The organism is Janthinobacterium sp. BJB446, from assembly GCF_002735655.1.
Lineage (GTDB): Bacteria > Pseudomonadota > Gammaproteobacteria > Burkholderiales > Burkholderiaceae_D > Janthinobacterium > Janthinobacterium lividum.
This window is the reverse complement of the sequence record NZ_PDZK01000001.1, coordinates 1,654,733-1,711,035: the sequence shown is the minus strand read 5'-3', so window position 1 is coordinate 1,711,035 and position 56,303 is coordinate 1,654,733. Positions and strand designations below refer to the sequence as shown.

The 56,303-nt window shown below is 61.1% G+C and carries 53 protein-coding genes (2 of these 53 running past the window's edge); 21 read left to right on the top strand and 32 right to left on the bottom strand.

Annotated features, from left to right (window positions below; all coding sequences use genetic code 11):
* Positions 1–167 carry the 3' portion of a GNAT family N-acetyltransferase gene (locus tag CSQ92_RS07535; RefSeq protein ID WP_099393735.1) on the top strand. Its footprint begins 259 nt before the window's first position, so only the last 167 of its 426 coding nucleotides appear in the window; its start codon lies off the left edge, out of view; the stop codon is at positions 165–167.
* Between the two features lie 97 nt (positions 168–264).
* Here CSQ92_RS07535 and CSQ92_RS07530 read toward each other — a convergent pair whose 3' ends face one another.
* The 9 genes from CSQ92_RS07530 to ygfZ all read right to left on the bottom strand — a co-directional run bounded on the left by CSQ92_RS07530 (position 265) and on the right by ygfZ (position 9,914).
* Complete coding sequence (locus CSQ92_RS07530; RefSeq protein ID WP_070279901.1) at positions 265–1,275, bottom strand: ABC transporter permease subunit; 1,011 nt, start codon at positions 1,273–1,275, stop codon at positions 265–267.
* A gap of 160 nt (positions 1,276–1,435) precedes the next feature.
* The gene (locus tag CSQ92_RS07525) at positions 1,436–2,935 is read right to left on the bottom strand and encodes a sugar ABC transporter ATP-binding protein (protein ID WP_034784605.1); all 1,500 of its coding nucleotides are present in this window, start codon (positions 2,933–2,935) and stop codon (positions 1,436–1,438) included.
* Positions 2,936–3,012: 77 nt separating this feature from the next.
* Positions 3,013–3,948 carry an ABC transporter substrate-binding protein gene (locus CSQ92_RS07520; protein WP_077404737.1) on the bottom strand — a complete coding sequence of 312 codons (936 nt, stop codon included), beginning with the start codon at positions 3,946–3,948 and terminating at the stop codon, positions 3,013–3,015.
* Positions 3,949–4,012: 64 nt separating this feature from the next.
* A complete protein-coding gene (tal, locus tag CSQ92_RS07515) occupies positions 4,013–4,963 on the bottom strand; it encodes a transaldolase (protein ID WP_099393734.1) in 951 nt (316 codons plus the stop codon).
* A 2-nt stretch (positions 4,964–4,965) separates the two neighbouring features.
* Positions 4,966–6,450 carry a xylulokinase gene (xylB, locus tag CSQ92_RS07510; RefSeq protein ID WP_218964064.1) on the bottom strand — a complete coding sequence of 495 codons (1,485 nt, stop codon included), beginning with the start codon at positions 6,448–6,450 and terminating at the stop codon, positions 4,966–4,968.
* Positions 6,451–6,482: 32 nt separating this feature from the next.
* Positions 6,483–7,490 carry a LacI family DNA-binding transcriptional regulator gene (locus CSQ92_RS07505; RefSeq protein WP_070279662.1) on the bottom strand — a complete coding sequence of 336 codons (1,008 nt, stop codon included), beginning with the start codon at positions 7,488–7,490 and terminating at the stop codon, positions 6,483–6,485.
* A gap of 282 nt (positions 7,491–7,772) precedes the next feature.
* Positions 7,773–8,510, bottom strand: a complete 738-nt coding sequence (locus CSQ92_RS07500) for an NRDE family protein (RefSeq protein WP_034784601.1) — start codon at positions 8,508–8,510, stop codon at positions 7,773–7,775.
* Positions 8,501–8,791 carry a DUF4936 family protein gene (locus tag CSQ92_RS07495; protein WP_034784600.1) on the bottom strand — a complete coding sequence of 97 codons (291 nt, stop codon included), beginning with the start codon at positions 8,789–8,791 and terminating at the stop codon, positions 8,501–8,503. Before CSQ92_RS07495 ends, CSQ92_RS07500 begins: the two co-directional genes overlap by 10 nt.
* 7 nt (positions 8,792–8,798) lie before the next feature.
* Positions 8,799–9,914, bottom strand: a complete 1,116-nt coding sequence (ygfZ, locus tag CSQ92_RS07490; protein WP_099393732.1) for a CAF17-like 4Fe-4S cluster assembly/insertion protein YgfZ — start codon at positions 9,912–9,914, stop codon at positions 8,799–8,801.
* Positions 9,915–10,090: 176 nt separating this feature from the next.
* On the opposite strand from ygfZ, the gene mltG reads away from it, so the two are divergent.
* The 9 genes from mltG (at position 10,091) to CSQ92_RS07445 (ending at position 16,718) form a co-directional block, all read left to right on the top strand.
* Positions 10,091–11,077 (top strand): endolytic transglycosylase MltG, encoded by a 987-nt coding sequence (gene mltG, locus CSQ92_RS07485; protein ID WP_034784598.1) that lies wholly within the window; start codon positions 10,091–10,093, stop codon positions 11,075–11,077.
* 24 nt (positions 11,078–11,101) lie between these two features.
* A complete protein-coding gene (gene tmk / locus CSQ92_RS07480) occupies positions 11,102–11,743 on the top strand; it encodes a dTMP kinase (RefSeq protein ID WP_099393731.1) in 642 nt (213 codons plus the stop codon).
* A gap of 15 nt (positions 11,744–11,758) precedes the next feature.
* Positions 11,759–12,787: a DNA polymerase III subunit delta' gene (locus CSQ92_RS07475; protein WP_099393730.1), complete on the top strand. Its 1,029-nt coding sequence runs from the start codon at positions 11,759–11,761 to the stop codon at positions 12,785–12,787.
* A gap of 131 nt (positions 12,788–12,918) precedes the next feature.
* On the top strand, positions 12,919–13,305 hold the full coding sequence (locus tag CSQ92_RS07470) for a VOC family protein (RefSeq protein WP_099393729.1): 387 nt from the start codon (positions 12,919–12,921) through the stop codon (positions 13,303–13,305).
* 86 nt (positions 13,306–13,391) lie between these two features.
* A complete protein-coding gene (locus tag CSQ92_RS07465) occupies positions 13,392–14,171 on the top strand; it encodes a TatD family hydrolase (protein WP_035819052.1) in 780 nt (259 codons plus the stop codon).
* A gap of 16 nt (positions 14,172–14,187) precedes the next feature.
* Positions 14,188–14,838, top strand: a complete 651-nt coding sequence (locus CSQ92_RS07460) for an ankyrin repeat domain-containing protein (protein WP_099393728.1) — start codon at positions 14,188–14,190, stop codon at positions 14,836–14,838.
* A gap of 256 nt (positions 14,839–15,094) precedes the next feature.
* Positions 15,095–16,018, top strand: coding sequence for a methyltransferase domain-containing protein (locus CSQ92_RS07455; protein WP_099393727.1), 924 nt, complete (start codon positions 15,095–15,097; stop codon positions 16,016–16,018).
* 100 nt (positions 16,019–16,118) lie between these two features.
* Complete coding sequence (locus tag CSQ92_RS07450) at positions 16,119–16,367, top strand: hypothetical protein (protein ID WP_099393726.1); 249 nt, start codon at positions 16,119–16,121, stop codon at positions 16,365–16,367.
* 153 nt (positions 16,368–16,520) lie between these two features.
* Complete coding sequence (locus CSQ92_RS07445) at positions 16,521–16,718, top strand: hypothetical protein (RefSeq protein WP_034784591.1); 198 nt, start codon at positions 16,521–16,523, stop codon at positions 16,716–16,718.
* Between the two features lie 63 nt (positions 16,719–16,781).
* On the opposite strand, the gene CSQ92_RS07440 is transcribed toward CSQ92_RS07445, so the two are convergent.
* The gene (locus tag CSQ92_RS07440) at positions 16,782–17,900 is read right to left on the bottom strand and encodes a phospholipase A (RefSeq protein ID WP_306532416.1); all 1,119 of its coding nucleotides are present in this window, start codon (positions 17,898–17,900) and stop codon (positions 16,782–16,784) included.
* A 299-nt stretch (positions 17,901–18,199) separates the two neighbouring features.
* Between CSQ92_RS07440 and fusA the strand changes: the two genes are divergently transcribed.
* Positions 18,200–20,308, top strand: a complete 2,109-nt coding sequence (gene fusA, locus CSQ92_RS07435; protein WP_034784639.1) for an elongation factor G — start codon at positions 18,200–18,202, stop codon at positions 20,306–20,308.
* Positions 20,309–20,396: 88 nt separating this feature from the next.
* On the opposite strand, the gene CSQ92_RS07430 is transcribed toward fusA, so the two are convergent.
* Genes CSQ92_RS07430 through CSQ92_RS07415 form a run of 4 tightly spaced genes read right to left on the bottom strand, consistent with a single transcriptional unit; the run spans position 20,397 to position 25,053 of the window.
* On the bottom strand, positions 20,397–21,560 hold the full coding sequence (locus tag CSQ92_RS07430; protein ID WP_099393724.1) for an HlyD family secretion protein: 1,164 nt from the start codon (positions 21,558–21,560) through the stop codon (positions 20,397–20,399).
* Between the two features lie 21 nt (positions 21,561–21,581).
* A complete protein-coding gene (locus tag CSQ92_RS07425; protein ID WP_257219148.1) occupies positions 21,582–23,042 on the bottom strand; it encodes an efflux transporter outer membrane subunit in 1,461 nt (486 codons plus the stop codon).
* A gap of 5 nt (positions 23,043–23,047) precedes the next feature.
* Positions 23,048–24,622 carry a DHA2 family efflux MFS transporter permease subunit gene (locus CSQ92_RS07420; RefSeq protein ID WP_099393722.1) on the bottom strand — a complete coding sequence of 525 codons (1,575 nt, stop codon included), beginning with the start codon at positions 24,620–24,622 and terminating at the stop codon, positions 23,048–23,050.
* Positions 24,619–25,053, bottom strand: coding sequence for a MarR family winged helix-turn-helix transcriptional regulator (locus CSQ92_RS07415; RefSeq protein WP_099393721.1), 435 nt, complete (start codon positions 25,051–25,053; stop codon positions 24,619–24,621). The genes CSQ92_RS07420 and CSQ92_RS07415 overlap by 4 nt, the downstream gene beginning before the upstream one ends.
* A 130-nt stretch (positions 25,054–25,183) precedes the next feature.
* Here CSQ92_RS07415 and CSQ92_RS07410 point away from each other — a divergent pair, with 130 nt between their 5' ends.
* Positions 25,184–25,714 (top strand): SRPBCC family protein, encoded by a 531-nt coding sequence (locus tag CSQ92_RS07410; protein ID WP_099393720.1) that lies wholly within the window; start codon positions 25,184–25,186, stop codon positions 25,712–25,714.
* Between the two features lie 302 nt (positions 25,715–26,016).
* Here CSQ92_RS07410 and CSQ92_RS28625 read toward each other — a convergent pair whose 3' ends face one another.
* The 5 genes from CSQ92_RS28625 to CSQ92_RS07390 form a co-directional block, all read right to left on the bottom strand.
* Positions 26,017–26,601, bottom strand: a complete 585-nt coding sequence (locus CSQ92_RS28625) for a hypothetical protein (protein ID WP_143450309.1) — start codon at positions 26,599–26,601, stop codon at positions 26,017–26,019.
* Entirely contained in the window at positions 26,594–27,022 is a 429-nt protein-coding gene (locus CSQ92_RS07405) for a response regulator (RefSeq protein ID WP_180276961.1), read from the bottom strand. The genes CSQ92_RS28625 and CSQ92_RS07405 overlap by 8 nt, the downstream gene beginning before the upstream one ends.
* Position 27,023: 1 nt before the next feature.
* A complete protein-coding gene (locus tag CSQ92_RS07400; RefSeq protein ID WP_099393718.1) occupies positions 27,024–28,805 on the bottom strand; it encodes a sensor histidine kinase in 1,782 nt (593 codons plus the stop codon).
* A 443-nt stretch (positions 28,806–29,248) separates the two neighbouring features.
* Positions 29,249–29,617 (bottom strand): hypothetical protein, encoded by a 369-nt coding sequence (locus CSQ92_RS07395; RefSeq protein WP_143450308.1) that lies wholly within the window; start codon positions 29,615–29,617, stop codon positions 29,249–29,251.
* A complete protein-coding gene (locus CSQ92_RS07390; protein WP_099393716.1) occupies positions 29,614–30,519 on the bottom strand; it encodes an alpha/beta hydrolase in 906 nt (301 codons plus the stop codon). The genes CSQ92_RS07395 and CSQ92_RS07390 overlap by 4 nt, the downstream gene beginning before the upstream one ends.
* A 140-nt stretch (positions 30,520–30,659) precedes the next feature.
* Between CSQ92_RS07390 and CSQ92_RS07385 the strand changes: the two genes are divergently transcribed.
* Entirely contained in the window at positions 30,660–33,860 is a 3,201-nt protein-coding gene (locus CSQ92_RS07385) for a PAS domain-containing protein (RefSeq protein WP_257219147.1), read from the top strand.
* 4 nt (positions 33,861–33,864) lie between these two features.
* Here CSQ92_RS07385 and CSQ92_RS07380 read toward each other — a convergent pair whose 3' ends face one another.
* Genes CSQ92_RS07380 through CSQ92_RS07365 form a run of 4 tightly spaced genes read right to left on the bottom strand, consistent with a single transcriptional unit; the run spans position 33,865 to position 42,355 of the window.
* A complete protein-coding gene (locus CSQ92_RS07380; protein WP_180276960.1) occupies positions 33,865–36,750 on the bottom strand; it encodes a hybrid sensor histidine kinase/response regulator in 2,886 nt (961 codons plus the stop codon).
* A gap of 7 nt (positions 36,751–36,757) precedes the next feature.
* Positions 36,758–37,948: a hybrid sensor histidine kinase/response regulator gene (locus tag CSQ92_RS07375; protein WP_099393713.1), complete on the bottom strand. Its 1,191-nt coding sequence runs from the start codon at positions 37,946–37,948 to the stop codon at positions 36,758–36,760.
* Positions 37,945–38,823: a CheR family methyltransferase gene (locus CSQ92_RS07370; protein WP_099393712.1), complete on the bottom strand. Its 879-nt coding sequence runs from the start codon at positions 38,821–38,823 to the stop codon at positions 37,945–37,947. The genes CSQ92_RS07375 and CSQ92_RS07370 overlap by 4 nt, the downstream gene beginning before the upstream one ends.
* A 55-nt stretch (positions 38,824–38,878) precedes the next feature.
* Positions 38,879–42,355: a response regulator gene (locus CSQ92_RS07365; protein WP_099394616.1), complete on the bottom strand. Its 3,477-nt coding sequence runs from the start codon at positions 42,353–42,355 to the stop codon at positions 38,879–38,881.
* A gap of 283 nt (positions 42,356–42,638) precedes the next feature.
* Between CSQ92_RS07365 and CSQ92_RS07360 the strand changes: the two genes are divergently transcribed.
* Entirely contained in the window at positions 42,639–43,091 is a 453-nt protein-coding gene (locus tag CSQ92_RS07360; RefSeq protein WP_070279897.1) for an Hsp20/alpha crystallin family protein, read from the top strand.
* A gap of 100 nt (positions 43,092–43,191) precedes the next feature.
* On the opposite strand, the gene CSQ92_RS07355 is transcribed toward CSQ92_RS07360, so the two are convergent.
* Positions 43,192–44,538 carry an MFS transporter gene (locus CSQ92_RS07355; protein WP_099393711.1) on the bottom strand — a complete coding sequence of 449 codons (1,347 nt, stop codon included), beginning with the start codon at positions 44,536–44,538 and terminating at the stop codon, positions 43,192–43,194.
* Positions 44,539–44,755: 217 nt separating this feature from the next.
* On the opposite strand from CSQ92_RS07355, the gene cyoA reads away from it, so the two are divergent.
* The 7 genes from cyoA (at position 44,756) to CSQ92_RS07320 (ending at position 51,530) form a co-directional block, all read left to right on the top strand.
* Positions 44,756–45,739, top strand: a complete 984-nt coding sequence (gene cyoA / locus CSQ92_RS07350; RefSeq protein ID WP_071653323.1) for a ubiquinol oxidase subunit II — start codon at positions 44,756–44,758, stop codon at positions 45,737–45,739.
* A gap of 84 nt (positions 45,740–45,823) precedes the next feature.
* Positions 45,824–47,827 carry a cytochrome o ubiquinol oxidase subunit I gene (gene cyoB, locus CSQ92_RS07345; RefSeq protein WP_070253477.1) on the top strand — a complete coding sequence of 668 codons (2,004 nt, stop codon included), beginning with the start codon at positions 45,824–45,826 and terminating at the stop codon, positions 47,825–47,827.
* Positions 47,820–48,458, top strand: a complete 639-nt coding sequence (cyoC, locus tag CSQ92_RS07340) for a cytochrome o ubiquinol oxidase subunit III (protein WP_034788486.1) — start codon at positions 47,820–47,822, stop codon at positions 48,456–48,458. The genes cyoB and cyoC overlap by 8 nt, the downstream gene beginning before the upstream one ends.
* A complete protein-coding gene (gene cyoD, locus CSQ92_RS07335; RefSeq protein ID WP_034788483.1) occupies positions 48,455–48,841 on the top strand; it encodes a cytochrome o ubiquinol oxidase subunit IV in 387 nt (128 codons plus the stop codon). The genes cyoC and cyoD overlap by 4 nt, the downstream gene beginning before the upstream one ends.
* Positions 48,838–49,671 carry an SURF1 family protein gene (locus CSQ92_RS07330; RefSeq protein ID WP_099393710.1) on the top strand — a complete coding sequence of 278 codons (834 nt, stop codon included), beginning with the start codon at positions 48,838–48,840 and terminating at the stop codon, positions 49,669–49,671. The genes cyoD and CSQ92_RS07330 overlap by 4 nt, the downstream gene beginning before the upstream one ends.
* Positions 49,655–51,004, top strand: a complete 1,350-nt coding sequence (locus CSQ92_RS07325; RefSeq protein WP_034788477.1) for an ATP-binding protein — start codon at positions 49,655–49,657, stop codon at positions 51,002–51,004. The genes CSQ92_RS07330 and CSQ92_RS07325 overlap by 17 nt, the downstream gene beginning before the upstream one ends.
* Positions 50,994–51,530: a response regulator transcription factor gene (locus CSQ92_RS07320; RefSeq protein WP_034788474.1), complete on the top strand. Its 537-nt coding sequence runs from the start codon at positions 50,994–50,996 to the stop codon at positions 51,528–51,530. The genes CSQ92_RS07325 and CSQ92_RS07320 overlap by 11 nt, the downstream gene beginning before the upstream one ends.
* Before the next feature lie 13 nt (positions 51,531–51,543).
* On the opposite strand, the gene CSQ92_RS07315 is transcribed toward CSQ92_RS07320, so the two are convergent.
* The 8 genes from CSQ92_RS07315 to CSQ92_RS07280 all read right to left on the bottom strand — a co-directional run.
* On the bottom strand, positions 51,544–52,257 hold the full coding sequence (locus CSQ92_RS07315) for a hypothetical protein (protein WP_099393709.1): 714 nt from the start codon (positions 52,255–52,257) through the stop codon (positions 51,544–51,546).
* 154 nt (positions 52,258–52,411) lie between these two features.
* Entirely contained in the window at positions 52,412–52,984 is a 573-nt protein-coding gene (locus CSQ92_RS28620) for a hypothetical protein (protein WP_143450307.1), read from the bottom strand.
* Between the two features lie 28 nt (positions 52,985–53,012).
* Positions 53,013–53,507, bottom strand: a complete 495-nt coding sequence (locus tag CSQ92_RS07305) for a GNAT family N-acetyltransferase (protein WP_099393707.1) — start codon at positions 53,505–53,507, stop codon at positions 53,013–53,015.
* A gap of 121 nt (positions 53,508–53,628) precedes the next feature.
* Positions 53,629–54,051, bottom strand: coding sequence for a DUF4019 domain-containing protein (locus CSQ92_RS07300; RefSeq protein ID WP_099393706.1), 423 nt, complete (start codon positions 54,049–54,051; stop codon positions 53,629–53,631).
* Positions 54,052–54,146: 95 nt separating this feature from the next.
* Entirely contained in the window at positions 54,147–54,512 is a 366-nt protein-coding gene (locus tag CSQ92_RS07295) for a hypothetical protein (protein WP_143450306.1), read from the bottom strand.
* A gap of 25 nt (positions 54,513–54,537) precedes the next feature.
* Positions 54,538–55,341: a phosphonate ABC transporter, permease protein PhnE gene (gene phnE / locus CSQ92_RS07290; RefSeq protein WP_099393704.1), complete on the bottom strand. Its 804-nt coding sequence runs from the start codon at positions 55,339–55,341 to the stop codon at positions 54,538–54,540.
* Positions 55,338–56,168, bottom strand: a complete 831-nt coding sequence (locus CSQ92_RS07285) for a PhnE/PtxC family ABC transporter permease (RefSeq protein ID WP_099393703.1) — start codon at positions 56,166–56,168, stop codon at positions 55,338–55,340. Before CSQ92_RS07285 ends, phnE begins: the two co-directional genes overlap by 4 nt.
* A protein-coding gene (locus CSQ92_RS07280; RefSeq protein ID WP_099393702.1) for a phosphonate ABC transporter ATP-binding protein crosses the window boundary here: on the bottom strand, positions 56,162–56,303 show its end. The gene runs 671 nt beyond the window's last position; the window shows 142 of its 813 coding nt (coding positions 672–813); its start codon lies beyond the right edge, outside the window; its stop codon occupies positions 56,162–56,164. Before CSQ92_RS07280 ends, CSQ92_RS07285 begins: the two co-directional genes overlap by 7 nt.

Here is a 56,303-nt window from a genome sequence, read left to right as displayed (position 1 = left end):
TTCTGACCTTGCTGATGGACAAAGCCCGCGAACGTGGCGATGCGGCGGTGGTGCTCAATGCGCAGACCGTGGCCGCGCCATTCTATGCGCGCCACGGTTTCGTGCAGCAGGGGGAACAATTTGAAGAGGCGGGGATTGCGCATGTGGAGATGCGGCTGGTGTTCTAGGGTGTTGTCGGATTACGCGCGTAGCGCTAATCCGACCTACGACGTCAACGGTAGGTCGGGTTAGCGCGCAGCGCGTAACCCGACACCACCAGCACAATCAGTTCTGCGCGTGGCTCTGGCGCCATTTATCCAGAATCACGGCCAGCACGATCACGACACCTTTCGCCACATACTGCCAGAACGACGACAGGCCCAGAATCGTCAAGCCATTGTTCATCACGCCGATGATCAGGGCGCCGATGACGGTGCCCCAGACGGAGCCCACGCCGCCCATCAGGCTGGTGCCGCCCAGCACGACGGCCGCGATGGCGTCCAGCTCATATCCCGTGCCCCAGTTGCCGTTGGCCGCATACAGACGGCTGGCCGACATGGCGCCGCCCAGGCCCGCGAACAGGCCGCTGATCGTGTAGACAAACATCAGCACGAGGCCGACCTTGATGCCCGTCAAGCGTGCCGCCTGGATATTGCCGCCGACAGCGTAGATATGCAGGCCCAGGGTGGTCTTGCGCAGGATGAACCACGTCAGCACGACGACGGCCGCTGCCAGCCAGATCAGCCAGGGCACGGCCAGGAAGCTGCCGTTACCCATCCATTCGAAGCTGGGGATTTCCGTGTTCAGCACGCTGGTGCCGTCGGCGAACAGGTAGGCCGCGCCGCGCAGGGCTGTCATGGTGCCCAAAGTCACCACGAACGGGTTCAGGCCGACGAGGGCCACCAGCACGCCGTTCAGTGCGCCCAGCAGCAGGCCGACGATGAGGAAGGCGGGAATCGAGAAACCGGCGAACTGGGCCGACAGCGACATCAGCATGCCTGCAACGGCCGAGACGGCCAGCACGGAGCCGACGGACAAATCGATGCCGCTCGTCAGAATGACGAAGGTCATGCCCGACGCCAGCACGATATTGATCGACACCTGACGGAAGATGTTCATGGTGTTATTGCTGGTCATGAACGTTGACGTGCCATCGGCCGAGAAGTACACGGTCAGGCCATACATGGCCAGGTAGAGCACCACCAGCACGGGCAGCATGCCCAGGCGGCGCATCAGGTTCGAGGCATTGAAGGGTTCGCCGGCGCGCGCGGCGCCGCGGGTGGTGCTAGTTGTCATCATGAGTCTCCTGAATGATTATTTAAGACGTATTCTTAAAACGCCTGACAAAACCGTAGCGAGCGGATGTGGGTTGTGGTTGAGACGCGGAACTGTGCGGATGCACAGTGAGCATCGGAAACCGCAACCCGCGACGCGCAGTAGGTTTTGACAGGTGTTTTTATGCCGCTTCCAGCTGCGTGGCATAGGCAAGGATGTTTTCCTGCGTAATGTCGTCGCCCGTCACTTCGCCCGTCAGGCGTCCTTCGCACATCACCATCACGCGGTCGCAGATGCCGACCAGTTCGGCCAGTTCGCTGGAAATGCACAGCACGGCCGTGCCCGCATCGGCCAGCTGGTGGATGATCTTGTAGATTTCGCTCTTCGCGCCCACGTCCACGCCCCGCGTCGGTTCGTCGAGGATGAGGACCTTGGGCGCGATGGCCAGCCAGCGCGCCAGCAAGACTTTTTGCTGGTTGCCGCCGGAGAGTCCGCCGACGATGCCTTCCGGTCCCGACACTTTCACGTTGAGGTTGGCAATTGCCTCGCGCGTCAGCTGGGTCAGGGCGCCACGGTTGACGACGCCCGCCGTGGAGTGCTTGGAGAGGATGTTCATCGACATGTTTTCCATGGCCGACAATTGCATGAACAGGCCCAGGCTCTTGCGGTCTTCCGGCAGGTAGCCGATGCCGTGGCGGATGGCCGCCAGCGGCCGGTGGATGTGCACTTCCTGGCCGTCGAGCCATACTTGCCCCGATTGCTTCTTGTCGGCGCCAAAGATCAGGCGCGCCAGTTCCGTGCGGCCTGCGCCGACCAGGCCGGCAAGTCCCGTCACCTCGCCCGCATGCAGCGCGAACGAGGCGGGCTTGACCTTGCCGCCGCCCACGTTTTCCACGCGCAGGCGCTCGGCGCCCCGCGTGGTGCGCCGCTGGTGCGCATAAAAGTCGTCGGCGGGGCGGCCCACCATCATTTGCACGACTTTCTTTTGATCCAGCTCATCCTTGCCCAGTTCGCCCACATAGGCGCCGTCGCGCAGCACGGTGATGCGGCGCGCCAGGCGTTCCACCTCGGCCATGCGGTGGCTGATGTAGAGCACGGCCAGGCCCTTGTCGCGCTGTTCTTCGATGATGCGGAACAATTGTTCGGTTTCCCGGTCGGACAGGGCTGCCGTCGGCTCGTCCATGATCAGGATGCGGCTTTCGTGCACGAGGGCGCGGGCGATTTCCACCTGCTGCTGCTCGGCGATCGACAGGGTCGAGACCATGGTGTCGGCGTCGAAGCGGGAGCCGAGGTCGGCCAGGATGGCATTCGTGCGCGCGCGCATTTCGCCGCCCTTGACGGTCCAGAACGGTCCTTGCGGCTCGCTGCCCATGAAGACGTTCTGCGCCACCGTCATGTTCCTGGCTACGCTCAATTCCTGGTAGATCAGGTTGATGCCCAGCGCGCGCGCCTCGCCCGGGTTGCGGATACGAATCGGCTTGCCGTCGAGGATGATCTCGCCCGCGTCCGGCGTGTACACGCCGGATAAAATCTTCATCAGGGTGCTCTTGCCGGCGCCGTTCTCGCCCATCACGGCATGGATTTCGCCGCTGCGCACCGTCAGGTGCACGCCGCGCAGCGCGCGCGTGGCGCCAAAGCGCTTCTCGATGCCGCGCATTTCAAAAATAATATCGTCGCTCATGACTGTCCTTCCTTGCTGGTGAAACTGGCGCCGCCTGCCAACTGGCTGGCGGCGCCACGTGGTTCAGGTCAGGCAGATCAGTTCTTTACCCAGCCCGTGTAGGTGGCGACGTTTTCCTTGGTGATGGCCGGGGTCGGCAACAGCACCATGGTCTGTTTCGGCGTGCGGCCGTTCATGATGTCGTAGCCCATCTGCACGGCGTCGGTGGCCATGCGGTACGGGTTTTGCGCCGAGGTGGCGGCAAACAGGCCGGCCTTGTTTTTCAGGGCGTTCTGGCCATCGGGCGCGCCATCGACTGCCGTGATCAGTTTCACGTCCGTGCGCTTCGATTGCTTGATCGCCAGTTCGGCGCCGATGCCGGTCGGGTCGTTGATGGCGAATACGCCGTCGATCTTCGGATGGGCCGTCAGCAGGTTCGACATCACGGTCATGCCGCCGTCGCGGCTGCCGCCGGCGTTCTGGTTGTCGGACAGGATCTTGATATCCTTGAACGCGGCCAGGGTTTTCTTGCAACCGTTGACGCGGTCGATCACGGACGTCACGGGCGGGCCGTTCAGAATCACCACATTGCCCTTGCCGCCGATCTGCTTGGCCAGGTAGGCGCACGACACGTCGCCGGCCATGGTGTTATCGGACATCACGGTGGCCGAGGCGCCCACGGCGCCCACGTCGACAGCGATCACGACCACGCCCGCATTGCGCGCTTTCTTGATGGCTGGCGCGATGCCCTTGGAATCGACGGCGTTCAGGATGATGATGTCGGTCTTGTTGGCGATGAAGTTCTCGATCTGGTCCACCTGGGTGTTCAGGTCATACTTGCTGGACACCGTGGTGACTTTCACGCCAGGGCCGCCCAGCTTTTTCGCGCTTTCTTCCGCGCCGCGGCCAATGGCCACGAAGAACGGGTTGGCCAGGTCGCCCACGCTCACGCCGATCGATTTCAGCGGTTTGTCGGCGGCGAAAGCGCCGCAGGCGGCGGACAGCAGCAGGGAGGCGGTAATGACTTTTTTCATGAGGATCTCCAAGGGTTTTTATTGTAAAAACAAACGGTGCTACGGGTAAAAACGGGGGGCAAACTTATTGATTGCGTAACTTCTCGATCATGGCGTCCAGCTTGCCCGCATCGACGGCAAAGCCGCGGATGCCTTCGGCCAGCTTTTCGGTCGCCATCGCGTCGTCGTTCAAGGCGTAGCGGAAAGCGGCTTCGTCATACGTGACGGCCGCTTGTGCCGCGCCCAGGTCGCCGCCCAAGGCGCGCTCGAATGGCGCATCTGCCGCTTCCAGCTTGGCCAGCAGATCCGGGCTGATGGTCAGCAAGTCGCAGCCGGACAGGGCCGTGATCTGCCCCACGTTGCGGAAGCTGGCGCCCATCACTTGCGTGGCGATGCCATGTTGTTTGTAGTAATTGAAGATGCGCGTGACCGACTGTACTCCTGGATCATTGGACAGGCTGCGCGCCGCTTCGTCCCATGCCGCGCCCAGCGATTTTTTATGCCAGTCGTAGATGCGGCCCACAAACGGCGAAATCAGGCGCACTTTCGCGTCGGCGCAGGCGACGGCCTGGCAAAACGCGAACAGCAGGGTCAGGTTGCAAAAGATGCCGTCCTTTTCCAGTTCGCGCGCTGCCTGGATGCCTTCCCAGGTGGCGGCAACCTTGATCAGCACGCGCTCGCGGCTGATGCCGGCTTGCTCGTACAGGGCGATCAGGCGGCGCCCGCGGGCGACGGTGGCGTCGCGGTCAAAGCTCAAACGGGCATCGACTTCCGTCGACACGCGGCCCGGCACCACCTTCAAGATTTCCAGGCCGAAGCGCACCAGCACCTGGTCGACGATATCGTCCAGCGCAGCGGATTGATGCGCGGCGACCGTGCTTTCCAGCAAGGGGGCGTAATCGGGCTGCAGCACGGCCTTCAGGATCAGCGAGGGATTGGTGGTGGCGTCTTGCGGCGCGAAGCGCGCCAGTTGCAAAAAGTCGCCCGTGTCGGCGACGACGGTGCTGTATTGCTTCAATTGTTGCAGCTGATTCATTACTATTCCTTATCACTGAGTTGGTGCAAGGCTTGCACGGCGGGAAACAGGCTACGGTAGCGACCGTAACGGATGCTCAAGGCTGCGCTGTGCGCGGCATCGGGCAGGAAAATGTTTTTGATGGGCAAGCCCTGCGTCAGCAGGCTGGTGTCGCCGATGGCGGCAAAGCCCAGCTTGGCAGCGCCCAGGCTGGCCGACAATTCGCTGTTGTGCAGGGTGCGCATTTCGCGTCCCAGCACATTGGCCAGCAGTTGCGCCCAGTACTGGCTGCGCGCGCCGCCGCCCACCAGCATGCAGTGGGGAACGACGGCTCCCGTCGACGTGACGGCCGCCATGGCGTCGCGCAAGGCAAAGGCCACGCCTTCGAGCACGGCGTAGCCGAGCTGCGCCGGCGTACTGTCATGGCCCAGTTGCAAAAAGGCGCCGCGCACTTGCGGGTCGTTATGCGGCGTGCGCTCGCCCGACAGATACGGCAGGAACAGGGGCGCCGAGGGAGTAATGGCTGTAGTGAGCGGCAAGCCCGCTTCCACCAGCGCCAGCAGGGCTGCCTCGTCGGGCTGGCCCAGCACGCCCGTCGCCCAGCGCAGACAGCTGGCGCCCGACAGGATCGCGCCCATCGCATACCAGCGGCCGGGCAGGGCGTGGCAAAAGCTGTGCACGCCGCCGGCCGGGTTGCCCAGAGGCGCTTCGGTGACGGACACGATGGCGGCGCTGGTGCCCAGCGAGATAAAACTGTCGCCGCCATTGACGGCGCCGATGCCCACGGCCGAGACGGGATTGTCGCCGCCGCCGCCCGCCACCACCACATTCGCTGGCAAGCCCAGCTGGTCGGCGATGGACGCCAGCACGCTGCCCGTGGCGGCGTCGCCTTCGGCCAGCGCCGGCATCTGCTCCGGTGTCAGGCCGCAGGCGGCCAGCATGGGCGCGAACCAGGCGCGGTTGGCCTCGTCCAGCCACAGGGTGCCGGCCGCGTCCGACATGTCCGTCAGCTTGATGCCCGTCAAGCGCAGGCGCAAATAGTCTTTCGGCGACAGCAGGCAGGCGATGGCGGCAAAGGCGGCCGGCTCATGCTTTTGCAGCCACAGCAGTTTTGGTGCCGTCAGGCCCGCCATGGGCAGGCTGCCCGTCACGTCCGCATACGCGGGATAGTCGCGCGCCAGGCTAGCCGCTTCGGCTTCGGCGCGCGCATCGTTCCACAGGATGGCGGGACGGATCACGGTATCGTTGGCGTCGAGCAGTACGGCGCCGTGCATCTGGCCCGACAGGCCGATGCAGGCGATGCGGGCATATTCCTGCGGCCAGCCGGCGCGCAGCTGGCCCAGCGCGTTGACGCAGGCGGCCCACCAGTCCTGCGGCGCCTGTTCGGACCAGCCTGCTTGCGGGCGGCTGGTGTCGATGCGCACGGATGCCTGGCCGCGCACGCTGCCAGTGCTGTCCATCAGCACGGTTTTCAGTTCGGAGGTACCGAGGTCGATACCGAGGGAAATCGCTGGATGCATGTTTGGTTTACTGTAAAAGGTCAGGGGCAGCCGCAGGAATTGCGTACGCGCAAGGTTGGCGACAAGCGCTGCACGTGCTGGGCGATGCCCGGATTGGCGATACGGTCGATCAGGAGGTCGACGGCCATGGCGCCCAGCTCTTCGAGCGGCTGCGCCATCACGGTGAGGCGGGGGCTGAAGTAATCGGCCCAGTCGAAATCATCGAAGCCGGCCAGCGCGACGTCTTGCGGTACTGCAATGTGCGCATCGCGCAAGGCATGCATGGTGCCGATGGTCATCAGGTTATTGCCGGCAACGATGGCCGTGGGACGCTGTGCGGCGGGCAGGGCCAGCAATTCGCGCGTGGCTGCGCCGCTGCGTTCCAGGTTGGAGTCGCCCGAACGCAGCAGTGCCCCATCGAAGGCAATATTGGCGCGCTGCAAGGCCAGGCGGTAGCCTTCGATACGCTCGTCCGTCGTGGACAGGCCCGGTGCGCCGGCGATGAAACCGATGCGGCGGTGTCCGTGGGCCGCGATCAGATGGCTAACGAGCTGGGCCGTCGCTTCAATGTTTTCCACGCCCACCTGGTCGAACGGTTGCGGCGACATGCGGTCGACCAGCACGGAAGCGATCTTGTTGCTGGTCAAATAGTCGAGGGCGCGGTTGTGCGGATCGCCGGATGGCGCCAGCACGATGCCGTCGACGCGGCGCTGGTGCAAGTTCTGCACCACTTTCAACTCCTGCTCGGGGTCGTCATGCGTATCCGAAAACAGCATCATCAAGCCGTGCCGCGTGCAGGCAGCCTCGATAGCGCGCACGGTTTCGCTGAAATAATGATTGGTGAAGGCGGAAATGGCCACGCCGATGGTGCCCGACGAGGAGCCGGCCAGCGCGCGCGCCAGCATGTTCGGCACATAGCCGATCTGCTGCATGGCCGCGTTGACGGCGGCGACGGTTTTCGGGCTGACCTTGCGGGTGCCGTTGACTACGTGAGAGACGGTCGACAGCGATACGTCCGCCGCCCGCGCTACATCTTCCATGGTGGCCATGGTGTCTCCTGAGGTTTTTTTATTATTGTGTACTGCGATTGGGTGCGGCTGTGTCGCCGCGATTGAAGCTATCGTAAACAAAAGAAAGCGCTTGCGCAAGCGCTTTCTTTTTTCTGCGGATGGATGGCGGGTGGGTTGTCGATGAGGATAGGGGAAGCTTGCGCAGGTCGGATTAGCGCGCCGGAGGCGCGCGTAATCGGACATCGGGGACGGCGGTGATGCCGGTTGAGGGCGCTGGTGTTGTCGGGTTACGCGCTTGCGCGCTAACCCGACCTACCCGACCTACTGGATCACCAGCTCATGCAGTTCGCCGGGAGAATCCGGGAACAGTTTCACGACGGTGGACGTGCGCGTGCCGTAGCCCGGCGTTTCGATGCAGACGGCGGACAGTACGCGTTCGAGGTCGAGCGGCACGCCTGTGTCCGGCAAGCGGAAATCGGGCGCGCGCGTGGTGTCGGCCAGCATGTCGAAATACGCCTCGTCGGGCGCACCCTGGCACAGCAGGCTGGCGAACTGGGCCTTGGTCTTCAGGACCTTCGGCCACGGCGCGTCCAGCAGGGCGTTCGACAGGCCGTAGATGCCCGGCTCCAATGGCTGGCCATTGCGCGCATCGCCATCGCCCCGGTTGGAAAACCAGATCAGGGTGTCCGCGTCGCCCAGCACCAGGTTAAAGCCGTTGTAGGCTGTGCAGCCGGGGCGGATTTGCGCGATGTAATCCTGTGGCGACATATTGCCGGCCAGATAGTCGGCTACCAGGGCGCCGCGCGAGGGGGCGTCCGGGTTGCGGTCTTGCGGGCTGCGGATATTCGTGATGGCGGCAAAGCGCGAGCTGCCGCTGCCGGCCTGGGTGATGCCCATCCAGCTGCCGCCCGCCTGCAGGTCGCGGCCCGCATACACTTGCGGGTGCTCGGGCCAGGCGCCGGCGGGGGCGCTGGCGCGTTCATAGAATTCGTCGCGGTTGGCGGCGGCAATCAGCGGGATGTGCGGATTGACTTTCCAGGCAAAAACGATCAGGCACATGGAGGCAAATCCATGAACACTTCCGTATGGCGCGCGCCAGCCGTCAAGGACAGCAATCCCGCTTCGTCGGACGCGCTGGCCAGCAGCTCCGTAAAACCTTCGCCGACGACGGGGTAGATTTCCATCCACGTCTGCAAGCCATCCTTGGCGTCAGGGCGGCGCTTCAATTGCGGCGCCACGCCGGACGCGGCAGCCAGTTTTGCCTGCAAGGCACGGACCCGGGCTTCCAGCGCCTGGGCGTGCTCTTCCTTGACCTGGTAATAAATGTACAAATCTTTCATGGCATTCTCACAAGTCGAGTGCGTCTAGCACGTAAGGCATGGACAGGAACTGCACGTGAGCGCCCAGGGCCGAACCGTAGCGCACGGCGCCGGCGGCACTTGCACCTTCTTCGATCGCCCCCAGCTTCATTTCAACGAGGGCGTCGATGCCGCCATCACCGTTGGGCGCCGCGTTGACGACCATGCCGCAAGGTTGCTCGGGGTCGCTGACGGCAAACAGTTCGCCGCCGGCCACTACCGAGGGATCGGCAATGCTGACGAGGGTGGTGCGGCGCTTGAGCTTGCCCAGGTACTGGCTGCGCGCGACGATTTCCTGGCCCGGGTAGCAGCCTTTCTTGAAATTGACGCCGCCCAGCAGCTCGAAGTTGACCATTTGCGGTACGAACTGCTCTTGCGTGGCGGCCGTGATCTGCGGGATGCCCGCGTGGATCTCCGACAAGCGCCAGGCGTCATCGCCGCCCTTGGCCAGCTGCAGCGTCAATTGCGGCCACACGTCGCGCGCCGTGGCGGCCGACGTCAGCCATTCATAGCGGGGGCTGCCGAAGGCGTCGGCCACGCGCAGCAGGGTGCCGGACGCGTGTTCGACCTTGCTGAACGGCGTGGCGGGCAGGGCCGGGAACCAGGCGGACAGGGCCGCGCTGGCTTGCTTGCCGCCCAGGCCCAGGACGACCTGGTTCGCTTCGTCGCCAGATGCGTCGTGCAGCTTGGCCTTGGCGCGCAGCACGAACATCTGCAGCCGCTTCTGGATGGCCGGCTGTATGGCGCGCGGCAATTGCAGATAAATGGTGGTGGCGTTGCGCCACATCAGGAAACTGGCCAGCAGCCGGCCTTTCGGCGTGCAGTAGCCGGCCAGGCGCACTTGCTCCTGGTTCAAGTGTTCCACATCGTTGGTCAGCTGGCCGTGCAGGAAACTGGCCGCATCGTCGCCGTTCAAGCCGATCAAGCCCTGGTCCGTGATGGCCGCGACAAAACCTTCTTGCAGCTGGGGCACTGTCAGGGACTGGCCGAAATCATGGATAGGGACGGCGGTGATGGGGACGGTGCTGTCAGGCGCGCCATCGATGGCAACGGGGCGGGCGCCTTGGGCTGTTAAAAATTGATTCCAGTTATTCATAATTTCCATTAGATCAGCGATTAAGCATTATCATTACGGGTTCATTATAGTGATGTCGCGCAGATTGCGTCGGCAACGGCAAGATTGCCAGTGTTGGCGCCGCTTTGCGCGCACTTGCTTCACAAATGAACGATCATAACAAGCGGACGTTGGCCATCAGCGCCCGCATCACAAGAATCGGAACAATGGCTTTCTTTAAAAAACTTGTAGTCAGTTCAGTCATCGCCGCCATCGGCGTGGGCGGTACTTTTGTGTATTGGGCGCAGCAGCCCATCACCACGGATGGAGAAGCGATTCCGTTTACGATCAGCCCGGGCAGCGGCGCGCATGCGGCCGGCCAGCAGATCGCGGACGCGGGAGTGCCCATCGTGCCCATCCTGTTCAACATGCTGGCGCGCATCGAAGGCAAGACCTCGAAGATCAAGGCCGGTTCCTATGAACTGAAACCGGGCACCACGCCGCAGCGTTTGATTACGCAGCTGGCGCGCGGCGAATTCGCGCAAGAGTCGCTGACCATCATCGAAGGCTGGACCTTCAAACAGATGCGCCTGGCGATGGCCAACCATCCCGGTCTCAAGCACGATACCGCAGGCCTGTCCGACAAGGAACTGATGGCGAAAATCAGCCCGGAATATGTGCACCCGGAAGGTTTGTTCTTCCCGGATACGTATCTGTTTGCCAAGGGCGCCAGCGAAATGCAGATTTTCAGGCAGGCGCATACGGCCATGATCGGCCGCCTGTCCGAAGCGTGGGACAAGCGCGATCCCGCCTTGCCATATAAAAACCCGTACGAAGCGCTGATCATGGCTTCCATCGTGGAAAAGGAAACGGGGCAAAAGTCCGAGCGCGCCATGATTGCCGGCGTGTTCGTCAACCGCCTGAAAACTGGCATGCTGCTGCAGACGGACCCGACTGTGATCTATGGCATGGGCGACAACTACCAGGGCAAGATCCGCAAACGCGACCTGGAAGCGGACACCCCTTACAATACCTACACGCGCGGCGGCTTGCCGCCCACGCCGATCGCCCTGGCTGGCGCGCAGTCGCTGACGGCGGCGCTGGCGCCGGCCCGCACGCAAGCGCTGTATTTCGTCGCGCGGGGCGACGGCACCAGCCAGTTCTCGGCCAACTTGCCCGACCATAACCGCGCCGTGAACCAGTATCAGCGTTAATACCATTACAAGATTAAGAGTTTCATGACACAACACTATCAACCGCGCTTCATCACCTTCGAAGGCATCGATGGCGCGGGCAAGTCGACGCATATCGGCTTTGTCACCGACTACCTGCAGCAGCGTGGCGTCAGCCTCGTTTCATCGCGCGAACCGGGCGGCACCAGCCTGGGCGAAAAACTGCGCGAACTGCTGCTGCATGAAAAAATGCACCTGGAAACGGAAGCCTTGCTGATGTTCGCCAGCCGCCGCGAACATATCGCGCAAGTGATCGCGCCAGCCCTCGATCGGGGCGAGTGGGTCATTTCCGACCGCTTCAGCGACGCCAGCTTCGCCTACCAGGGCGGGGGCCGGGGCATGGACTTGCGCAAGATGGAAGCGCTGGAAGCGTGGGTGCACCCGCACTTGCAGCCGGACCTGACGTTCCTGTTCGACGTGCCGCTGGCCGTGGCCCGTGCCCGCCTGGACGCCACGCGTGCGCTCGACAAGTTCGAGCAGGAGCAGGCCGATTTCTTTGCCGCCACGCGCAACGAGTATCTGCGCCGCGCGGCCCAGTTCCCGGAACGCTTCCGCATCATCGATTCCACGCAAAGCATTGCCGATATTCAAGTACAGCTGGCAAAACTGCTTGATGTATTGCTTGAGCAAAGTATTGCAAGCCACTGATTGATAAGGAATAAAATGAATAGTCCTCTCTATCCGTGGCAACAGAACGCCTGGCAGCAATTGCAAGCCTTGCGCCCGCGCATGCCGCACGCCATTTTGTTCCATGGCGCGCAGGGCATCGGCAAGGCCGACTTCATCGAGCATTTCGCGCAGGCATTACTGTGCGAAGACGTGCGCGCCGACGGCCATGCCTGCGGCGCGTGCGCCTCATGCGGCTGGTTTAGCCAGGGCAACCATCCCGATTACCGCCGGGTCCGTCCGGAAGCGCTGGAAGACGACGTGGCCGACGACGGCGAAGAGGGCGAGGGCGCGAAGAAAAGCGCCAAGACCAAGACGCCGTCGAAAGACATCAAGATCGAGCAGATCCGCAACCTGGCCGACTTCATGAATATTTCCACGCACCGCCAGGGCTTGCGCGTGGTGGTGCTGTACCCGGCCGAGGCGCTCAACACGCCCGCGTCCAACGCCTTGCTGAAAACCCTGGAAGAGCCGCCTCCGGGCACTTTGTTCTTGCTGGCTTCGAACAGCCTGGACCGCTTGCTGCCGACCATCTTGTCGCGCTGCAGGAAATTCGCCTTGCCGATGCCCAGCCACGAGCAGGCCTTGACGTGGCTCAAGCAGCAAGGCTTGAACGATGCGGACAGCTGGCTGCGCGAGCAGGGCGGCGCGCCGCTGGCAGCGCTGGCCCAGTCCGAATCGGGCGGCCGCGAAGAAACGGAACAATTGCTGCAAGTCTTGGCTAACCCTGGCGTGGAAGCGGCCCTGAAAGCGGCGGACAAATTACAGAAGTCTCCGCTGGCACCCTTGGTGGCATCGCTCCAGCGCTGGCTGTACGACGTGTTTTCCGTCAAATTGTCCGGCACCATCCGCTACTACCCGCGCCACCGGCGCGAACTGGAAGCGCTGGCAGGACGCATCAACGTGAGCCGGTTGATGGCTGCGATCAAGGCGGCGAACGAACGCCGGGCGATTGCCGAACACCCCTTGTCGCCCAAGCTGTTTCTCGAAGATATGTTGCTCGACTACGCATCCAGTTGTCAATAAAATCAAGTGCTTGCGTGGTCAAGTTAAAGTAAATTATATATTTCTTGGCCCGGCGGAAGGCTCGCCGCATCGTTTGCCACGCCTGGCCCCCGGTGTTACAGTCAAGGCACTGGACAGCAACGGAGGCGTGCATGAAACGAGTCACTGGCATCGGCGGCATCTTTTTCCACGCGCAAGACCCGGCCGCGTTGCGCGCCTGGTACCAGCGCCACCTGGGCCTGGACGTGCAGCCGTGGGGTGGCGCCGCCTTTACCTGGACGGATGCCGATGGCAAGCCCACTGGCGGCACCACTATCTGGTCCGTCGCGGCCAAGGACAACGAACAATTCGCGCCCGGCAAGGCGTCCTTCATGATCAACTACCGCGTCGACGACCTCGACGCGTTGCTGCAAGCCCTGCGCGACGAGGGCTGCAACGTGCTGGAAAAGGCGCCCGATTCCGAGTATGGCCAGTTCGGCTGGGTCATCGATCCCGAGGGCAACAAGGTGGAGCTGTGGCAGCCGCCGCAGGGGCAGTAGGCGAACTGCGCGGGAGTCGTCAGCGGCAGGACGGATTTGCGCCTTCCCCCTGCCAGATTCCGCCCGCTCCGGTACAATCCCGCCTTATGTATATCGATTCCCATTGCCATATCAATTTCCCCGAGCTGGCTGCTCGCATGCCCGAGATCCTCGCCAAGATGGCCGAGAACAAGGTGACACACGCCTTGTGCGTGTCCGTCGACTTGCCGGACTTTCCACAGGTGCTGGCCCTGGCCGAGCAGTATCCGCATATTTTCGCGTCCGTCGGCGTGCATCCCGACTACGAGGACACGCCTGAGCCGTCCGTGGAAGACCTGGTCCGTCTGGCCGACCATCCGAAGATCATCGCCATCGGCGAGACGGGTCTCGACTATTTCCGCCTGACGGGCGACCTGGAGTGGCAGCGCGAGCGTTTCCGCACTCACATCAAAGCTTCAAGAATCACGCGCAAGCCCTTGATTATTCACACAAGAGCGGCCAGCGAAGACACCATACGCATCATGCGCGAAGAGGGCGCGGGCGTGTCGGACGGCGGCGTGGCCGGCGTCATGCATTGCTTTACGGAATCCCTGGAAGTGGCGCGCGCCGCCATAGACATGGGTTTCTATATTTCCTTTTCCGGCATCGTCACGTTCAAGAGCGCGAAAGACTTGCAGGCCGTGGCGCTGGAAGTGCCGCTCGAGCGCATCCTGATCGAGACGGATTCACCGTATCTCGCGCCCGTGCCGTTCCGCGGCCGCATGAACGAGCCCGGCTATGTGGCCCATGTGGCGGAATACCTGTCGACCCTGAAAGGCATCCCGCTGGACCAGGTGGCGAAGCAGACGACGGATAATTTCTTCAAGTTATTCAATCAGTTGCCATAACTTCTTAAGGTCAGTCATGATGAAAAAACTCGCCCTGGCGATGCTGCTGTGCTGCGCCACCGCCAGCCAGGCGGCGCCGGAACCGGACGCCTTCTTCCGCGCCGTGTCCGTGAATAATGCCAGCGGCGTGCGCAGCATGCTGGCGGAAGGCATGAATCCGAACCAGCCTGACGCGCAGCGGGGCGACATTCCCCTCGTGCTGGCCTTGCGCGACGATGCGGACCGGGTGTTCCAGGTGCTGCTCGATGCTCCCGGCATCGACCTGGAAGCCCGTTCAGCCAATGGCAATACGGCACTGATGATGGCCGCCTACAAGCACAAGCAGGACGCCGTGAACGCCTTGCTGGCCAAGGGCGCCAAGGTCAACCAGAGCGGCTGGACGGCGCTTCACTATGCGGCCTCGGCAGGCGACCTGTCCATCATGAAGATATTGCTCGACCGCGACGCCGTGGTCGATGCGCTTGCGCCCGCCAACGTCACGCCGCTGATGTTTGCCGCCCGCGAAGGACAGGAGGGCGCCGTCAAGCTGCTGTTGTCCTGGGGTGCGGACGCCAGCCTGAAAAGCGGCCATGGCTGGACGGCCGTGCAGTTTGCCCAGGCGGGCGACAAGCCCGGCGTGGTCGCCATCATCGAAGCGGCACAGAAGGCGCGCGCAGCCCGCAAGTGATGTTTTAATTTCAATGCTTTCCATGCCAGCGGTGAAACTGGCATGGAATTGCCTCTCACCTCAGCCCTTTGTTCTCCCTGCCGATTAACGATAATGATCGTGTCGCATTAATCAGGAGATACGTCGCATGGGTCATCACATCACCGTCAGGCGCCGGCTGTATTGTCGCCGCCCCTCGCGCAGCCCGTGCGATATCACTGCTTTCTGGAATGACAAAACCGATCGGCCATCGGAGCCAGACTCCAAGAGGACAGACATGCTGAATGAACGAGAAATCGAGAGTTGTTACCTGGGGCAATTTATCCCCGTCCATTACCACCACAATATGTTGATGGACCAGAACCGCATGCACGGGTTCAAGTCGGCGATCGATTACGCGGTAAAACCCGGCATGAAGGTGCTGGAGCTGGGCGGCGGCACGGGCGTGCTGTCGTGGTTTGCGGCCGCGCGCGCCGACAAGGTGTGGTGCGTGGAGTTCAATCCGGACATGGTCAAGGAAGCGCGCAAGATGCTGGCGCTCAATCCCAACGGTGAAAAAGTCGAAGTCGTCCACGCGGACGCCTTCGAATACCTGCCGCCCGAGCCCGTCGATGTGGTCATCTGTGAAATGATCCATGTCGGCATGCTGCGCGAAAAGCAGGTGGAAGTGATCGAATCGTTCAAGCGCCGCTACCTGGCCCGCTTTGGCGGCCCGCTGCCCATCTTCCTGCCCGAAGCCGTCATCATGGCCGTGCAGCCGATGCAGCAGGAATACGATTTCGAGGGTTTTTATGCGCCCATCGTGCAATTCCAGGAAACCACGGCCATTCATCCTGGCGTGCAGGAGCTGGCGCCGCCTTCCGTCTACAGCATCATCGACTTCAGCCAACCGACGGACAATGTGTTCGGCTTTGACGGCAAGTTTGTCGTCGAGCGCAGCGGCACCTTGAACGCCTTGCGTTTCGTCACCAAGAACATCCTGGCCGTGGTGCCCGAGCGCTCGACCACCATCGACTGGCTGAACCACTACATGTGCTTGCCGCTGGCCACGCCGGTGGCGGTGAAGGCGGGCGACGTGCTGCAAGTGAGCTTCCAGTACCGCGCCGGCGGCTCGATTCCCTCGCTGGAAGCGTCGATCCGCGCGCAGGTGATCTACGACGTGAATCTTCAGCCCGCTACGCAGAACGCCGTCTACGCATAAGAATCGTTAATTCCAAGGCAACGCCGCAGCGATTTCATCCTGCGGCGTTTGTCCATTCAGGGTATATTTCGTCTTTTACCCACTGGACAGCTTTACTATCATGGAACAGATCGATCAGCGTTACCTCGTGCAACAGAACAAAATCAGCGATGGCGAGACCAAGCCGCCCGTGTTTGCCAAGGTAATGCGCAGCAAGGAAGGCGTGTTTGAAGGCGTGTCCTTCATCAAGTCGAAGGACAAGGCCACCGTCATGACCATCGAAGATGCCAACCAGGCCATCAAATGGGCCACCAGCAAGAAGCCGAACGCGCATGAATACATCACGAAAGTGATTTGCGTCGGCCAGTAAGTCTCCGTTCATTCCCGTTTTTGCACCGTTCATCCCCGCAGCGCGCAGTTCATCGCATGGCCGTTGCCGCCGTCGCAGCGCTTTCATATAGTGCTGTCACGGTAGCGGGGCAAGCACGGCTTGCTCCGCACATTTCATTCTAGGGGGAACGCGATGCTGGGATTCGTGCTGTGGCTGCTGCTCTTGCTGGTGTGCTGGCCCCTGGCCTTGCTGGCCCTCGTGCTGTATCCGCTGGCCTGGCTGCTGTTGCTGCCATTCCGCTTGATCGGTATCGGCGTGGAAGGCGTGTTCGAATTGCTGCGCGCCATCGTCATGCTGCCGGCGCGCGTGCTGGGCGGCGGCCGGCGATAAACCCGATATTTCCCATAAAAAATGGCGCCATTGGCGCCATTTTTGTTTGCGGTACTGCCTGGCTTACAGGTCGACCATGAAACCGGCGCCGATCGATTTCTGCGAATAGTTGTAGTCGATCAAGCTCTGGCCATAGCCGGAGAACAGTTGCAGATAGCCTTTCAGGTTGGCCTTCAATGGGAAAGCCCAGCTGGCCTGCATGGAGCCATGCTTCTTGCTGAAATTGCGGCGGGCCGTCACGGCGTACTCGTGGCCCTTGTTGCGGTAGCTCACGCGCAAGTCGCCATGCCCCATGTAATCGGTGATGTCGATATTGTCATTGTCGGTCTTGCCATTGTCGAGGCGGTGCCAGACGCGCGTCGTGACGGCCAGGTTGTCCTTCTCCATGCCCAGCTCGGCATATACGCGGTTCCAGCTGCGCGACAGGGTCGACGTCTGTCCGTTGGACTGGTGCACGAGGCCGAAGTTCAGATAATTGAATTCCACGCCCGCGAAATTCTTGTTGATCGGCAAGATCAGCATCAGCTCAGGCTGGTAATTGGTCTCGCGGAAGGGGCTCGATGCCTTGCGGTTATACGCCTGCCAGAAACTTTGCTGCGTGTAGCCGAACCACATGTCGATGGGCGTGCCGGCGATGTCTTCCAGCAGCTTCATCTTGAAGCTGAGCTGGAATGTCAATTCCACATGCTGGCTCTTGATGCCGGCCGGCGTGAAATCCTGGAACGGTTCGTCGTTCGAAGCGTCGCTGTAATTGGCCAGCAGCAGATAGGTGTCGCGGTGCGGGCGGAAGTTGAACAGGCCGCGCTTGGACGCTTCGTTCAGTTCCCACGATTGCTGCGTGCGCGAAATCGGCGCTTCCGGTGGCGCCGCGCCAGCCTGCGCGATGGCGGGAATGGCGGCGTTGACGGCGTCCGGCGTGGCCACGCCCGGCGGACTGACTGGCGTGAGGGGGGCGACCTCGGCAGCGGCAGCCAGGGTCACTGCCGCGGTGGCGGGATCGCCGCCGGCGGCGATGGTGGCTTTTTCCGCCGCCTTGGCCAGGGTGTCGAAGCAGCCCAGGCGGGCACTGGCGTCACCGAGGACGGCGCAACGCTGCATTTGTTGTTCCAGTTCGCCGGCCATGGCCAGCGCCGGCGATGCCAGCAGGGAGGAAAGGATTATTTTTCTTAGTTGGATAGTCATAAGCTGAGTAGGGCATGTCGTTCGGTGCGCACCTGGGCTGCATGCCGGCGGCGTCGCCTTGCATGGCAGGATGCCATGCGTATTGATTTTTATTAATCTTTGTTGAATTAAAGTTCAAAAATTAATGTCTGGGAAGTATAGCCGAATCCGCAATTAGCCTCCGCGTCGCTGGCGTGCGCGGGCCTGCTGGTGTTGTGCGCTTGGTAAACGGTACGCTGCCGTGCCGCCCAAATCGATGTCTGCTACACTGGAAAACCGGCGCAAACCCAGTGATGCCGGGGCTAGCCATGGAGATTGTGATGACCCGCAAAACACCTATCGAGCGCTACCGCAACATCGGCATCAGCGCCCATATCGACGCCGGCAAGACCACCACCACCGAGCGCATCCTGTTTTATACGGGGGTCAATCACAAGATCGGCGAAGTGCACAACGGTGCCGCCACCATGGACTGGATGGAGCAGGAACAGGAACGGGGCATCACCATCACCTCGGCCGCCACCACGGCCTTCTGGAAAGGCATGGCAGGTAATTTCCCCGAACACCGTATCAATATCATCGATACGCCGGGCCACGTGGATTTCACGATTGAAGTCGAGCGCTCGATGCGCGTGCTCGACGGCGCCGTGATGGTCTACGATGCCGTCGGCGGCGTGCAGCCGCAATCGGAAACCGTCTGGCGGCAAGCGAATAAATACCATGTGCCGCGCATAGCCTTCATCAACAAGATGGACCGGGTGGGTGCGGACTTTTTGCGCGTGCGCAAGCAGATCGCCGAGCGCCTGAAGGGCGTGGCCGTGCCCATCCAGCTGCCCATCGGCGCTGAAGACCATTTCACTGGCGTGATCGACTTGCTGAAAATGCGCGCCATTACCTGGGACGACGCCAGCCAGGGGGTGCAGTTCAGCTATGGCGAGATTCCCGCGGAACTACAGGCGCAGGCGCAGGAGTGGCATGACCACATGGTCGAGAACGCGGCCGAAGCCACGCTGGAGATGACGGAACGCTACCTGAATGGCGACACGTTTACGGAAGCCGAGCTCAAGCAAGCCTTGCGCGCGCGCACCATCCGCAACGAGATCGTGCCCATGCTGTGCGGCAGCGCCTTCAAGAACAAGGGCGTGCAGGCGATGCTCGATGCCGTCATCGAATACCTGCCGTCACCGATGGAAGTGCCGCCCATCATGGGCCATGACGAGCATGACAACGAGGTGGAGCGCCACCCGACGGACGACGAGCATTTCTCGGCCCTGGCCTTCAAGATCATGACGGACCCGTTCGTGGGGCAGCTGACCTTCTTCCGCGTGTATTCGGGCGTGGTGAATTCGGGCGACATGGTCTACAACCCCACCAAGAGCGCGCGCGAACGGCTGGGGCGCATCCTGCAGATGCACGCGAACGAGCGCAAGGAAATCAAGGAAGTGTATGCGGGCGACATCGCCGCCGCCGTGGGCCTGAAAGCCGTCACCACGGGCGACACCCTGTGCGCCATCGACCACATCATCGTGCTGGAAAAGATGATTTTCCCGGAACCCGTGATTTCCCAGGCTGTCGAACCGAAGACCAAGCCTGACCAGGAAAAGATGGGCATCGCCCTGAACCGCCTGGCGCAGGAAGATCCGTCGTTCAGGGTCCATACGGATGAAGAGTCGGGCCAGACCATCATGTCGGGCATGGGCGAATTGCACCTGGAAATCCTGGTCGACCGCATGCGCCGCGAATTCGGCGTGGAAGCCAATGTCGGCAAGCCGCAGGTGGCGTACCGGGAAACCATCACGCGCGCGGTGGAAGACGTGGAGGGCAAGTTCGTCAAGCAATCGGGCGGACGGGGCCAGTACGGCCACGTGGTGCTGAAACTGGAACCCTTGCCGCCAGGCACCGGCTACCAGTTCGTCGACGCCATCAAGGGTGGCGTGGTGCCGCGCGAGTTCATCCCGGCCGTCGACAAGGGCATCGCCGAAACCCTCAAGTCGGGCGTGCTGGCCGGCTATCCGGTCGTCGACGTGAAGGCCACGTTGACGTTCGGCTCCTACCACGACGTCGATTCGAACGAAAACGCGTTTCGCATGGCCGGCTCCATCGCCTTCAAGGATGGCATGCGCAAAGCGTCGCCCGTGCTGCTGGAACCGATGATGCAGGTGGAGGCGGAAACGCCGGAAGAATTCATGGGCAACGTCATGGGCGACCTGACGGCCCGCCGCGGCATGGTGCAGGGCGTCGACGACATCCCTGGCGGCGCGGGGCGCATCGTCAAGGCCCTGGTGCCGCTGGCCGAGATGTTCGGTTACTCGACAACCTTGCGTTCGCTGACCCAGGGCCGCGCCACCTACACGATGGAATTCAAGCACTATGCGGCCGTGCCCAAGCATATACTCGACCAGGTGGCGGCGGCGGGCAAAGCCAAGTAGGCCGGATTAGCGGGGCAAAACCCCGCGTAATCCGACAACATTGATGGTGGTGTCGGCTTACGCGCGTTGCGCTAACCCGACCTACGCATCAATTCAGAAGATTCTGCGCAATGATCGCATCGGCCATCTCCTCCGCCTCGTCCACCGGCTGTTCCAGTGCCTTGGTCGTGTAGACGGTGGACGCCACCATCGGCTGGTCCAACGTCGCGCCTTCGCCATGGCTGGTATCGACCGTCACCGTGGTCGACAGGCCGATGCGCAGCGGGTGGGCGGCCAATTCCCTGGCATCGAGCGTGACGCGCACGGGCACGCGCTGCACCACCTTGATCCAGTTGCCCGTGGCGTTTTGCGCCGGCAACAGGGAAAACGCACTGCCCGTGCCGGCCGACATGCCCAGTACCTTGCCGTGGTAGACCACCTTGCTGCCATATAAGTCCGTTTCGATGGTGGCCGCCTGGCCCACGCGGATATTGCGCAATTCGGATTCCTTGAAGTTGGCATCGACCCATAACTGGTCCAGCGGCACGATGGACATCAGGGGCGTGCCCGGCGTCACGTGCGTGCCCAGCTGTACGCTGCGCTTGGCGACGTAGCCCGAGACGGGCGCGACCACGGCATTGCGGCGCACGGCCAGCCACGCCTGCAGCACGTCGCTCCGGGCCGACAGGACGGCCGGATGGCTGGCCAGGTTCACGCCGGCCACGCCCGATTTGGCGGATTCGGCCTGGCGCTGGGCCACCGTCAAGGCCGCTTTCGCGTCGTCGACGGCCTGTTTCGCATGGGCCAGGTCTTCGCCGGAAATCGTCTGGTCCGCCGCCAGCGGCGCGCGGCGCGCCAGGTTGCCCTGCGCCGTGGCCAGCGCCAGGCGGCGCTGCCCGATGACGGCGTCGTATTGCGCCACATTGGCATAGCGCTCGCGCTCCTGGCGCACGACGTTGCCCAGCCGTGCCTCGGCCTGGCTCAGGGCCAGCTCCGCATCGATGGCGTTCAGGGTGATCAGGGGCGCGCCCGCCTTGACCATTTGCGTCTCGTCGGCGCGGATGGCGTCGACATTGCCCGTCACTTGCGCGGACAGGGTGACCAGGTTGCCGCCCACATAGGCGTTGTCCGTGACTTCTTCCTTGGCCAGCACCAGCTGGTAATACGCGCCCCAGGCCGCGCCAGCCGCGAGAAAGGCGACCGTGATGGCGATGAGGACGGCCTTGCGCTTGCCGGGCTGTTCCGTTTGGGTGGTGGTGGTATCGCTGCTCATGATGTGTTCCGTAATCGATGGTTATTGTTTGGCCGTGGCGTTGGCGGAAAAGTCGCTGCCGCCCCGGTAGCCGCCGCCCAGGGCCACGGTCAGGTTGATTTCCGCGTTCTGGCGCTGGTTTTGCAGCTGCATGCCCAGGTCCACCTGGCCGCGCACGGTCATTTCCGCATTCAGCTGGGTGGCGCGGTCGGCCAGACCTTGCTTGAGTCGCGCATTCGCATTGTGCAACTGCGCTTCGCTGGCGCGCAGGTTTTCCTGCTGCAGGCGCAGCTGGTTTTCCACGCCTTGCACCCTGGCGCCCGCCTGCGCCACATCGCGTACGACATTGAAGACGCTCTGGTTGTAGTCGGCGATCAGTTCATTGCGCTGGCTGCGCGCGCCGCCGAGCTGCGCCTGCAAGCGGCCGCTGTCGAACAGCGGCAAGGACAGTGCCGGGCCGATGAACAGGGTGCGGCTGCCGGACTGCAGCAGCTTGCCCAGTGTTATCGCATCCAGGCCAAACGAGGCGCTCAAGTCGATATCGGGGTAGAACGACGCCTGCGCCGCTTCGATATTGCTCATGGCTGCCTGCACCCGCCAGCGCGCCGCCTGCAAGTCGGGCCGGCGCGCCAGCAATTCCATGCCCAGCTTGCCGGGCAGGGCGTGCGGCAGCGCCTGTGCCTCTTTCGGCTGCAGATTGGCCAGGGCCGAGGTATCCGCACCCAAGGATGTTCCCAACAGCGCGCGCAAGGCTTCCCGTTCCGTGACGACCTGCGTTTCCAGCAGCGCGATCTGCTGCTGCAGCAAGCTCAAACGCGTTTGCGCGGACAAATGGTCGTCGCTGACACCGAGGCCGTTGGCGATGCGTTTTTCCTTGTCCAGTACCAGTTGCTGCTGCAACTTGACCAGCGCATGCAGGTTATCCATGCGAGCCCAGCCATTTTGCATGCTGAAGTAGTGGCGGGCGATCTCGGCGGCCAGCATCTGTTCCGCCATCGCGTATTCGGCACGGCGGGCGTTGACTTCGCCCAGGCTGGCCGCGATCTGCGCCTTGTGCTTGCCCCACCAGTCGAGGTCGTAATGGGCTTGCATGCCCACGGTCACCTCGTTGTAGTAATTGCCGCCGATGGGGGCGGGCATCAGGCCGTTGGCGGAATAGCGCTGGCGGCCGGCATTCGCGCTGGCGTCCATCCTGGGGCCGCGCTGCGCATGCTGCGCGTCAAACGCGGACAGGGCCGAGCCGATGCGGGCATTCGCCACGTCCAGGCTGGGGCTGCTGGACAGGGCGTTGTCAATCAGCTGGTTCAGCTGATCGTCCTGGAACTGGCGCCACCATTGCGCGGCGGGCCAGCCTTCGCTGGCCAGGTGGATGTCGGCCGCCAGCTGCATCGTGGCCAGGTCTTGCTGCGGCAACTGCTGCGTGTCGGGCGGGATGCTGGCGCAGCCGGCCAGGGCCAAACTGAGCGCCAATATGCGCAGGGAGAGTTTCATAGATGTGTGCATGAGGGTTATTCCATGGCCGCGTGGTCGACCACGACGGGCGCATTCTTCTTCGGTGGTTTGATCAGGAGCAAGAGCGGCAGCACGAGGATGGTCAGCCACATCATCAGCCAGAAGTCGTCGAGGTAGGCGATCATCGACGCCTGCCGCGTGATTTCGCCATTCAAGGCCGCCATGCCGGAAGCTGTCCCCAGGTTGTAGACGCTGGCAATGGCGGGGTCATGCAGGGCCGGGTTGGCGATATTGATGTGTTCCGTCAAGGACGCATGGGCGATCTGCGTATTGCGCACCAACAAGGTCTGCACGAGGGCGATGCCGATGCTGCTGCCGATATTGCGCACCAGGCTGTAGATGGCCGTGCCTTCCGCCCGCATCTGCGGCGACAGGGTGGCAAACGTGGCCGCGCTCAGGGGCACGAAGACGAGGCCCAGACCGATGCCCTGGATGATGCCGTTCCACACAACGGTCTTCGGCACCAGGTCCAGGGTGAAATTGGCCATTTGCCACAGCGAGAACGCGGTAATCGAAAAACCCACGCCCAGCAGGATGCGCGTGTCGACCCTGCCCGTCAGCTTGCCGACGATCAACATGGCCAGCATCGTGCCCAGCCCGCTGGGGGCAGTGACGAGGCCGGCAATCGCCGCCGGGTAGTTCATCAAGCCTTGCAGCATCGACGGCGTCAGCGCGCGGGTGGCGAACAGCACCATGCCGACGATGAAGATGAACAGCAAGCCGCTCACATAGTTTGAGTTCTTCAACAGGCGGTAGTCGAGGAAGGACTTGCCGGCCGGGCGCAAGGCCGTATGGGCGATAAAGTAGCACAAGCTCATGGCCAGCACGATGGCTTCGATCCACGTTTCCGTGGAAGAAAACCAGTCGTTCTGCTCGCCCCGGTCCAGCAGCATCTGCAGCGCGCCGATCGACAGGCTCAGGGTGGCAAAGCCGAACATGTCAAAGTTCATGCGGCGGTTCGGCGGGTCCTTGCGGATGTAGCGCCAGATGCCATAGAAGGCCATGGCGCCGATGGGGATATTGATGAAGAAGACCCAGCGCCAGCTGTAGCTGTCTGTCAGCCAGCCGCCCAAGGTCGGTCCCAGGATGGGGCCGATCATCACGCCCATGCCCCAGATGGCCATGGCCGAGCCGTGTTTCTCGCGCGGATTGATGTCGAGCAGCACCGCCTGCGACAGCGGCACCAGCGCCGCGCCGAATACGCCTTGCAGCAGACGTGCCGCGACGATCTCGGACAGGGTGGCGGACAAGCCGCACAGCACGGAAGCGAGCGTGAAGCCGGCCACGGAAACGAGAAAGGTGTTCTTCTGGCCGAAACGGTCGCACAGCCAGCCCGTCAGGGGCGTGGCGATGGCGGCGGCAACGATGAAGGAGGTGAGTACCCAGGTAATCTGGTCTTGCGAGGCGGACAGGCTGCCCTGCATGTGGGGCAGGGCGACGTTGGCGATGGTGCCGTCAAGCGCCTGGATGATGGTGGCGAGCATGATCGAAATCGTGATCATGCGCCGGTTCAGGGTGGGGTCTTGTGAAGCGGGCAGCGCCGGTGTGGCGCCGGCTGTGGCCGAACTCATGCGGATTTCTCCGTGGCCGCCTGCAAGGCTTCCAGCAGTTCGGTGGCGGCCAGCAGTTGATCGGGATCAATTCCCTGCAGCAGTTCCTTGCGGAAGCCATCCGCTTCCTTGCGCACGGTGTCATACACCTGCAGGCCCGCCTCGGTCAGCACGACGCGTTTCACGCGGCGGTCCGTTTCCGATGGCTGGCGCTGCACGAAGCCCGATTTCACGAGGCGGTCCAGCATCGACACCATGGTGGGGTTTTCCACGCCCAGCTGGTGGGCCAGCTCGCTTTGCGACGGCGGCTGCGGCGACTTGGCGATCATGGCGATACACATCCAGCTCGCTTGCCCCAGGTCCAGGTCTTTCAGGCGCCGGTCGATGGCATGGCGCCAGCCGCGCGCCGTCTTGTGGAGGGCGGCGGAAAAGCGCTCTTCGATAGAAGTCATAAGGTGAGTCGTCTAATGGTTAGGTATCTAACTAATATTCTAGCATGCGCGTTTGGCAGGCGTACAGGCCTTCCCGTTTATCGGCGCCGCTGGTACATTAGTGCCAGACCATCATCCTCAGGAGAGCGCCATGACCACCGCAGAACAGAAGCAGGACGGACAGCACCGCGACAGCAGCGACTTTGTCATCACGCAAACTTTCGACGCGCCGCGCGAACTGGTGTTTCAATCGTGGGTGGAGCCGGAGCGCCTGGCCCAATGGTGGGGTCCCGTCGGCTTCGAATTGAGCGTGCTGGCGCTGGATCTCAAACCGGGTGGAGTCTTCCACTACGGCATGCGCGCCGACAATGGCTATGAGATGTGGGGCAAGTTCACCTACCAGTCCATTGAAGCGCCTGAACGCATCGTGTCGATCCTGTCATTTGCCGACAAGCAGGGCAATGCCGTGCAGCATCCGGTCAGCGCTACCTGGCCTTTGGAATCGTTCAATACCATGACGCTTACCGAGGAAAACGGCAAGACGACGATGACCTTGGGGTCCACGCCGCACAAGGCGACGGATGAGCAGCATGAGACTTTCAAGCAGGGGTTTGAGTCGATGAAGGAGGGGTTCAAGGCGACCTTCGCCCAGCTGGCACAGTATCTGGCGCGGGTTCAGTGATCGTATTGTTTTGAACGGCGGGCCTGAGTCGCGGGCCTGAGAAAATGACCATGGCTGCGTTGCTTGGGCTCGCCGTACATGCGTACTGTCTTCGCCCGCGCGCCTTGCCCTGGCAATTTTTCAGGCTCGCTTGGCCCGGGGAGCCTTTATTTGAGGCGCGGGCGTGTTCTTGTAAAGTAGCTAGTTGGCGCTTTATCTACTCATGTTTCCGTCGAAAATAATCTCATAAAGAGGAAGCATTATTTTCTTTCGTTATTTAATTATTTAAAATGATAATTTTATTTTAAATATTTTTTTAAGTATCAATTAAATAATGCCGGATCAAAAGTGGGAATTCCCTCGTCATTGCACACAGCTTTCAGTGCCTTATCGGATGTCACCAAAAGTCCGTTCACCCCTCTGCTACGTGCTTCCTTGACCACTCCAGCTACCATTGCGTCATGTGATCCGAACGCATACCGATCAGCATATTTAATTAAAAGATCTTTTGCAAGCTGAAGATGAGGCCTAATAGTGGGTACTATTTCTCCGCGTATATATCCACGTTTATTCTCGATGTCATCTAAAATTTTTAGAAATGCACGATAAACTTTAATTTTCATCCTATTTCGCCCACGAAACACACAAGTATGTGAACAGTTCGAGAATGCAGTGTCTAGCAAAATTTCCTTCGTGCATTGTTCATGTCGAGTTGAAGCACCACCACGCCTGTATTTGCCCAACACGGAATGAATTTCCATGGAAACAATTTCTGGTAGGAAAAATTCCATTACCCCACCATTGTTAATTTTAAGTTGCAATTGACTGAGTCCTAATGGCGGCGGATTCTGAAATATCATTGCGTATGCATTCGTGTCCAAGAAAAATACCTCAGGCATTTCACTCATAAAACGTACCTTTCGGCAAGGACTGCACTAAAGCTTTTCTTTCTTCTTCACTAAACGGGTCAAGCCGAGCTTTAACTTTATCAACCGTCTCCCAAAGGTCGGCAGCGCCGCCCTTACTAATGAATCCATCCACCCCTAAGTTTATTAGTTTCTTCATTACAGGTGGATCTTGATAATTAGTGTAAACAATCACATCGACATATTCATCAATGCGGCGTATGTGTTCTAAAACTTCATCGCCGGACATTTCTGGTAACTTCAGGTCCAATATTATAAGATCGAACTTACCTTTCGCCATTACTTCCAAAGCATCACGTCCAGACGTGACAGCAGTAACGGAAATTCCTTCCATTTCTAGTGCCTTACTCAACATCTCCGCAGTTTTAAGCTCGTCCTCAACTAACAACACAAGATTATTCATATTATTTATTTCCTCTTGGTAATTCCACAAAAAATGCAGCACCGGCATTCATTTTTTCATCAACAGATATCCGTCCACCTAACATTGTAATTACATTCCAAACAATAAAAAGGCCAAGTCCTTCGCCTTTTCCTGGGGGTTTCGTTGAGAAAAATGGATCGAATATCTTTCTTCTATTCTGCTTTGGAATGCCTACTCCTGTATCGGAAAATACTATCCTTATACTATCTCTCTTATCAAATACTTTAATTGATATTTTTTTCTCAGATGCATTCTTTTTTTCTCGAATTGCATCTATTGCATTTAACAGCAAGTTACTTATTAGTTGATCAAATTTTACAGGATCGGCGTAATATTTAACTACTTTTCCAGTTCGGAATTCAGTTGTAATTTTTCCCTCTGTCAGCCTTGCAGTTTCACCTTTAAGTCTGGCTTGGATTCTTTCTATAATATCAAATTCTTGTTCGATACCTTTACTTGAAGTAAGTGGCGATAGTCGGCTTATTAATCCACCCATCCTCTCCGTTTCTTGAAGAATAGAATCAAATATCCGAAATACTTCTTCTTCCGTCATCCCTCTTTTTAATACTCTTCTATAGAACTGTATTGTGTATCTAATATTTGTAATTGGTTGCCCAAGTTCATGAGATATGCCGGTAGTGAGATCGCTGATGGCAGCAAGTTGTTTTTGATGCTCTAGTTGTGAGTAAAGCTCGCTTACTTTAGACGCTAACTCAAAACCGCTTTCCTCTTCTTCATTCGCAAATTTCTCAGGTGTCCGCCTTTTAGAACTTTCGATTAAGCCCTGAATCTTTACTTCAACACGCCGGAGTTCCTCGAGCATGCCGAAGCGGATGTAGAAATTTCTAAGTGTACGCAAAACAGCATGGTTTTGTGCAAAACTTTTATCAATTTGACGTAGAATCGAGTTTAGATCTAGCTCCTGCTTTCGAGCCTCATAGTAATAGACTAATTCATATAAAACGTTAAATTCATTTATTTCTAAAATTTCTGGATATGCGGATAGAATAGTATCTACTTCCTCATAACTTCTTATTTTTCTACAAATCCTAAATAAGGATCTAATTGCTACCGCGTCGCGTCGAAAATATATTAATTCTTTGGCTACTTTTATCGCGCTATCATATCTTTCGAATTTTTCATATAGGGAAATACAATACAAGTCAATTTGGAAAGTCGAATCTGTCCTCTCTCTATTTAGAATATACTCATCCAATATATAGGGAACCTGATTCGTAAAATCTTGTTCTACCAACCTCTCTTGCAAAACTAACCTTTCAAAGTTTTTCTTGTCCGAGGAAACAAGTAATTCAGCAAATGTCCTAACATGATCAAATTCTTGAACCAACCTTTTTACAGGAGAGATCTCGGAATCTACCACTGCAATATAATTTTTTAGAAAAGGGTTGTTAGAATCTGCATCTATTAAGGCAAGCCGAATTTTTTCCGCCATAACCTGAAATTTCTCGAAAGATGTTGATTTCTTAAATCGAAAAAATCTTCTTGAAAAGTCACGAAGGGAGTTTGGCGAATTCAGCGACATGCGCATGAAAATTAAAAAATTTTCAAAGGCGTCGTCGATTTTCTGAGATTCAAAATACAGATCTGTAATAATCTTAAAATAGAATGAATCATTTGGGAATGTTTTTATTGCGGAAAGACAAAGTTGAATAGCATTCTCTGTCTCGCCACTATCCCTCATGGCCTTAATTTCTCTTGATCGTTCAAGCCGAAGAAATCGATCATCAAGTAAAAGTTCCATATTAATTATTCTGCCTCGATGCAATAGTGGGTATGCGGAAAAATAAGCGCTAAACTCGCATCTGTGCTTGGGAATTTAAAAATATAAAGGATATAGTCTACTGTTGGCTGTTTGCTGTCACGAATACTGCCCGCTATTCGTAGATATTCTCGCAGTAAAAAAATAGCCAGCTTTCCCCAAGATGATGTCACTGAAAGACCCTACATGGCGCCGAATCCTGAATTCTCAGTCCTTGAACCTGTAGTATCCAAAAAAGGTTTCGATAGTTTAATTTCCCCAGTGCAGAGTATCTCTCTGTCGATCAATGGCCAAAAGAGGTCTGCTTTTAGCCGATAGCGGCACCAGAGCATAACGGATTGCCATGTGGAAAAAGTCACACATTGTCACTTTAACGTAAATGACAGTTTTTGCCGTTCCCCCACACACACATTGTCGGTCGATAGCTATCTGTAGCTGCAGCTTATGGCGAACTGTTCCAGGTTTTGCATTTCGCCGTTCACCTTGACCGTCAAGCCTATGCCGGGACTCACGTAGCAGCCGATGTATTGCGTAATGTCCAATTTGTGGCTTATGAAAGTCGTCGGTTTTTTGAGCATGTAGTAGTCGGTGTTGTCGAAGCGCAAGCTGGATTTCTTACCCAGCAGGCCTGCGCGCATATATTGTTTAATGATCTTGCACGAGGCGCCCGTGCGTTCGGTCGTGCCGTGTTTGAGTTGCATTGCGTGCATCACTGCTCTTGAGTGACCGGGTGTCAGTGGCGAGTGACAGGCGGTAGACGCGGCATGCAGGGTGAGGGCGACGGCGTGTCTCATTGCGCTTCCATCCCCAACATCCCCCGCACCACCGGCAATATCATCCCCCAGGCATTCGACGTCGCCGCAATCTCGTCATAATGACTGGCCCCAGGCAAGATCAACACTTCCGCATGGTCGCCGGCCAGCTTGGCCTTGGCCGCATAGTCGTGCGCGACGCGGGGCGGGGAGATCGTGTCGAGCTCGCCTGTGATCAGGACGGTGCGGCTGCCGTTGGGCATCAGGTCGGCCGCGTTGGTGTCGCTGTAGATGTCTGGGCGCTCGGCGCTGGCGCTGCCTGCCAGTTGCGCGATGTCGCGCTCGCAGCTGGTTTTGATCAAGTCCTTTTCATGGCGCAGGTCGGCCAGGCCGCCCAGGCTGACGATGTTTTTCACTGGCAGGAACTTGTCGCGGTACAAGGGGCTGGACTTCGGCAGTTTTTCCCGTCCGGCGATCCACTGCACCAGCTGGCCGCCGGCCGAGTGGCCCATGGCGACGATGCGGTTTACGTCCAGCTGGTACCGGGGCGCGTGCTGCTGCAGGCTGTCGAGCGCCGCGTGCATGTCTTCGTAGGTGCCCGGATAGCCGCCGCCCGGCTCGTCCACCCGCCGGTACTCGACATTCCATACGGCGATGCCTTGCGCGACGAGGGCGCCGGCCACGTTGCGCATTTGCCGGATGCCGCCGAAGGCCACCGTCCAGCAACCGCCATGCACGAGCACGACGACGGGGAATGGTCCGCTGCCTTCGGGCCGGAACACCTGCGCGTATTGCGACGGCGCGGGGCCATAGGCGATCTGCGCCGTGGGCGGAGGGCCGTTCAGGGCCAGGTAGTCGTCCAGGCTCATGGGGGCGGCGACGGCGCCGTGGGCGGAGGCGAGCAGGGCGGTGGCGATCAGGGAGGACGGCAAGGAGGTAGGCATGCTGGGATTCGATTGAGAAGAGAGCAACACTTTAGCATAGGGCCGCGTGGGCGCAGAGATCAAGCGGTGCGCTGTTTTCCTCCTGCAAGAGGGGTGCCCCATGGTATATTTCGGGCATCAGTTTTCCCCTTATCGACACGGTGCACGCAAACAACATTCTTTCCTTGCTGGACGCCGAGCATACTGCGCTGGGCAGCATCGCGGCAGGCGCCAACCTGGCCCATGCATTGGAGCATTTGTTGCAGGCGCTGCAAGACCTGGCCGACGGCGGCGCGCATGCCTGCCTGGCGCTCATCGACGAAGCCGACCGCTTTTGCGGCTTGTCCGCGCCCAGCCTGCCGCAAGACCTGTGCCTGGCCTTGCGCCACGGCGGCGACCAGCCATCCCCGTTCGGCACGGCCGCCTTTTCCGGCGCACCCGTGTATTGCGGCGACATCACGCGCGACGTGAACTGGAGCGCGGGACGCAAGGAAGCCATGCTGCACGGCTACCGCGCCTGCTGGGTCGCCCCGGTGTTTGGCGCCAAGGGGCATATCCTGGGCGTGCTGGGCCTGTTTTTCCAGGCGCCATGCCATCCCACGCAACCCGAGATCGAATTGCTGGCGCTGGCCGCGCGCGTGGCCGCGCATGTCATCGAACGGGGCCAGCTGGAACAATCGCTGCACGACAGCCGCGAACACTTCCATTACGCCATCGAACTGAACACGCAAGTGCTGTGGACGGCCGACGTCGACGGCAAGCTCGATTATGTGGCGCAGCGCTGGCGCGAATGGACGGGCGGCGGCGGCCTGGGCACCAGCTGGCTGGACGCCATCCACCCCGAGGACGTGCCCTATTCCTTGGCGGCCTGGAGCGAAGCGGTGGGTAGTGGCCAACCTTTCGACCAGGAAATGCGCGTGCGCCGGCAGGACGGCCAGTACCGCTGGATGCATTCGCGCGCGTATTGCCGGCAGGACGAGCGCGGCCAGCCCGCGAAATGGTATGGCTCGTGCGAGGATATCGACGAGCACTGGCAGGCGCGCAATGCCTTGCTCGACAGCGAAGCGCAGTTCCGTTCGCTCGCCTCCACCATGCCGAACCAGGCCTGGCTGGCGCATGGCAGCGGTGCCACCTACTGGGTCAACGAGCAGGTCTGCGACTACACGGGGCAATCGCTGAAGTCGCTGGTCACCAGCGGTTTTCGCCACTGCGTGCATCCGGACGACATGCTGTCCACCCAGCAGAGCTGGGACCGGGCCGTCGCTACCGCCAGCGCCTATGAACACGAATTCCGCATGCGCCGCGCCAGCGACGGCGCCTACCGCTGGTTCCTAGCGCGCGCCTTGCCGCTGTTCGACGAGGCGGGCACGGTGCTGCGCTGGGTAGGCACGAATACGGACGTGCAGGAACAGAAGAACGTGCTGGAAAAGATGGCTTACCTGAATTCCTCGCTGGAAGTGGAAATGGCCAACCGCACTGCCGACCGCGACCGCATGTGGCGGCTGTCGACCGACATCATGCTGGTGGCGGACCTGGCCGGCATGATCATCGCCGTCAATCCCGCCTGGAGCCAGATCCTGGACCGGCCGGAAATCGAGTCGCTGGGCATGGATTTCATCAGCCTCGTGCATCCCGACGACCGCATGGCCGCCTTGAAGGACTTGTCGCGCCTGGCCCATGGCGCGCCCACCTTGCGCATGGAAAACCGCTACCGGCGCCGCGATGGCGGCTACCGCTGGATTTCCTGGACGGCCGTGCCGGCGCAAAAGCTGATCCACGCCATCGGCCGCGACGTCACCGATGAAAAAGAGGCGCGGCTGGCACTGGTGCGCAGCGAGCAAGCCTTATTGCAGGCACAGAAGCTGGAATCGATCGGCAAGCTGACGGGCGGCGTGGCCCACGATTTCAATAACGTCCTGCAAATTATCTCGGGCAATCTGCAGTTGCTGAAACTGACGGTGGCCGACAATCCGCAGGCGGCCAGGCGCCTCGCTTCGGCTGCCTCGGCTGTCGAGCGGGGCGCCAAACTGTCGTCGCAACTGCTGGCCTTTGCGCGGCGTCAACCTTTGCGGCCGCTGGTGACGGACCTGGGGCGTTTGCTGCGCCGCATGCATGAGTTGATCCGTCGCGCCCTGGGCGAGGCGATTGCCGAGGAAACCTTCATCAGCGAAGGCTTGTGGCATACCCTGGTCGACCCGAACCAGATGGAAAACGTGCTGCTGAACATGGCCATCAACGCGCGCGACGCGATGCAGAAGGGCGGGCGCCTGACTTTTACCTTGAGCAATGTCACGCTCGATGCCGCCTACGCCAGCCGGCATGCGGACGTGCTGGAGGGGCAATACGTGCTGCTGACCATTACCGACACGGGCCACGGCATGGCGCGCGACGTGATCGACCAGATATTCGAGCCGTTCTTCACCACCAAGCGTGAAGGCGAGGGCACGGGCCTGGGCCTGTCCATGGCCTACGGCTTCATCCGCCAGAGCGCGGGCCACATCAAGGTGCACAGCGCGCCGGGCGCCGGCACGACGTTCAAGATTTATCTGCCCCGTTCGCTGGAAACGCTGGCCGAGCCGCCACCTGGCCTGACGGGCCCCGTGCTGGGCGGCAGCGAGACCATCCTCGTGGTGGAAGACGACGCTCCTGTGCAACATACCGTGGTCGACATGCTGCGCGGCCTCGGCTACGACGTGCTGCATGCGGATGATGGCGCCTCGGCGCTGGCCCTGCTGGGCACAGGCGTGGCCATCGACCTGCTGTTTACGGACGTGGTCATGCCGGGCCCCGTCAGCAGCAAGGAGCTGGCGCAGCAGGCCAAATTGCTGCTGCCGGAGCTGGCCATCTTGTTTACCTCGGGTTACACGCACAATGCCATCATGCAGGGCGGGCGGCTGGACCCGGGCGTGGAGCTGTTGAGCAAACCCTACCAGCGCGAAGACCTGGCGCGGCGCATCCGCCATTTGCTGGCCGACCGCCGCCTGGTGGGTGCGCCCGACCCGTCCGGGCGGCGCATCCTGCTGGTGGAAGATAATGACGATGCACGCGAAATGACGACGGAAATGCTCAATATGCTGGGCCACACCGTGCACGGCGTGTCCAGCGCGGAAGAAGCCTTGCCCCTGCTGGCCTTGCCGGGCCTGGACGTGCTGGTGACGGACATCAGCCTGCCCACCATGTCCGGCCTGGAACTGGCGCGCCATGCGCGCGCGCACTGGCCGCAGCTGGACGTGGTGTTTGCTTCCGGCCACGACTGGGGCGCCAGCCTGATGCAGGACGCCAGCGCGCGTTTTCTGCGCAAGCCGTTTGGCCTGGAAGAGCTGGCCGGCGCACTGAAGGCGCGCCGGCTCGACGTTTACTAGACGGTTAGTCCGGCGGCAGCAAGGCTTGCTGCAATTGCTCGACGGTAAATGGTTTCACCAGGAAGCGGGCCTGCGGGTCCAGCACGCCGGAATTGGCTGGCGCATGGCCGGTGGAAAACACCACTTCCAGCTGCGGATGGTCGCGCGCCGCAACCTCGGCCAGCTCGACGCCCGACATCTGCGGCAGGCTGATATCGGTCAGCAACAGCTCCAGTCCCGGCGTGCCCAGCAGGGGCAAGGCTTCCTCGGCCGTGCCCACGGCCAGCACCGTGTGTCCCAGCATGTCCAGCAGCTCGCCCGTCATGGCGCGCGCGTCCGCATTGTCTTCCACCAATAGGATATGTCGCGCCTCCGATTGCGCGGGCGTGGGAGACTGCGGCGCCAGCTGCGCGCGGTACTGGTGCAGGGCCGTCACGTGGCGGCCATTGGCCAGCAAGTGACGGATGCGCCGCGCCAGGTCTTCGCGCCGGTAGGGTTTACTCAACAATTCGACGCCCGGTTCCAGCCGGCCTCCCTGCATCATGGCGTCCTGCGTGTAGCCCGAGGTAAACAGCACGGCCAGCTGCGGCAGCAGCACGCGGGCCTGGCGCGCCAGTGCCGTGCTGGCCACCTTGCCCGGCATCACCACGTCCGTAAACAGCAGGTCGATGGGGACGCCGCTGCCGATGATGGCCAGCGCGCTTTCGCCGTCGCTGGCGCGCAGCACGACATAGCCGAGGCCGCGCAGCATGTCCACCACCGTCGTCTGCACCTGCACGTCGTCTTCCACGACAAGGATGGTTTCCTTGCCGCCCAGCACGGGGCCGCCCAGTTGCAGCGGCAGTTCCGTTTCCGCTTCAAGCGAACGCGGCAGATAGATGCGGAAGGTGCTGCCATGGCCCGGTAAACTGTCCACCGTCAGGTGGCCGCCGCTCTGGCGCAGGAAACCGTAGGCCATGGACAGGCCCAGTCCCGTGCCTTCGCCTTCCTTTTTTGTGGTGAAGAATGGTTCGAAAATCTTGTCCAGCAGTTCCGCTGGAATGCCCGTGCCCGTATCCGAGACGGCCAGCTGCACGTAGTCGCCGGGCGTCATGTCCGCATGGCGGGCCGCGTAGTCGTTGCCCAGCACGCAGTTGCTCAGTTCGATGGTCAGCTGGCCCTGGCCATCCATGGCGTCGCGCGCATTGATGGCCAGGTTGAGGATAACGTTTTCCAGCTGGTGCGGGTCGACCAGGGCGCGCCAGCAATTGTCGGCCAGCAGCAAGCGCGTTTCGATGGTCTCACCGGTGGCGCGCCGCAGCAGCTCTTCCGTTGCGCGCAGCAGTTGCGCCAGGTCCGTCACCAGCGGTTTCAATGGCTGGCGCCGCGCAAAGGCCAGCAACTGGGCCGACAGCTTGGCACCCCGTTCCACGGCGGCCGAGGCGCTGGCGATGCGCTTGGCGGCCAGCGGGTCGTCGTCCAGGCCCAGCTGCAGCAGTTGCAGATTGCCGGAGATAATTTGCAGGACGTTATTGAAATCATGGGCCACGCCGCCCGTCAGCTTGCCCAGCGCTTCGAGTTTTTGCGATTGCAGCAGGGCCATTTCGCTGTGGCGCAACGATTCCTGCATGCTGTGCAAGGTGTTTTGCGCCTCTTTTTCCAGGGTGACATGGCGCCCGGTGGCAAACACCAGGTCGCCTTCGGGCGCCGCCACCCACGACAGCCAGCGGTGGCCGCCATCGCGGTGCCGGTAGCGGTTTTCAAAGCTGGGCATGGATTCCTTGCCGACCTGCAGCAAGGCCTGGCGCGTGGCGGCGGCGTCCTCGGGCAGCACGAAATCGAAGATGCTGCGGCCCAGCATTTCCTCGGGCAGCCAGCCCAGGATGGCGCCGGCGGCCGGGTTGACGGCGGCGAAGCAGCCTTCGGCATCGATGGCCACCATCAGGTCTTGCGCGCTGCGCCACAGCCGTTCGCGCTCGCTGTTGCGCGCGGCCAGGTCCGCTTCCAGCTTCTTTTCCACCGTGATGTCGCGCGCGCTGCAATACACCTTGTCGCCCTCGGGCACGGCCACCCACGACAGCCAGTGCCAGCCGCCCAGCTTGTGGCGGTAGCGGTTTTCGAAGCGCAAGGCAGGCTGGCCCTGATTGGCCGCCTCCCAGGCCGCATGCGTGCGCGGCAAGTCTTCGGGATGGATCAGTTCCAGGAACTTCGTCGTGCGGATTTCCTCTGCCGACCAGCCCAGGGTGGCTTGCCAGGCGGGATTCGAGTGCTCGAAATAGCCGTCAAGGTTGAGCACACCCAGCAAATCGGGGCTGACGTTCCAGGTGCGGCCGAACTCGCGCGTGCGTTCGGCCACTTGCGTTTCCATGCTGGCACTGAGGGTGCGCAGCCGCGCTTCCGCCTGGGCCCGCAAAATGGTCGACCAGACCCGTTCCGACACTTGCACGGCCAGTTCGATTTCGTCCGCATGCCACAGACGCGCCGTGCGGCTGTGCACGACGAACAGGGCAGCCAGCTGGCCATCCTTGGCAATGGGAATGTTCAGGAAGGCACGGATGCCCAGGCGCGCAAACGTGGCCAGTGCGGCCGGCATGGCCGTGCGCGGGTCGCTTGCCACATCGCTCACGGCCAGCGCCTGGCCCGCGCCGAGCGCCTCGGCCAGGCCTGCCGCGTAATCGCCGAGGAAATACTCGCCGGCGGCGCCCGGCGCAAGGCCATCGCTCCACGCATGCTGGAGGGTGGGGCACTGCAGTGCCTGGTCGATATCGAAACAGGCCACTTGCTGGGCGCCCAGGCGCTGCCCCAGCAGCTGCGCCGACAGGGAAAGGATCTCGCCCGTGTCTTGCAGCAGGCGCAGCCGGCGCTCCAGTTGCAGCAAAAAGGCGACGCCGCTGGCGCCGGCCTGGCTGCTGGTGGCAGGGGAGGTGGTCATGCGGGCCTCAGCTTCCGGCCAGCGGCAGGGTGACGCTGAACAGGGCGCCATTGCCGGGCTGGCTTTGCAGGGTGATGGCGCCGCCGTGCGCATCGACCAGTTGCTTGGTGATGAACAGGCCCAGGCCCAGGCCGCCAGTGCGGTCCTGGTGGATGACGCGTTCGAAGGCATCGAAAATGCGTTCCTGGTCGCGCGCGTTGATGCCGATGCCATGGTCGCGCACTTCGATGACGGCGCTGTTCTGCGTGTGCGCCAGGCTGATTTCCACAGGCTGGCCCTGGCCGTAGCGCACGGCATTACTGATCAGGTTGACAACAATCTGCTCGACGCGGAAGGCATCCCAGAAACCCTGGATGGGTTCGAAGGCCAGCACTTCCAGCACGCTGCCCGTCGTGGCCGCATACGGCGCCAGGTCGTCCGCCACCCGGCGCACGAGGCTGGTCAGGTCGACGGCTTCGCGGCGGATCGACAGCTTGCCGCTGGTGATGCGCGAGACGTCGAGCATGTCGTCGATCAGGCGCACCATGCTGCGGATCTGCCGACCGTCGCGCGCCACCATCTTGCCCAGCTTTTCCGGTTCGAAGGCGGCCAGGTTGCCCCGTTCCAGGTTGACGGTGCGCATCTGCGTCTCGAGGAATAGCGTATTTAGTGGCGTGCGCAGTTCGTGCGCCACCATGGACATGAATTCGTCGCGCAGGCGCAGCGAACGCTGCAGTTCCGCCTGCGTGGCGCGCAATTCCTTCAGCAAGGCTTCCTGCTGCTGGCGGCTGTACTCGAGGGCCTGCACCTGGCGCCGCGTTTCGCTGCGCTGCTGGTGCAGGGCAACGAACACATTGACCTTGCTTTGCACGGCATTGATGTCGAGCGGCTTGTGCAGGAAATCGACGGCGCCGCTTTCATAGCCCTGGAAGGCAAAATTCATTTCCTTGCCAGCCGCCGTGACGAAGACGATGGGGATGTGGCGCGTTTTTTCCGTGCCGCGCATCAATTGCGCCAGCTCAAAGCCATCCATTTCCGGCATTTGCACGTCGAGGATGGCCAGCGCGAAATCGTGCTCCAGCAGCAGGGCCAGCGCTTCTTCGCCCGAGGATGCCTGGTAGACGCTGCGGTCGCTCTCGCGGATCAGCGCATTGAGCGCGCGCAAGTTTTCCGGCAAATCGTCGACGATCAGCAGTTTGGTGCTTGTTTCATTCATCATGTTTCATTCCTGGCATGGCTTTGCCGTCCAGCGTAGTGGGAAGCAGCGTGCGAGGGCGCACGCTTGCGGTAGAGCTTTTCGGGACCCGGCAATGGCTCGAAGTCGGCGGCAAAGCGGGTGAAATGCGTGCTTTCCTTGCTGCCCAGGCCCAGGAAACCCCGGTGGCACAGCGAGTCGTGGAACAGGCCCAGGGCCCGTTCCTGCAAGGTTTTGTTGAAGTAAATCAGCACGTTACGGCAGCAAATCAATTGCGTTTCAATAAAAACACTGTCCGTGGACAGGCTGTGGTCGGCAAAGTTGATCCTGTCGAGCAGGTGCTGCTGGAAACGCGCAGTGACATGCTCGACCGTGTAATAGTCGGCCAGCTGGCCCAGGCCGCCGGCGGCCAGGTAGTTGGCGCCATATTCATCGAGCCGGTGCAGCGGATATACGCCGCGCGCGGCCGTGGCCAGCGCTTGCGGATTGATGTCGGTGGCGTAAATCGTGCTGCGTTCAAGCAAGCCTTCCTCGTGCAGCACGATGGCCAGCGACAGCGCCTCTTCTCCCGTGCAGCAGCCTGCCACCCAGATCGTCGGCGACGGGTAGGTTTTCAGTACGGGCACCACCTGTTCGCGCAAGGCGAGAAAAAACGCCGGGTCGCGGAACATTTGCGTGACCGGTACAGTCAAAATCTGCAGCAGCTTGCCAAAGGCGGCCGCATCGCCGAGCACCAGCTGTTGCAAGACAGGCAAGTCGGCGCAATGCAAGCGTTCCAGCGCCTGATTCAGGCGGCGCCGCTGCGAGGGCAGCGAGTAGTCGCGGAAATCATAGCTGTAGCGCTGATAGATCGCTTCCATCAGCGCCTGCAGTTGCGCATCCGTGTAACGCAGCGACATCAGTGACGCTCCAATCGATGGCGCAGCAGAAGCCGGTGGCGCAGGCGATGTTGCATCAGATGCGTTCCATCTTCGGCATCCATACGCGCAGCAGCGAATACAGGCGGTCCAGGTCGATCGGCTTGGCCAGGTAATCGGAAGCGCCCGCCTGCAGGCATTCTTCCTGGTCATTCTTCATGGCCTTGGCCGTGATGGCGATGATGGGCAGCTTGTTGTAGCGGCCGTCGGCGCGTATCAAGCGCGTCGCCTCCAGGCCATCCATGCCCGGCATCATGACATCCATCAACACGAGATCGATATCGTCCACGCTGTTGAGCTTGCTGATGGCTTCGAAGCCGTTACGGCCGATTTCCACCACCACGCCTTTCTGTTCCAGCGCATTCGTCAGGGCGAAGATATTGCGCACGTCGTCGTCCACCAGCAAAATCTTGCGCCCTTCAAAGACGCGTTCGCGGCTGCGCACCTGCTGCAGCATGCCCTGGCGCTCGCTCGACAGTTCGGACTCCACCTTGTGCAGGAAGAGGGTGACTTCGTCGAGCAGGCGCTCGGGCGAGCGGGCGCCCTTGATGATGATGGAACGCGAATACTTCATCAGGTCAGCTTCTTCTTCGCGGCTCAGGTTGCGGCCCGTGTAGACGATGACGGGCGGGAACGAGCACAGCTCTTCATGTTCCATGCGTTCGAGCAATTCGTTGCCCTGGATATCAGGCAGCTTCAAGTCGATGATCATGCAGTCGAAAATCTGCGTTTTCAGCAATTCCAGAGCTTGCTCGCCCAGGGCTACTGCCGTAATTTCCACGTCGTCGTCGCTGATCAGGTGCACCACGCTTTCACGCTGGCGTTCGTCGTCCTCGACCAGCAGGATGCGCTTCATTTTTTGCGTGAATTTCGATTCGAGCTTGCGGAACACTTCCTTCAACTGCTCGCGCGTGCGCGGCTTGGTGGCGTAGCCGATGGCGCCCAGCTGCATGGCTTCCTGGATCTGGTCGTTGCCGGAGACGATGTGCACGGGAATGTGGCGCGTCAGCGGGTTTTCCTTGAGCTGCTGCAAGACCAGTAAGCCCGGACGGTCCGGCAGGCCCATGTCGAGCAGGATGGCGTCGGGCAGGAATTCTTCCGCCAGGCGCAAGCCTTCGTCGGCGCCATGCGCCACCAGGCAGCGGTATTGCATTTCATGCGCGAGGTCGAACAGGATGCCGGCAAACGACGGCTCATCCTCGATCACCAGCACGGAACGCTGGCCGGTCTTGGCAACCGGCACGCTATTCCTGTCATCCTGGAAGGTGGGCAGCGGCACGGGCTTGGCGGCGGGCGCCGCCTTGGGCGCGGCGGCCGCGGCGGGTACTTGCGGCGCGGCCGTGGCTACTGCCGCCGCTTCCACCGCGCGTTCCGGCATGGCGGCCGGCAGCACGAGGGTAAACGTGCTGCCCTGGCCTGGCGTGCTGGCCAGCTCGATGCTGCCGCCGAGCAAGGTTGCCAGGTCGCGCGAAATCGACAGGCCCAGGCCCGTGCCGCCATAGCGGCGGCTGGTGGTGCCGTCGGCCTGGTGGAAGGCGTCGAAAATCTTGTGCTGCTGGTCGTCGGCGATGCCGATGCCCGTATCCTGCACCTGGAAGCGCACCTGGCCGGCTGCACCGGTGTTCACGTGCAGCGATACCGTGCCCGCATCGGTGAACTTGATGGCGTTCGACAGCAGGTTTTTCAGGATTTGCTCGAGGCGCTGGCGGTCGCTGACGAATGACGGCGGGGCGTCCGGCGCCACCTTGATGTCAAATACCAGTTTCTTTTGCTGCGCCTGGGCACCGAACAGCATCCTCATGCTGCTGAGCAGTTCGTCGAAGGGCACGGCTTCCGGCGTCAGTTCCAGCTTGCCCGCCTCGACCTTGGAAATGTCGAGGATATCGTTGATAAGGGTGAGTAAGTCGTTGCCGGCCGAATAAATGGTTTGCGCAAACGTCACTTGCTCCGGCGTCAGGTTGCCGCTGGTATTGTCCGACAGCAGTTTCGACAGGATGAGCGAGCTGTTCAGCGGCGTGCGCAACTCATGCGACATGTTCGCCAGGAATTCGGATTTATAACGGCTGGCCCGCTGCAATTCTTCCGCGCGGGCTTCCAGCTGGGCATGCGCCTCGCCGATGGCCATGTTTTTCTGGTCCAGCGACAGCGCCTGCACGGCCAGCTGCTCGTTCGACTGCTCCAGCGCCGCCTTTTGCTCTTCCAGGTGGGCTTGCGACTGTTCCAGCACGCGCGACTGCTCGCCCAGCTCTTCATTGGCCGTGCGCAGTTCTTCCTGCTGCACTTCCAGTTCTTCATTCAGTTGCTGGGTTTCTTCCAGCACATTTTGCAGGCGCTGGCGGTACAGGGCCGCTTCCAGCGAGGTGCCGACATTCGCGGCAATCAGGTTCAGCCATTCCTTGGCGCGGGGACTGACGGGATGCGTAAAGCCCAGTTCGATGACGCCGTTGACGGCGCCTTCATTGTTGACTGGCGTCAAGACCAGTTCCAGCGGCGTGCCGCGGCCCAGGCTTGACGTCACGGTCAGGTAATCGTCGGGCACTTGCCGTATATGCTTGAGGCGTTTTTCGCGCGCCGTCTCGCCCACCAGGCCTTCGCCCAGCTTGAAGACTTGCTTGTCCTTCACGCCCTGGTCGTTGAAACCGTACACGGCCGTGCGGCGCAGGCTGCCATCCTCGTCGACGACGTACAGGGTGGCGACGGCCACATCGAGGCGGTGGGCCAGGAAGTCCAGCACATGCCGTCCCAGCTGCGGCAGGCCCAGCTGGCCGCTCGTATGCGCCGCCAGTTCCGTCTGCCCCGTGCGCAGCCAGGCTTGCTCCTGCAGCACGTCGTTGTCCTTGCTGCGCTGTTCGAGCGCATCGTTGTAGATATCGGACAGGCGCAGCAGTTCGCGCCGTCCCAGATAGGCCAGCAGGCCCGACAATCCCAGGCTGAGGACGAGGAATACGACCACGGCAAGCATGGTGCGGCTTTCGGCCGTATCGGCCCTTTCCTGGCGCAGCCGCTGTTCCATGGACAGGAAAGTGAGGAATTCGCGGCGGATTTCGTCAAATTCCAGCTTGCCTTCACCCTGGCGCACGCGCGCGAGGAATTCCTGGTTGCTGCGGCGCTGGGCGATCACGCCTTCGGCGTAATCGAGCCACTGGCCTTGCAGCGCGCGGATGCGGCGCAAGCGGTCCACCTGGATGGGACTGTCGGATACCAGTTCCAGCAGGGTGCTCATTTCGACGGCGATCTTCGCCTTGCCCGATTTATATGGCGCCAAAAACGTTTCGTCGCCCGTCAGCAGGTAGCCGCGCATGCCCGTTTCCAAGTCGACCGACAACTTCATGACTTCGTTCGCATTGCCGATCACCCGTTCGGAATGCTCGACCGAGCGCAGGGCCGAGAGCAGGTAAGCGATGAGGCCGACAAACACGAGGGCCGTGATGACCCCGATGACCAGCGGCAAGGTGACATTGCGGGCGAGGATGCGGCGAAAGCTGAAGGAATCGATCGGGGTCTTGGTATTCATCATGTCCGTATAAGGCTGTCGCGAAAAAACAATTTTAATTGAAATGCAAGCTTTCTGGTGGTCAAGCATAGCGTGCGCTAGCATAACAGCCTTGGGGACAATTTCCGACTTACAAGACTGTGTAAAGCGTGGTAGCGCACGGATGAAAGTCAAGGAAAAATCAAGTTGGCCACGTTTGAGACAGATCAACGAGATTGGCTGTTGCCATCCTAAGATGCAGGAGGTGGTGGCGTTCTTGCGGACGGCCGCCGTGTGCAAGCCAGAGCCCATGCAGGAGGACATCATGGCCAATCATTTGATACAGCGCGATGCGCTCAATCCCTTGGGGCGTTTTGACCCGTTCAGCGACATGGAAGACATGATGCGCGACTTCTTGTTGCCCGCCTTGCGCGCGCGCGACGTGGGCAATGGACGCATGCGTGTCGACATTGCCGAAACCGAGCAAGCTTATCTGGTGCAGGCGGACATTCCAGGCGTCAATAAGGAGGACATCAAGGTCTCCATCGACGGCAACCGCGTCTCCATCAGCGCCGAACTCAAGAATGAAAGGGTGACGCGCGACGGCGGAGGCAAGGTCGTGCGCAGTGAACGCGAGTACGGCCAGCAATACCGTAGCTTCGTGCTGCAGCATGAAGTGGACGAGGCCTGCGCGCAGGCCCGCTATGAAAATGGCGTGTTGCTGCTTGACTTGCCGAAGAAGGAAGGCACGGGCGGGCGGCAGCTGGCGATACAGTGACACGGGCCGGGGCATGAAAAAACGCCGGACGGAGCCGGCGTTTTTTTGGAAGGGGGCCGGGTGGCAGCGCGCTGCCACCCGGTTTGCCTCTATATATATGTCAGTCGCGGATTTCCAGCGCCCGGTTCAGGCTCAGGGCGGCCAGTGAGGCGACGGCGCCTGACAGCAGGTAGAAGCTGACATAGGCGAGGCCGAAGTTGGCCGACAGGCCCAGCGCCACCAGCGGGGCGAAGCCGGCGCCGACCAGCCAGGCCAGGTCGGACGTCAATGCCGCGCCCGTGTAGCGGAAGCGGGCAGGGAAGTTGGCCGTCACGGCGCCGGCTGCCTGGCCGTAGGACAAGCCCAGCAGGCTGAAGCCGACGAGGATGAAGACGTCCTGGCCGAAGTTGCCGCCACCCATCAGGGTCGGCACGAAGGCGCTGAAGATGGCGATCAGCACGGCCAGCACGCCCAGGGTGGTGCGGCGGCCCACCTTATCGGCCAGCAAGCCGGAAATCACCACGCCGATGGCAGCCAGCACGGCGCCCATCATTTGCACTTGCAGGAAGTCCGAAGCGGAACGCGTCTGGTAGACGGAAATCCAGGACAGCGGGAACACGGTCACCAGGTGGAACAGGGCGTAGCTGGCCAGCGCGGCGAGGGCGCCGATCAGTACGTTGCGGCCCTGGCCGCGGCTCATTTCAAACACGCTCACGGGCTGCAGTTCGCGTTCGTCCAGCAGGCGCGCATATTCATTCGTCGACACCAGGCGCAAGCGGGCAAACAGGGCCACCACGTTGATGGCGAACGCCACATAGAACGGATAGCGCCAGCCCCAGTCGAGGAAGTCTTCATCCGTCAGGGTGGTCAGCATGAACCAGAACAGGCCGGCGGCGATCAGGAAGCCGGTGGGCGCACCCAGCTGGCCCAGCATGGCGTACCAGCCGCGCTTGTTTTCCGGCGCGTTCAGGGCCAGCAGCGATGGCAGGCCATCCCATGAACCGCCCAGCGCCACGCCCTGGCCGATGCGCAGCACGGACAGCCAGATGATGGCGGCAAAGCCCAGGTGCGAATAGGTTGGCAGGAAGGCGATGCCGGCCGTTGACACGCCCAGCAGGAAGAGGGCGATCGTCAGCTTGGCGCTGCGTCCCATGCGGCGCTGGATCTCCATGAAGATCACGGTGCCAAAGGGACGGGCGATGAAGGCGAACGAGAAAATCAGGAACGCATATAAGGTACCTTCCAAGCGTTCTTCAAATGGGAAGAAGACGCGCGGAAACACCAGCACCGAGGCGATGGCGTAGACAAAGAAGTCAAAGTATTCGGAAGCGCGGCCGATGATCACGCCGACGGCGATCTCACCTGGGTCGATATGCGATTCGACCGTGCCGGCCCCGTGTGCGTCGCGCAGGGAGTGGGGGGAAAAGTCGGCGGGTACATCCCCGCTGTGTATGCGCGTGCTGGACATGATGATCGTCTCCAATATAGTTTCGAGTTCGGCCAACGCGTAACTTACTCCGGGTGTCTCACGCCCGGAGTAGGACTATTCATCAGGTAGCCGTAGGAAAACTCCGCGTCTACGCAGTGAAAGTCCGAGCAAGGGGTAGGACAAAACGTCCAATTGCCAACGCGCTCCAGTGAGAATACAGTACCATATCTTCATCCCCTGTACTGGACTTTCCTGTATGTTTTCATTAAAAGTTCGTCGCGGACTGCTTCTTTTACCTCTCGCATTGTTGGCTGGTTGCAATACGGTGGTACTGAATGCGTCTGGTGACATCGCAGTTCAGCAAGGCAATTTGATTGTCATCTCGACATTGCTGATGCTGTTGATTATCGTTCCGGTAATCGCCCTGACCCTGCTTTTCGCATGGCGCTATAGAAAAAACAACACCGCGGCCAAATACGAGCCGGACTGGGACCACTCGACTCGCCTCGAGCTGATCATCTGGGGCGCGCCCCTGCTGATCATCATCGTGCTGGGCCTGCTGACCTGGATCAGCACCCACACCCTCGATCCTTATCGTCCGCTGAGCCGTATCGACGCCAACCGTCCGATTCCTGCCAGCCACAAGCCGATGATCGTCGAAGTGGTGGCGCTGGACTGGAAATGGCTGTTCATCTATCCGGAGCAAGGCATCGCTTCCGTGAATGAACTGTACGCGCCCGTCGATCGTCCGATCCGCTTCAAGATCACCGCGTCGTCCGTCATGAACTCGTTCTTCATCCCCGCACTGGCAGGTCAGATCTACGCCATGCCGGGCATGGAAACGCAGTTGAATGCCGTCATCAACAAGCCTGGCGTCTACAAGGGCTTCTCCGCCAACTACAGCGGTGCCGGTTTCTCGGGCATGCGCTTCAAGTTCCACGGCGTGAATGATGCGGACTTCGACAAATGGGTGGCATCGGCACGTGCCGGTGGCGGCGCGCTGAACCGCGACGACTACCTGTCGCTGGCCCAGCCTAGCGAACGCGACCCGGTCCGCCGCTACAGCGCCGTACCTAGCGATCTGTACAAGGCAATCCTGAACCGCACCATCGTTTCCGACGCCCTGTGCGTGACGCCGGTCGAGCCATACAAATTGACGATGGCAAATAGCCCGGTAGCGGCCGTAACGGCAGTAGTCGCTAGCGATGCAGTAGTTGAAAAGGGCGTTCAAGCCAAGTAACGACTGCATGAATCCCGCAGCGCATTGCGCTGCAGATACTGGCGCCGCTTGCCTGGCGCCTCCCTTTTTTCTCTGAGAGTAACAATGCTAGACCATATTGATCTGACGAAGCTTATATTCGGCCGTCTGACTTGGGATGCAATTCCATTTCACGAACCTATCCTGCTGGTGACCTTTGCCATGGTTGCCCTGGGCGGTATCGCACTCGTTGCGGCACTGACGTATTTCCGCGTCTGGGGTACCCTGTGGCGCGACTGGATCACCAGTATCGACCATAAAAAAATCGGTATCATGTACATGATCCTGGGCCTCGTCATGCTGCTGCGCGGCTTTGCCGACGCGCTCATGATGCGCACCCAGCAGGCTGTCGCCTTTGGCGACAATGCCGGCTTCCTGCCACCGCATCACTACGACCAGATCTTCACCGCCCACGGCGTGATCATGATCTTCTTCGTCGCGATGCCTTTCGTGACGGGTCTGATGAACTACGTGGTGCCGCTGCAAATCGGCGCGCGCGACGTGGCTTTCCCATTCCTTAACAACTTCAGCTTCTGGATGACCACCATGGGCGCCGCCCTGGTCATGGCTTCGCTGTTCGTCGGCGAATTCGCCCGTACGGGCTGGCTGGCCTATCCGCCGCTGTCGGGCATCGTCGGCAGTCCGGACGTGGGGGTAGACTATTACATCTGGTCCTTGCAGATTGCCGGGGTCGGGACACTATTGTCCGGTGTCAACCTGATCGCCACCATCGTCAAGATGCGCGCGCCAGGCATGACCTGGATGAAAATGCCCGTCTTCACCTGGACCGCGCTGTGCACCAACATCCTGATCGTCGCCGCTTTCCCGGTGCTGACGGCTGTGCTGGCCATGCTGTCGCTGGACCGCGTTGCAGGCTTTAACTTCTTCACGACGGAACTGGGCGGCAACGCCATGATGTACGTCAACCTGATCTGGATCTGGGGTCACCCAGAGGTGTACATCCTGATCCTGCCGCTGTTCGGCGTGTTCTCGGAAGTCGTCGCCACGTTCAGCAGCAAGCGCCTGTTCGGCTACGCCTCGATGGTTTACGCCACCTGCGTCATCATGATCCTGTCGTACCTGGTATGGCTGCATCACTTCTTCACCATGGGTTCGGGCGCCAGCGTCAATTCCTTCTTCGGCATCACGACGATGATCATCTCGATCCCGACGGGCGCGAAGATCTTCAACTGGCTGTTTACCATGTACCGCGGCCGTATCCGCTTCGAACTGCCGATGCTGTGGACGATCGGCTTCATGGTCACCTTCACCATCGGCGGCATGACCGGCGTGCTGCTGGCCGTACCACCAGCTGACTTCGTATTGCACAACAGCCTGTTCCTGATCGCCCACTTCCATAACGTGATTATCGGCGGCGTGGTCTTCGGTGTATTCGCTGCGATCAACTACTGGTACCCGAAAGCCTTCGGCTACAAGCTCGACGCGTTCTGGGGCAAGTGCTCGTTCTGGTTCTGGTTCGTCGGCTTCTACCTGGCCTTCATGCCGCTGTACGTGCTGGGCCTGATGGGCGTGACCCGTCGTGTCAACCACTTTGAAGATCCATCGCTGCAAATCTGGACCATCATCGCCTGGTTTGGCGCCGTCTCGATCGCACTGGGTATCGCTTCCATGCTGATCCAGTTCTATGTCAGCTACCGCAACCGTCACGCCCTGCGCGACGTGACCGGCGACCCATGGGGCGGCCGTACGCTGGAATGGTCGACGTCGTCGCCACCGCCAGACTATAATTTCGCCTTCACGCCACAAGTGCACGAACTCGATGCATGGACTGACATGAAGAAACACGGTTACCAGCGTCCGACGTCCGGTTTCACGAAGATCCACATGCCGAAGAACACCTGGGCTGGTTTCGTGATCGCCGCACTGTCCGCACTGGTCGGTTTTGGCCTGATCTGGCAAATGTGGCTCGTCGCCAGCATTGGCTTCGTGATCATGATGGTCACCATCATCGTCCATACCTTTAACTACAAGCGCGATTACTACATTCCTGCGGAAGAAGTGGTCCGTACCGAAGACGCTTATACTAAATTGCTGAGCAGCCATGTCTGATACCATCGCCCATAACACCGGCGCCGCTGGCGCCGCACCAAGCACGCGCAGCTACTTTGTGCGCGAGCACCACCCGGAAAACGGCAGCCTGCTGGGTTTCTGGCTCTACCTGATGAGCGATTGCCTGATCTTCGCCTGTCTGTTCGCCACGTACGCCGTGGTCGGCCGCAGCTACGCGGACGGCCCGACGGGCGCCGCGCTGTTCGACCTGCCGCTGGTGGCCGTCAACACGGCCATGCTGCTGCTGTCGTCGATCACCTACGGTTTCGCCATGCTGGCCATGCAGCGCAAGCAATTGCGCAGCACCCTGGTCTGGCTGGGCATCACGGGCCTGTTCGGCCTGGCCTTCCTGTCGCTGGAAATGTATGAATTCATTCATCTGATCCACGAAGGCGCCGGTCCGCAGCGCAGCGCGTTCCTGTCGTCGTTCTTTGCACTGGTCGGTACCCACGGCTTGCACGTGACGTTCGGCGTGATCTGGCTCGTGACCTTGATGTTCCAGTTGAACAAGCATGGTCTGACCCCGGAAAACGGCCGTCGCATGATGTGTCTGTCGCTGTTCTGGCACTTCCTGGACGTCATCTGGATCGGCGTCTTCACCTTTGTCTACCTGATGGGAGTGCTGCCATGAGCGACCACCACACACACGGCGATAGCCACCACCATGACAATCACGATCATGGCAGCCTGAAAAGCTATGCCATCGGCTTCATCCTGTCGGTGATCCTGACGGCCATTCCTTTCTGGCTGGTGATGACGAAAGCCATCACCAACTCGGGCACCATGGGCCTGGTCCTGCTGGCGTTCGCGGCTGTTCAAGTGGTCGTGCACATGGTGTACTTCCTGCACATGAACACCAAGTCCGAAGGCGGCTGGAACATGATGGCGTTGATCTTCACGATCATGATCGTGGGCATTGCCATGGCTGGTTCCCTGTGGGTCATGTACCACATGAACCACAACATGATGCCGGATCTGATGCCTGAGTACATGCATACGAAAACGGCTCCATGATGAGTCAAACGCGCCCAAGCAACACCGGGCGCGCCCCTGGCGCCGCATCGCAAGATGCCGCGCCAGGCCCACGCGGCATGGTCGTGCGGTATGCACTGGCCTTGCTGGCGGGGATCTTGTTTGCCGGCTTCTGTGCCCTGGGCACCTGGCAAGTCAAGCGCCTCTTCTGGAAGCTTGACCTGATCGAGCGCGTCGAACAACGCGTACATGCGCCCGCAACGGACGCACCTGGACCCGCAGCCTGGGCCAGTGTCACGCAGCAAACGGATGAATACCGCCATGTGCGACTCTCCGGAACGTATCTCCCCATTTTCAATACCCTGGTGCAGGCAACGACGGCACTGGGCAGCGGTTATTGGCTGATCACGCCATTGCGCCTGGCCGACGGCAGCACCGTGCTGGTCAACCGCGGCTTCGTGCCGAAACGCGAAGGCATCGCCGCCAGCACGCCGGCCGGCATCGTGCACGTCGACGGCTTGCTGCGCGTCAGCGAGACGGGCGGCGGTTTCCTGCGCGAAAACAGTCCTGCCACGCAGCACTGGTATTCGCGCGACGTGGCCGCCATCGGCGCCTCGCACATGCTGACCAACGTGGCGCCATATTTTGTCGATGCGAAGGAAAAATCGGAAACGGCCAGCGACGCCCCCATCGGCGGCCTGACCGTGATTTCCTTCCACAACAACCATTTGGTTTATGCCTTGACGTGGTTTGCGCTGGCCCTGATGGTGGCCGGCATCACGTGGTGGATCGTGCGCGAAGACAAGCGCCGCCGCGCGCGCAAGGCAGGCCTTGATCAATCGCAAGAAAGCGACCATGCCGGGCAGGATTGAGATCCTGCCCAACCGCGAAGTCTTAGAACGCGGTGCGGTGGCGGCCGAGATGGAGCATCCGGCCGGCCACCAGAACATGAAGCTGCTGATCCAGCTGCGCTGGCTGGCCGTGATCGGCCAGATCAGCACGATCTTCGGCGTGGGCGTCGGGCTGGGCATCGCCTTGCCCGTGCCCTACATGCTCGAAGTGCTGTCCTGCCTCATCGCTTTCAACCTGGCCAGCCTGCTGCGCTGGCACGAACGCCAGCCCGTCTCCAACACGGCCCTGTTCCTCGCTCTGCTGGTCGACGTCACCGTGCTGACGGCCCAGCTCTACCTGAGCGGCGGCATCAGCAACCCGTTCGCCTTCCTGTATCTGCTGCAAGTCATCCTCAGCGCCGTGTTGCTGGAAGTGTGGTCGACGTGGATCATGGTGGCCATTACCAGCCTGTGCCTGGCCGGCCTGGCCTTGCTGCCCGGCCCCTTGATCCTGCCGATCGACCCCGAGCGGGGCTTTTCCAGCCTGTACGTGCAAGGCTTGCTGATCTGTTTCATCTTGAACGCCGCCTTGCTGGTGGTGTTCATCACGCGCATCAACCGCAACCAGCGCGCCGGCGACGCCAAGGTGGCCGACCTGCGCCAGCGCGCGGCGGAAGAGGAGCACATCATCCGCATGGGCCTGCTGGCCTCGGGCGCCGCGCACGAACTGGGCACGCCGTTGGCGACGCTCTCCGTCATCCTCGGCGACTGGCGCCGCATGCCGGAGCTGAGCAAGAACAGCGAATTGCTGGAAGAAATCACGGAAATGCAGGCGCAGTTGCAGCGCTGCAAGAGCATCGTCAGCGGCATCTTGCTGTCGGCGGGCGAGGCGCGCGGCGAATCGTCCGTCAAGACGACGATCAACACCTTCCTCAACGACCTGGTCGACGAGTGGCGCACCAGCCGCCCGATCCAGGATTTCGAGTACGATAACCGCATCGAGCACGACGTGCCCGTCGTCTTCGATTCGACCCTGAAACAAACCATCTGCAATGTGCTCGACAATGCGCTGGAAGCGTCGCCCGAGTGGCTGCGCTTCGAAGCGACGCGCGAAGCGGACGCCTTGCACCTGGTCATTACCGATGCGGGTCCCGGCTTCGAGCCATCGATGCTGACGCACCTGGGCAAACCGTACCAAAGCAGCAAGGGCAAGCCCGGCGGCGGCCTCGGGCTGTTCCTGGTGGTCAATGTCGCGCGTACCCTGGGCGGCACGGTAACGGCGCGCAACAGGGTGCAGGGCGGGGCGGTGGTGCACCTGGCCTTGCCGCTGGCGGCCATCAAACTGGAAAGAGAAAGCGACCACCATGCAGGATGACCGTCTGTTACTGATCGTGGAAGACGACGCCGCGTTTGCCCGCACCCTGGGCCGCTCATTCGAGCGGCGCGGCTACCAGGTCATCCTGGCCACCAATTTCGATGAAGCGAGCGCCTTGCTGGAGCAGCATTGCCCCGACTACGCCGTCGTCGATCTGAAGTTGAATGGCAATACATCGGGTCTGGCCTGCGTGCAGATGTTGCACCAGCACGACCCGGAGATGCTGATCGTCGTGCTGACCGGTTACGCCAGCATCGGCACGGCCGTCGAAGCGATCAAGCTGGGCGCTTGCCAGTACCTGGCGAAACCGTCGAACACGGACGACATCGAAGCGGCCTTCGGCCACGTGGCCGGCAACGCCGATATCGAACTGACGAACCGCGCCACCAACATCAAGACCCTGGAATGGGAACGCATCCACGAAATGCTGGCCGAGACGGATTTCAATATCTCGGAAACGGCACGTCGCCTGGGCATGCACCGGCGCACCCTGGCGCGCAAATTGGAAAAGCAGCGGGTGAAGTAGGGCGCCGCGCCAGCTAGTCGTCGGCGAACGTCAGCTCGAGCACGCTGTCGTCGCTCCAGTCCTGCTCCCGCAGCGGCGGCGTAAACGACGAGCCGCTGAAGGGCACGGGCGCGCTCTTGCCGTTGAAACTGACCGTTGCCGCCGTGATGCGCCGCGGCTCGGAAAAGCTGTAGGTTCCCTTTTGCGACACGAAATTGCAGGGGCCGCCCAGTGCGCTCATTGTCGTGCGCATGGCGAAAGGCAAGGTTTCCTTGTCGATGGCCCAATGCACTTCGCACGCCAGCCGCAAGTCGCCCAGGCGGCGCAGCGTGTCGCTGGTTGATGCGCTCCTGACGTACGGGATCCACCGGACCGACCCCGCCTTGCGGTTGACGGTCAGCTCGGCCTTCTCATACAGCGGACCCGGCTCGACGGGCAAGCTGAAGATATTGCGCTCCCCCAGCGGTATCGCCATGCCGGCCTCGTCGCTTTCCAGCCGCAGCGCGATGGTGTGCATGTCGACATCGGCACGGCGCGGTTCCAGGATGAAGCGCAATTCGGCGCCAGGCGCCAGCGCATGTTTTTCCTCGAAGCGTTTCACTCCCTTGAGCATGGCGCTGTAGGGTTTCCAGTCCGGGTCGCGGATGCCTTTGACATTGACGGACGCCGCCGCATCCTGCCCGGATGGTTCCACGGCCTGATCGGTATCCGCATACGCCTGCACCGCTGCGCCGTATAAACACAGCAAAAGACCAGCTCTTTGGATTGCATGCATACGCCATCTTTCTACTTATCAATGAAAACGTGAGTGTAAAAAAAACACAGATGCGGGCAGGTTTTTAAGATGGACTGTCAATCGGGATGAATGGACTGCTTGAAACCGCTGTTTTGCAACTGAGTAATCAATGATGGATGGCCGTCACGGCGAAGCCCGACGTGACCAGCACTTCATGTTCATATGCACCCAGATGGCCATAATGACCTTGTGGACTCAGATAGCCGGCGATATGCACGCGAGGCTGCTCATGTGTTGAATTGGGCGCCGTGAGGCCGACCTCCCGCCACGCAACGCCGCCGAAGGAGTCCAGCCACCAAGCGCCGGCGCCGGCATCGGCCGCTTGGAAAACGCTCCTTTCGAAGCCCCGCGACCAGATGCCTTCGCGCTCGATGGGAAGGTAGCCATAGCCTGCCATGATCGCGTCCCGTCCGGAAGGGTGATCGCGCCAATAGCGCTGGCCATTCGTGTAGGCATCGCGCATGGCGGTTGATTGCGTCACAATCCCGCCCGATGGATGGGTCAAACCTTGAAAGAACCACTGCGCATATTCGGCCCGCCGCGCGGGGGATTGTTTATCCGCTGCCTGCGTCTGAACGAAAGCGCTGGCGTAGTCAAGAACGACGGCGGGAATGTCGGCTGCGCTCGCCTGTCCGGCAAGTACACTGAAGATCAGGAATGTAGAAATTGCTCGTCGCATCGCGTTTCATCTTTCCGTTTGTTAATACCTATGCGGGATTCCGCCACTCCATCTTCTGTACCTGGATATGCGGGTGGCTTTCCAGCGCTTCCCATTCCGGTAAGAAGATAAAGCCCTGTTTCTGGTAAAACGCGGCCGCGCGGGTGTTCTCCGGCGCCACGTCGAGCACCAGCCGCGTATGGCCGTTGCCGACGGCGCATTGTTTGACGGCATCGACCAGGCCCTGCGCCACGGCCATGCCCCGATATTCCGGATGTACCCACATGGCGATCAGATGGCATTCGCCATTGCCTGCCACGACTTGCGCGGCGAGGCCGATGGCTTGCTCCCCATCGAAGGCGAGGAAAAACGTGCGCTGCGGCGTGCTGACGGCGCGCTGCTGCCAGTCGGCATCGGAAAAAGCGGTCGCGCTGGCGTGGCTGGCGCCGAAGGCCGTGGGGGCGTCAAGCAAGGCGGCCAGGCGCGCGGATTTCAGGGCAGGCCAGTCGCTGGCCGTGGTGGGGCGGATGAGAATGTTGTTCAATCTTGCAATGCTTTCATTTTAGGTTGCACTACGCCGGCTCTTGATGCCAGGGACATTAAGGCGGCTGCTGCCGCTTGTCGTCCGCCTGCACGGTGGGGAACGCGGTCCTCGAGGTAGGTGATCAGCCGTTGATGTTATATCCGGAAACTTTCCAGCTAGAACCTTTTTCGAGTACCGTCGTGATGGTTTCCTGCACGTTGGCCTTGTTTTCGTACTGGCTCACATAATCGATAACGACCTTGTCCGGCCCTGGTTTGCCAGCCGTCGCCTTTTGCAGCGCGGCAGACTTGAGCTTGCGTGACTTGAACTCGCCCAGCGGCCAGTGCACGGCCGTGATGACCATCTTCCAGCTTGATTTCGACATTTCGCTGCGCAGCGATGCGGCGCTGGCGTCCCAGGTGCCGGCCTCGTCGCCCGCATCCATGCGCTTGAGCCAACTTTCCGCAGCAACTTTAGCGGCCGCCACTTCCTGCGCTTCCTGCGCCATGGCAGGCAGGGACGTCAACAAGGCAACGGCAAGACATACGGGAGCGAGGATTTTCATGGCGGCTCTGGAAAGTAGTGAACAGTCTTCAAGATTATCCTGAAGGCCCGGTGCGGCAAAGCTCTTTTTAAAAGGCGTGTGCGCACACCAGTTGTTTACGACTGATCCCACACTTCGATGCTCAGCAGTTGCCCGGGCACGCAGGCAGCGATGCGTTCCCGGTGCACGGTAATGCAGCCGGGCCAGCCCGTTAGCCGGTCCTGTGGAAATTCGCCATCCTGCGCTTCCGCGATGCCCGCCTGCAGCAGGGGGACGATGTCGTCCGCCAGGGCGGTGTAGCGGTTGGGAAAGCCGTTGAAGGCCAGCTGGGTCGCCTTGCCTTGTGCGCACAATTGCGCGATCCAGTCGGCGCCGAACAGGCCTGCTTCCCAGGTGGCGAGAAATGCGTCCTTGTTGACTTTCGTCATATCGGCCATCTGCTCCGGCGTTTCTGTCGAGATAATAGTCCACCAGCCTGACATGGGCGTTCCTTGTGAAAAGTAAAATTTAACGGGTCATGGCGCGGCGCAGCAGGTAGCTGAGGCCATCGACGGCGGCCACCATCAGCAGCATGGCGACGATGACGGTGGCGGCGTTCTGCATCTGGAACAGCGACAAGTGGTACTTCAGCATTTGCCCCAGGCCGCCCGCGCCGACGACGCCGAGGATGGCGGCGGCGCGGATATTGTTTTCCCAGCGGTACAAGGTGTAGGACATCATTTGCGGGCTGCATTGCGGCAAGGTTGCGTACAGGAAGGCCACGGCGGGGCGCGCGCCATTGATGCGCAAGGTGGCCGCCGGCAGGGGCGGGCAATTCTCGAAGGCGTCGGCAAACAAGCGGCCCAGCACGCCCACCGTGTGCAGGGCCAGCGCCAGGGTGCCGGCGAACGGGCCCAGGCCGGCGGCGATCAGCAGGATCGAAGCCCACACCAGTTCCGGGATCGAACGCAGCACATTCAACACGCCACGCGTCGCGTTGCGCGCCACATTGCCGAAACGCCCGCTGGCGGGCAGGGCCAGCAATGCGCCCAAGACTGCCGCGATCACCGTGCCGATGGCCGACATGGCCAGGGTCTCGAACGTGGCCATACCGACTTTCATGAGGAAGGGGCTGGCCAGCTCGGGCGGGGCGAAACCGTGCAGGAAGTCGGCGCTCGTGCGCACGGCGTCGGCGCTGAAGAACTCGCCCCATTTCAGGGGCAGGGTGGCGAAGCTGGCAATGACCAGCAGCAATAAACCGGCCAGCAAGGCCCAGGTCGACCAGCGCACGGGAGCAGGCGCGGGCATCGCGGCGAAATGCTGATGCTTCATGCCAGCCTCCGGCGCAGCATGGCGGACACAGCGTCGGCGCCCGCCACCAGCAGCACGAAGACCATCAGCATGGTGGCCAGTTCGCTGCCCGCCATCATCTTCATCGATTCATCCATGCGCTGGCCCAGGCCGCCTGCGCCGACAAATCCCATGACGACGGAGCCGCGGATTGCGCATTCCCAGCGGTAAATCGTGTACGACACCAGTTCGGCGGCCGACTCGGGCAAGGCGCCGTACAGCAAAGCCTTCAATCTGCCGCTGCCATTGTGGAGCAGGGCGTTGCAGGCGGACGCATCCGACGATTCAAGGATTTCCGCGTACACCTTGCCCAGCATGCCGCAATAGGTGAGGGCAATGGCGATGACACCCGCCGTCGGTCCCAGGCCGACTATGCGCACCAGCAACAAGGCCCAGACCAGTTCCGGCACGCTGCGCAGCAGCACCAGCAGCGCGCGCACGCCATGGCGCAAGGCGGCGGCCAGCGGTGAAACGGTACCGCTGCCGATGCGCGAAATCGACAGGCGCTCCGTCACCAGCAGGGTCAGCGGGATGGCGCCCAGCATGGCCAGCGCCATGCCGGCCGTGGCCATGGCAATGGTTTCCCAGCTGGACACCGCCACCAGTTGCAGGAATTCCAGCGAGTGGGCCGGCGGCACGAAGCTGGCGATGAATTGCCAGGTGGCCGCCAGGCTTTGCGCATCCCATAAGATCCACGGCTTGAACTCGGCCTGCACCAGCATCGGCCACAGTACGAGCAGCACGATGGCGGCGCCGGTCAGGCGGCCGCGCCAGGCGGGGTCGCGGGGGATGGCGGTGCTCGTCAGCAAAGGGGCCTCGCGGCATCCAGATTCGTTTCCACGGCCTCGAACTGCGGCGCGGGATCGGCCTTGTTGCGGTACAACTCGGCGATCATGGCGTCGCTGACCTGGGCGCCAGGCAAGTCGAAGACGATCTTGCCATCG

Excerpts from the sequence above, each read along its gene's own strand:
- tal (WP_099393734.1), bottom strand. The coding sequence starts at position 4,963 with ATGAATCAGCTGCAACAATTGAAGCAATACAGCACCGTCGTCGCCGAC.
- CSQ92_RS07300 (WP_099393706.1), bottom strand. The coding sequence starts at position 54,051 with ATGAAAATCCTCGCTCCCGTATGTCTTGCCGTTGCCTTGTTGACGTCC.
- cyoD (WP_034788483.1), top strand. The coding sequence starts at position 48,455 with ATGAGCGACCACCACACACACGGCGATAGCCACCACCATGACAATCAC.
- tmk (WP_099393731.1), top strand. The coding sequence starts at position 11,102 with ATGACACAACACTATCAACCGCGCTTCATCACCTTCGAAGGCATCGAT.
- cyoA (WP_071653323.1), top strand. The coding sequence starts at position 44,756 with ATGTTTTCATTAAAAGTTCGTCGCGGACTGCTTCTTTTACCTCTCGCA.
- CSQ92_RS07365 (WP_099394616.1), bottom strand. The coding sequence starts at position 42,355 with ATGAATACCAAGACCCCGATCGATTCCTTCAGCTTTCGCCGCATCCTC.
- CSQ92_RS07430 (WP_099393724.1), bottom strand. The coding sequence starts at position 21,560 with ATGAGCAGCGATACCACCACCACCCAAACGGAACAGCCCGGCAAGCGC.
- CSQ92_RS07325 (WP_034788477.1), top strand. The coding sequence starts at position 49,655 with ATGCCGGGCAGGATTGAGATCCTGCCCAACCGCGAAGTCTTAGAACGC.
- CSQ92_RS07520 (WP_077404737.1), bottom strand. The coding sequence starts at position 3,948 with ATGAAAAAAGTCATTACCGCCTCCCTGCTGCTGTCCGCCGCCTGCGGC.
- CSQ92_RS07425 (WP_257219148.1), bottom strand. The coding sequence starts at position 23,042 with ATGCACACATCTATGAAACTCTCCCTGCGCATATTGGCGCTCAGTTTG.
- CSQ92_RS07470 (WP_099393729.1), top strand. The coding sequence starts at position 12,919 with ATGAAACGAGTCACTGGCATCGGCGGCATCTTTTTCCACGCGCAAGAC.
- CSQ92_RS07440 (WP_306532416.1), bottom strand. The coding sequence starts at position 17,900 with ATGACTATCCAACTAAGAAAAATAATCCTTTCCTCCCTGCTGGCATCG.
- CSQ92_RS07465 (WP_035819052.1), top strand. The coding sequence starts at position 13,392 with ATGTATATCGATTCCCATTGCCATATCAATTTCCCCGAGCTGGCTGCT.
- CSQ92_RS07405 (WP_180276961.1), bottom strand. The coding sequence starts at position 27,022 with ATGAATAATCTTGTGTTGTTAGTTGAGGACGAGCTTAAAACTGCGGAG.
- CSQ92_RS07500 (WP_034784601.1), bottom strand. The coding sequence starts at position 8,510 with ATGTGCCTGATCGTTTTTGCCTGGAAAGTCAATCCGCACATCCCGCTG.
- CSQ92_RS07525 (WP_034784605.1), bottom strand. The coding sequence starts at position 2,935 with ATGAGCGACGATATTATTTTTGAAATGCGCGGCATCGAGAAGCGCTTT.
- CSQ92_RS07475 (WP_099393730.1), top strand. The coding sequence starts at position 11,759 with ATGAATAGTCCTCTCTATCCGTGGCAACAGAACGCCTGGCAGCAATTG.
- CSQ92_RS28620 (WP_143450307.1), bottom strand. The coding sequence starts at position 52,984 with ATGCGACGAGCAATTTCTACATTCCTGATCTTCAGTGTACTTGCCGGA.
- CSQ92_RS07355 (WP_099393711.1), bottom strand. The coding sequence starts at position 44,538 with ATGTCCAGCACGCGCATACACAGCGGGGATGTACCCGCCGACTTTTCC.
- CSQ92_RS07450 (WP_099393726.1), top strand. The coding sequence starts at position 16,119 with ATGGAACAGATCGATCAGCGTTACCTCGTGCAACAGAACAAAATCAGC.
- CSQ92_RS07380 (WP_180276960.1), bottom strand. The coding sequence starts at position 36,750 with ATGACCACCTCCCCTGCCACCAGCAGCCAGGCCGGCGCCAGCGGCGTC.
- CSQ92_RS07330 (WP_099393710.1), top strand. The coding sequence starts at position 48,838 with ATGATGAGTCAAACGCGCCCAAGCAACACCGGGCGCGCCCCTGGCGCC.
- CSQ92_RS07530 (WP_070279901.1), bottom strand. The coding sequence starts at position 1,275 with ATGACAACTAGCACCACCCGCGGCGCCGCGCGCGCCGGCGAACCCTTC.
- cyoB (WP_070253477.1), top strand. The coding sequence starts at position 45,824 with ATGCTAGACCATATTGATCTGACGAAGCTTATATTCGGCCGTCTGACT.
- CSQ92_RS07495 (WP_034784600.1), bottom strand. The coding sequence starts at position 8,791 with ATGAAAGATTTGTACATTTATTACCAGGTCAAGGAAGAGCACGCCCAG.
- cyoC (WP_034788486.1), top strand. The coding sequence starts at position 47,820 with ATGTCTGATACCATCGCCCATAACACCGGCGCCGCTGGCGCCGCACCA.
- CSQ92_RS07445 (WP_034784591.1), top strand. The coding sequence starts at position 16,521 with ATGCTGGGATTCGTGCTGTGGCTGCTGCTCTTGCTGGTGTGCTGGCCC.
- CSQ92_RS07295 (WP_143450306.1), bottom strand. The coding sequence starts at position 54,512 with ATGTCAGGCTGGTGGACTATTATCTCGACAGAAACGCCGGAGCAGATG.
- CSQ92_RS07360 (WP_070279897.1), top strand. The coding sequence starts at position 42,639 with ATGGCCAATCATTTGATACAGCGCGATGCGCTCAATCCCTTGGGGCGT.
- CSQ92_RS07505 (WP_070279662.1), bottom strand. The coding sequence starts at position 7,490 with ATGGCCACCATGGAAGATGTAGCGCGGGCGGCGGACGTATCGCTGTCG.
- CSQ92_RS07415 (WP_099393721.1), bottom strand. The coding sequence starts at position 25,053 with ATGACTTCTATCGAAGAGCGCTTTTCCGCCGCCCTCCACAAGACGGCG.
- CSQ92_RS07375 (WP_099393713.1), bottom strand. The coding sequence starts at position 37,948 with ATGATGAATGAAACAAGCACCAAACTGCTGATCGTCGACGATTTGCCG.
- CSQ92_RS07420 (WP_099393722.1), bottom strand. The coding sequence starts at position 24,622 with ATGAGTTCGGCCACAGCCGGCGCCACACCGGCGCTGCCCGCTTCACAA.
- CSQ92_RS07370 (WP_099393712.1), bottom strand. The coding sequence starts at position 38,823 with ATGTCGCTGCGTTACACGGATGCGCAACTGCAGGCGCTGATGGAAGCG.
- mltG (WP_034784598.1), top strand. The coding sequence starts at position 10,091 with ATGGCTTTCTTTAAAAAACTTGTAGTCAGTTCAGTCATCGCCGCCATC.
- fusA (WP_034784639.1), top strand. The coding sequence starts at position 18,200 with ATGACCCGCAAAACACCTATCGAGCGCTACCGCAACATCGGCATCAGC.
- CSQ92_RS07320 (WP_034788474.1), top strand. The coding sequence starts at position 50,994 with ATGCAGGATGACCGTCTGTTACTGATCGTGGAAGACGACGCCGCGTTT.
- phnE (WP_099393704.1), bottom strand. The coding sequence starts at position 55,341 with ATGAAGCATCAGCATTTCGCCGCGATGCCCGCGCCTGCTCCCGTGCGC.
- CSQ92_RS07400 (WP_099393718.1), bottom strand. The coding sequence starts at position 28,805 with ATGGAACTTTTACTTGATGATCGATTTCTTCGGCTTGAACGATCAAGA.
- CSQ92_RS07390 (WP_099393716.1), bottom strand. The coding sequence starts at position 30,519 with ATGCCTACCTCCTTGCCGTCCTCCCTGATCGCCACCGCCCTGCTCGCC.
- CSQ92_RS07455 (WP_099393727.1), top strand. The coding sequence starts at position 15,095 with ATGCTGAATGAACGAGAAATCGAGAGTTGTTACCTGGGGCAATTTATC.
- CSQ92_RS28625 (WP_143450309.1), bottom strand. The coding sequence starts at position 26,601 with ATGAGTGAAATGCCTGAGGTATTTTTCTTGGACACGAATGCATACGCA.
- CSQ92_RS07395 (WP_143450308.1), bottom strand. The coding sequence starts at position 29,617 with ATGAGACACGCCGTCGCCCTCACCCTGCATGCCGCGTCTACCGCCTGT.
- CSQ92_RS07460 (WP_099393728.1), top strand. The coding sequence starts at position 14,188 with ATGATGAAAAAACTCGCCCTGGCGATGCTGCTGTGCTGCGCCACCGCC.
- CSQ92_RS07410 (WP_099393720.1), top strand. The coding sequence starts at position 25,184 with ATGACCACCGCAGAACAGAAGCAGGACGGACAGCACCGCGACAGCAGC.
- ygfZ (WP_099393732.1), bottom strand. The coding sequence starts at position 9,914 with ATGGAAATTATGAATAACTGGAATCAATTTTTAACAGCCCAAGGCGCC.